Origin of the sequence: Alsobacter ponti (assembly GCF_024294805.1) — a bacterium.
In the GTDB taxonomy this organism is placed as follows: Bacteria; Pseudomonadota; Alphaproteobacteria; order Rhizobiales; family Beijerinckiaceae; genus Alsobacter; species Alsobacter ponti.
On the sequence record NZ_JANCLU010000016.1, the window covers coordinates 1 to 56,668 of the forward strand.

Sequence of the window (56,668 nt, forward strand, 5' to 3'; positions counted from 1 at the left end):
CCGGAACCCCGCAGCGACAGCGCAAAGGGCGGACGCCAGTCCGCCCGTCCCGTTCCCGGAACCCCGCAGCGACAGCGCAAAGGGCGGACGCCAGTCCGCCCGTCCCGTTCCCGGAACCCCGCAGCGACAGCGGAGGGGTGTCCGGGAGCCAGCGCATGGATGTTGCCGGGTAGCGGCGCTCCATAAGCCTTTTCCATCAGGACGCGCTGACGCGCGACATAGTGCGCCAGGCCCCGGATGCGGTTCCGCTGGCGCTGCACCGCTCCGGGGACGGGCGGGCCTGCGGCCCGACGCCTAAACGCCTCCCGCTGGCTCACCGCCCACCCCCGCGAGCCGCCCGGAGCCGCGCCCAAAAGGCTGGAAAAAACCCCGGCCCGACGCTTGCGCCCGCGCTGCCCCTGTGGCAGTGTCCGCGCCGCTTCGGACCCCCTCCCGGGTCCCCGCTTGCTGCCGTAGCTCAGTGGTAGAGCACTCCCTTGGTAAGGGAGAGGTCGAGAGTTCAATCCTCTCCGGCAGCACCAGCAAAAGCGCTGCGTCCCATTATTCGCCGGGCCGCCCACCGCCTCCGATCGCCCTCCTATCCGCTGTCGAACGTCACGCCCTCCGCAACAGCGCCTTGGCGGGCAATAGGGCGCCCCGGCCCGTTGCGGATGGTCACTGGCTTGGCCGAAATAGGGCCCCTGACACCATGGCGCGCGTGGTGCTTGCCAGCAGCGCCGCCTGCGCACCGAAGCCGATGGCCAGGCCGAAGGGGTGAGCGAGAGGAGCGGCACCACCGGTCCGGCCCGTAGCGAGGCGAGGTCGGCACCGTTCGCGCCCATCGCTCTGCCCGCGCGCCCCGCCCCGCCTCCTTCCACCAGAAAGAATAACGTTCTCCATAGCAAAAGAGTGCTTGCGATCTGTCGTGGAAGCGCCTTCAATCCGGGTTCGGCGCGAGGCGCGGGGGCGTGCTTCGCGCCGGCGGGGCGGCCGAACCGGGACAGGATGGTCCTGTCGACAACACGCAATCTTGGAGGACTTCGCCTTGCCTTTCACGAACCTCGCACGCCGGACGCCGAGCCGCCTTCGTCGGGCGCTTCCGGCCGGCCTCATGGCGGCCGCCGCCCTGCTTTCCGCCCCTTCGGCGCGGGCGCAGGACAAGGTGAACCTCGCGGTGGCGGCCATCAATCTGGCGCACGCCCCGGCCGCGCTCGCGGTGGCGGCTCCGGAGATTTTCGCGCGCCACGGCGTCGCGCTGAACGTCACCGACCTGCGGGGCGCGTCGCCCAATTGCATCGCCGCCCTGGTGTCCAAGGCGGCCGATCTCTGCCAGGTCGGAACGACCACCGGAACGGACGCGATCGCGGAAGGGGCCGACCTCGTCGCCGTCGCGGCGCTGGCGGGTCCGTTCGCTGAGATCATCCTGTCGTCCGCGGCGGCGGCCAAGCTGCCGGTCAAGGCGGATGCGCCGATCGCCGAGCGGATCAAGGCCCTGAAGGGCCTCAACCTTGTGAGCTCGGCCCCGGGCAGCGCGAACTACACGATGCTCGATTCGCTGATGGGGACGGTCGGGTCGTCGATTAAGGACATCCGGTTCCGCACCCTGCCGGAAGTGCCGGCCATGATCGAGGCCATCCGCCACGGGCAGATCGACGGCGCCTTCTGGGTCACCGGGTCGCTCGCGCCCAACCTCGTGGACGGAACCGGCGTGCGCTGGATCAGCCTGTCCCGCGGCGACGTCGAGACCTACCAGAACCTGCCCTTCGTGACCGTGTTCGCGCGGCGCGACTGGGCGGCCCAGAACGCCGACCTCGTGAAGCGCATCCACGCCGGATACGCCGACGCCATCGCCCGGTTGAAGAACGAGCCCGCCCAGTCATCCAAGCTCGTCAAGGACCGCTACTTCCCCGACCTGGACCAGGCCCTCTGGAACGACGGATACGAGGCCGGGAGGCGCGCCTTCCTTGACGGCGCGCGCGTCAGCCGCACGGCGTGGCAGGACTCTCTCGCCATGCAGGCGAAGAGCTCCCAGAAGGACTACAGCCGGGCGGCGTTCGACAAGGTCGTGCTGCCGGAGGCCCAGGCGAAGTAAGCCATCGCCGGACTTTTGGAGCCGGTGCGGCGTGTTGCCGCCGCACCGGCTCCGGACCTGTCGTCTCGCACGTTCAGGCGCTGAGCGGGGCGTCCCGCTCGATCAGGGCCATGTGGCGGTCCAGGAACACCGCGATGCGCGCGGCCGCGGCCGTGCGCGAGCGGATCCGCAACCGCTTCAGCGCTTCCGCCACGTGGCTCTTCACGGTGGCTTCCGAGATCCCGCACCGATGCGCGATCTGCTTGTTGAGCAGCCCGCAGGAAATGAGCCAGAGCACGCGGATCTGGGCTTCGGTGCAGGTCTGGAGCCTGGACGAGAAGTCATCCCAGTCCACCGGAGCGGGATGGTTTGTCACCTGGCGGGCGAGGGCGGCGAGGCAGGTCGACAGCGGCCAGCTCTCGGAGTCCGCGGATCCCGCCGGCGGCACCGGCATGCCGTGCCATTGTCTGGGGTCATGACGTGCGTTCATGTCGGGTTCCCGTCGGTTCGCATCGCCTCAGCGCACCAGGTCCATGAAGCGGTGCAGGCTGTCGATCTGCTCCTTCGCGGTCTTGCCCGCGAAGCGCACGTGGAGGTGTTCCGAGCCGAGGGCGTGGAGGGCCGCGATCTCGTCGTGGACCTGCGCGCGGCTCTTGCCGTCCGGATAGAGGCCGAGCTCCAGCGCGATCGTCGTCGGATCCCGGCCCGCCTCGACGGCGGCGGCGTTCACCTTGGCGATCGCTTCCTGCGCGGGAGCGTCGAGCGTCTCCGCGCCGTCGGGAATGCGGAACAGCGGGCACCATCCGTCGCCCTTGCGGCCGATGCGATTCAGCACCGCATCGACCGGCACCGGGGCCTCGGTGCGGCCGGCGCCGATCCAGATGGGGATGGGCTGCTGCACGGGGAGCGGGTTGACGTTCACCCAGTCGAGCTTGTGGAAGGCCCCCTCGAAGTGGACGACCTCCTGGGTCCAGAGCATGCGCAGCACGTCGAGCTGCTCCTCGAACCGCCGCGCGCGGGTCTTGAACTCCGTCTCGAGCGCCGCGAACTCGGTGCTGTTGTAGCCCAGGCCCACCCCCAGCAGCATGCGGCCGCCGGTCAGCACGTCGATCTGCGCCGCCTGCTTGGCGACGAGCGCCGTCTGGCGTTGCGGAAGCCCCAGCACGCCGGTCACGAGCTTGATGCGCGAGGTCTGCGGCGCGAGATACGCCATGGTCGTGAAGACCTCGTAGAACCGGCTCTTGTGGGTGTAGGGCGTGTACGGCATCTCGGGATGCTTCTCGACCATCACGCCCACGATGTGGTCCACGAACCGGACCTTGTCGTAGCCGAGCTCGTCCGCCCTCTTCACGAACGTGACCATGCCCTGGAAGTCGTCGAGATGCGTGAACTGGTTCACGTTCACGGCGTACTTCACGATCTCATGCGGCTTCATCGGTCTCTCCTGGGGGCGCTGGATGTCGTCAGAGTGTGAGTTCGCTCGCCGAGAGGCGGAGCAGGTCGAATGGCGTATCGAGATCGAAGCCGAGGCGCTCATCCGCCACCGTGCGGACGGCGAGGCGCCGGGCGCGCGCGATGGCGGCGTGGGCCGCGAAGCTCGCCTCGCCGAAGGAGAAGGCGAAGTCCGCGCGGGCGGCCCGCCCCAGGCCCAGCGCATTCGTGCCAGTGCGGGCGAGATCGGGCGCGAGCGCCACCTCGCTGTCCGACGCCACGAGCGCTTCGAGCGCGGCGGGAACGATGCGCGGCAGATCGATCGGCAGGACGATCAGGGGGCCCGCGCCCGCCAACTCGAAATTGGCCCGGGCGAGGGAGGGGTTGAGGCCCTGCCCGGGATCCTCGATGGCGAGGGCCCCGAGCGAGGAGGCGAGATCCAGCGCGACGCGATCCGGCGAGACGACGGCGACACGACCGCCGCGACCCGCAAAGGCCAGCGCGGCGGCGAGCGTCCGGCTGAGCAGCGTCTCGCACAGCCAGGCGCGCGCATCCGGCGTCAGCACGGGCGCCAGCCGCGACTTGCCCGCCGCGAAGCCCTTGCAGGGGATCAGGATGTCGATCACGGCGCGCCTCCAAGCCGTTCGGCGAAGGCCAGCGTCTCGCGCGCCAGGCGCTCGCGGTCCGAGTCGGTCTTCATCAGCGTGTCCGTCAGGAGCACCTTCATGCCGAGCGCCTCGATCGAAGCGGCCAAAGCTTCGTCCCGCGTGTCCACGACGAGGCCCCCGATCCACCCGGCGTAGTGGCGGGCGACGCCCAGCGCCGAGACGTCGAAGCCGAGGTCGCGCAGCATCGCCGCCGCCGGGCCCTTCACCGCCTGCCCGGCGATGATCGGCGACACGGCGACGATGGGCCGGCTCTTCGGGATCGCGGCGCGCAGCCCGGGGACGGAGAGAATGGGATCGACGCTGACGAAGGGGTTGGACGGGCAGACGATCACGGCGCTCAGGTCCGGATCGGCGAGGGCGGCGACGACCTCGTCGCTGGCGCGGGCGTTGTCGATTCCGGCGAAGCGAAACCCTTCCACCGTCACCGCGCAGCGAAGCCGCACGAAGTAGTCCTGGAAAGGCAGCTCACCGTCGGGCGTGCGCACCATGGTGGCGACGGCCTCGTCGCACATGGGCAGGATGCGCGAGGCGATACCGAGACGCGCGGCGAAGTCGCCCGTGATGGCGGTGAGTGTCTCGCCGGCCGCGAGGCGCTGCGTGCGCAGCACGTGCATGGCGAGGTCGCGGTCGCCGAGATTGAACCAGGTCGGCCCGCCGAGCCGCGAGACCTGCTCCATGAACGACCAGGTCTCGCCCTCGATGCCCCAGCCCTGGGCCCGGTTGGCGAGGCCGGACAGCGTGTAGACCACGGTGTCGATGTCGGGGCTGACATGCAGCCCCATGGGGCGGAAATCGTCTCCCGTGTTGACGACCACGGTCAGGTCCGCTCCCGCCAAGGCGAGCCCGTGCGCCAGCTTCGCGCCGCCGACACCGCCTGCGAGGGCCACGACCTTGCTCATCGGAAGAGATCCATGTTGCGGGGGCGGACGAGATCGGCGGCCCGGCCGTCCCGGCCCACCTCCGGGACGCCGCGGATGTGGATGACCGGGTGGCCCTCGCCGCCCTGGCCCATGAGCAGCGAGCCGGCGGCGGCGACCTCGTCGGCGAGGGCCAGTTCGCTGGTCATCAGCGTGCGGCCGTTGCGGTCCGGCCGGCCTCGCAAATCGAGGAGCGCCGGGAGGCCCGCGACGCCCACGGCGGTGCCGCACGTGCCGAGCCTCCAGGCGCGGCCGAAGCTGTCGTTGATGACGACCCCCATGCGCGCGCCCGTCAGGCGGTCGAGGTCGGCGCGCAGGCGCGCCGCGCTGGCGTCGGGATCGGCCGGCAGCAGCAGCACCGTCTCCTCTCCGTCGCCCTCGACATTGGACGCGTCGATGCCCGCATTGGCCATCACGTAGCCCCGCAGGTCCTCGACGATGATCACGTGGGGCCGGCAGCGGATCACCTCCCGGCTCTCGCGCAGGATGAGTTCGACGACGCGCGGATCCTTCAGCGCCGTGGCGGCAAGCTCGACGGCCCGCGGGGAGGGGACCACGTCCGCCAGCCGCACGGCGCGCCCTTCGGCCTTGGACACCACCTTCTGCGCCAGCACGACGACGTCTCTCGCACGGGGCTCAACGCCGGCGCGGCCCAGTCCCTCGTGCACGAGACGCGCGAGGTCGTCGCCCGCCTTCACGGTGGGGAAGTCCGGAAGCGCCGTAAGCTCCAGGCGGTGGGTCATGGCGATCAGCCGAGCCCCGTAATGCGGATGCCGGAGCCGGCCACCTTGTGGCGGCGGTTGATGGTGATCAGCACCGAGGTCAGCGCCTCGACCGCGGCCGAATTGGCGACCGGGCCGGCGTAGTACGCGGAGAGCCCGATGGCCTTGGCGAGGCCGATCACGGTTTCGGCGGCGGCGACGTCGTCGGCGCAGACCAGCACGTCGCAGTCGATGGAATGGCCGAGATCCTTCAGGTGATGCGCCGAGACGTTCTGGAAGGCGGCGACGACCTTGACCTCGTCGCCCAGCAGAAGCTGCAGTTGCGCCACCGCCGAGCCCCCCTCGGGGAGCTGCACGCGGCCAACCTTGGGCGGGACGAGCGGCACGGTGGCGTCGACCAGGATCTTGCCCCGCAGCTGGTCCTTCAGGTCCAGCGCGGTCGCCTGCTGGGCGGCGTAGGGGACGGTGAGGAGCACGATGGACGCCTCGGCGGCGGCCTCGTCGCTGCGTGCGCCGCGAACGGCGTCCGTGCCCAGCGCGGCGTTCAGCTCCGCCGCGGTCGCCTGCGCCTTCGCGGCGTCGCGCGATCCGATGACGACCGCGTGGCCCGCATGGGCGAGGCGGAAGGCGAGCCCGCTGCCTTCGGCGCCGGTGCCGCCGATGACGGCGATGGTGGGCTTGTCGCTCATTGTGGTCTCCGCGTCGAAATTTCGTTTCAGGCGACCGCCCGCCTGCGTGGCCCGCCGATTTCGCCGGTGACCAGCGGGGCGAGTTCGCGCGCGCCGTAGCTGCGGGCCGTCTGGCCCGCCGGCGGGACGCCATAGAGCGTGGTGCGCTGGCCGGGCAGGCGCCCGGCCGAGCGGATGAGCGCATCCATGGCCTCGGGCGGCAGTTCCTGCCCGTGCTCGGTGCCGGCGGCGCGCGAGATGCTCTCGTTCATGAGGGTGCCGCCGAGATCGTTCGCTCCGGCGCGCAGCACCGCGCGGACGCCGTCGCCGCCCAGCTTCACCCAGGACACCTGGATGTTGGCGATCAGGGGATGCAGGACGAGCCGCGCCACCGCGTGCATCAGCAGCGTCTCCTCGAAGGTCGGCCCCTTGCGCGCCCGTCCCTTGTGGTAGAGCGGCGCTTCCATGTGCACGAAGGGAAGCGGCACGAACTCGGTGAAGCCGCCCGTGCGCTCCTGCAGGTCGCGCAGCGCGAGCAGGTGGCGGGCCCAGTGCGCCGGCGTGTCGATATGGCCGAACATGATGGTCGCGGTCGAGCGCAGCCCGACCCGGTGCGCCGCCTCCATTACGGAGAGCCAGCCCGCCGTCGACAGCTTGTCCGGACACAGGATGGCGCGGGCGTCGTCGGAGAGGATCTCGGCGGCCGTGCCGGGCAGGGAGCCCAGGCCCGCGTCCCGCAGGCGGCCGAGATAGCTCTCGATGCCCAGGCCCAGCGTCTCGGCACCGTGCGTCACTTCCAGCGGCGAGAAGGCATGGACGTGCATGCCGGGCGCGCCGCGTTGGACCGCCCTGAGCAGTTCGAGATAGGTGTCGCCGGTATAGGACGGGTGGATGCCGCCCTGCATGCAGACCTCGGTGGCGCCACGGTCCCAGGCCTCGGCGGAGCGGCGCGTCACCTCCTCGATCGGAACATTGTAGGGCCGGCCCCGCAGCGTCTCGGCCGTCTTGCCCTTGGAGAAGGCGCAGAAGGTGCACCGCCAGCTGCACACGTTGGTGTAGTTGATGTTGCGGTTCACGACGTAGCGCACGTCCTCCCCGCTAACCCTCGCCCGCAGGGCGTCCGCGCTCTCGATGACGCGATCCGCGTCCGGTCCGCGGCAGGCGAACAGGGCCGCGACCTCGCTCTCGCCGAGCCGGTCGCCGGCCTCGGCGCGCGCCAGCAGGGCCTCGAGCGCGGGAACCTGGCGCCGCCCCTTTTCCGGGGCGCGGAATGGCGCGACGCCGGCGAGCCCGGGCGACCAGCGGTCGGCCCGCGCCCAGCCCGAGGCGTCGCTCTGGCGCAGCACGGCGGCATGCAGGCCGGGATCGATCCAGCGGTCCCGGTCGGCGACATGGCCGGGATAGACCGGCAGGCGGGCGACGAGGCTCTGACCGGCCGCCTCGGTGGCGGCGCGCAGCCATTCGATGGCCGGCCAGCGCGCCTCCGGATTGACGTGGTCGGGCGTGACGGGCGACACGCCGCCCCAGTCGTTGATCCCCGCGTCGAGAAGTTCGGGAAAGCGGTCGTAGCTCAGGTTCGGCGGAACCTGGATGGACATCGCCGCGCCGAGGATCAGCCGCGCCGCGGCCGCGGTCCACAGCAGCTCCTCGTGCGAGGCGCCTGGAACGTTGGCCATGCGCGTGCCCGGCTTGGGCTGGAAGTTCTGGACGATCACTTCCTGGATGTGGCCGTAGCGCACCTGGAGCGCGGCGATGACGAGCAGGGCCTCGATTCGGTCCGCTCGGCTCTCGCCGAGTCCGATGAGGAGCCCGGTCGTGAAGGGGATGGCGAGCTCTCCGGCGGTGGCGATGGTGTCGATGCGCGCCTGCGGCTGCTTGCCGATCGAGCCGTAGTGCGGACCGCCGCGCTCGATCAGGCGGGGAGAAGTTCCCTCCAGCATAAGGCCCTGGCTGACGCCCACGCGCCGCAGCATCGCAAGGTCGTCTCGCCCCATGACGCCGGCGTTGAGGTGCGGCAGCAGGCCCGTCTCGTCCAGGACGAGCCGCGCCATGCGCGCGAGATAGTCGAGGGTCGACGAAGCGCCGAGGTCGTCGAGCTCGCGCCGCACGGCGGGATAGCGCTGCTCCGGCAGTTCGCCCAGCGTGAACAGGGCTTCCGTGCAGCCCGCCTCCTGGCCGGCGCGCGCCACCGCGAGCACCTCGTCGGCGGTCATGAAGGCGCGTTCGCCGGGGCGCCGCGGGTGAGTGAAGGTGCAGTAGCCGCACACGTCGCGGCACAGTCGGGTGAGCGGGATGAACACCTTCGGCGAATACGACACGAGGCGGCCGTGAGCCGAGGCCTTGAGGCTGCGGGCCCGGTCCCCGAGTTCTCCCGGCGGCATGCCGTCCAGGCGCGCGAGCCAGGCGGTGACGGCGGCTTCGTCAGGCCAAAATGGGCCGGTTCGTTCCATTCTCGGCATCCTCCCGGCCACGCTGATTGCGTTCGCTTTTCAGGCTTGCGCGGACGAAGTTGTATGGACAACATACCACCAACGACGGCGTCGTCAACGCGGAGTGAGGGGTGCAACTCCGAATGGCGCGCTCCGGAACGCTGCCGATCCAGCCTGTTCGGGGCAGGTGAGGCAACGATTTCCGGGACTTGCGCCGAAAAATGAGAATGACGTTCTCCATGAAGAAAAATTGCTTGCCTGAGCGGATCGCGTCACCTAGGTTTGGCAATCGGCGGGCGCCGTCGGCGGCGAGCCTGGCCGGGGCGACCGGGCACTTGCGCGTTGATCAGGCGCGGGTCGCCGGCGCAAGATCGACAAAGCGTTGCCGGCGGCATAAGTCGACCGGCTTCATAGCAGGGTGAGGATTCGGCCCGATGCTCCTCGACATCAACGATGTGCACTTCGGCTACCAGAATGAGGTGGAGCTCCTGCAGGGGTTCAGCTTGCATGTCGAGCAGGGCGAGTTCGTGGCCCTCCTCGGTCCGTCGGGCTGCGGAAAGTCGACGTTGATGAATCTCGCGGCGGGCCTGCTGAACCCGCTGCGCGGCGGCGTCAACTTCGGCGGCCATCCCCTGCACGGCCTCAACCGGGACGTCGGCTACATGACGCAGGGCGACACCCTGCTGCCCTGGGCGACGGTGGCCAAGAACATCACCCTGCCGCTGGAACTGCGCGGCGTTCCGAAGGCCCAGCGCGAGGAGAAGCTCGACAAGGCGGTCCGCCTGGTCAACCTCGCCGAGCACCGCAACAAGTATCCGTCCGAACTGTCTGGCGGCATGAAGCGGCGCGCGCTGCTCGCCCGCAGCATCATCTACGACCCGCCCATGCTTCTCATGGACGAGCCGTTCGGAGCCCTCGACGCGCAGCTGCGCGAGGTCATGCACCAGGAATTGCTCAACACGGTCGCGCGAACGGGACAGAGCGTCCTGTTCATCACCCATGACATTTCGGAGGCGATCCTGCTCGCGGACCGAATCATCGTCCTGGGTGGACTGCCTCTCCGCGTTCTCGAGGAGACGGAAGTTCCCTTCGGCAAGGACCGGAAACTGAGCGAGGTCCGGACCACGAAGACCTATGCCGACATGGAGGTCCACCTGCGGGAACTCCTGCGCAAGGCCGACGCGCTCACCAAATCCAAGCAGCACTGAACGGGCCAGAGATGACCGACATGACCGCTCCCGTTCGTCCCGCAAGCCAGGCCCAACTCTCCGCGCGCCGTCGCCGCAAGGCTCCCGTGCGCATCAGTCCCGCCCGGCGCGCGGTGGAAAACCTCGTCATCCAGATCATCCTGATCGGCGCCTTCCTGGTGCTGTGGGAATACGCGTCGGACCGATGGGTGCCCAAGCTCATGGTTTCCAAGCCGAGCGACATCGGCGCCCAGATCTGGAAATGGACGCTCGACGGCACCTTCGTCAGGAACCTCTGGGTCACGGTGCAGGCCACCGCGCTAGGCTTCCTACTCGGCGCGGCGGCGGGCATGGTGCTCGGCTTCCTGACCGGCGCCTGGCGGCGGGTCGGCGAGATCCTGCAGCCGATCGTCACCGCCTTCTACACGCTGCCGCGCCTCGCGCTGGCTCCGCTGTTCCTGCTGTGGTTCGGGCTCGGCATGGAATTCCGGGTCATGTTCTCGGCGACGATCGTGTTCTTCCTCGTCTACTACAACACCTATTTCGGCGTCCGGGAGGTGAGCCAGGAGCTGATCGCCGCGGTGCGCATCATGGGCGCGAACCCGCTCCAGGTCGCGCTGCGCGTCATCGTGCCGTCCGCCCTCGTCTGGGTCGCCGCCGGCCTGAAGATATCGGTGCCCTACGCCCTGGTGGGCGTGGTGGTCGCGGAAATGCTGGCCTCCGACGAGGGCATGGGCTTCCTGCTGTCGCGCGGCGCCAGCCAGTTCTCGGCCGCGCAGACCTTCGCCGCGATCTTCGGCCTGCTGGTGGTCGCCCTCGTGGTCGACTGGCTGATCACGGCGCTGACCAATCGGGCGCTTCGCTGGAAGACGGCCGGGAGCATGCAGAACTGAGGCGGCGCGCCCCGCGCTCCGCGCCGCCGCCGCCTCGCGGTCAGCCCGCGGTCATCCCCGCGGGCGCGCTCCGGCGGTCGAGCGACAGGCGGACCTTGTAGCGGGACGCGGGAAAGTTCACGACGCCGATCTCGACGAGTTCGTCGTCGCCCGAGAAGAACTTGGTGCGCACCCGCAGCGCGGGCGATCCGATCGGCACGTTGAGCCGCGAGGCGATGTTGGCGTCCACCAGGATCGCCTCGATCTCCTGCTCGATCCGTCGAACGACGATGTGATACCGGCGCTCGATGGCGGCGAACAGCTCGCCCTCGTTCTCGAAATCGGCAATGGCGCCGGCATAGGCCGGGGCCACGTACACCTCCGAATAGCAGAGCGGCGCGGTCTGCCCTTCGCGGTTGCGCAGGAGCCCGATGCGCACCCACTCGCCGCCGGCCTCCACCTCGAGCATCCGCGAAAGCGCCGCGTCGACCCGGATGGTCTCGGTGGCGAGCAGCGTGAAGCGGGTGACCTTGGCGTAATCAAGGAGTTCGTGGGCCGAGTGGACCGCGTTCACGAAGGCGCTGTCGGGCGAGGCCGTGGCCAGCACCGACCGCGCGCCGCGGCGGCGTCGGATGTAGCCGAGATCCTGCAGTTCGCGCAGCGCCTCCCGGACGGTGTTGCGGCCGACGCCGAAACGCTCGACGAGCTCCATCTCCGTCGGGAACTGGTTCTGCGTCGTCCACTGACCGTTCTGGATCTCGCCGACGAGAATGCCGGCGATCTGTCGGTATCCGATCGTGTGGGGTTTTCGCGTCGCGCTCACGAGGCCGTCCATATCCGCCCAAGATGTCCTTGCTCCACGACGCAGCCCCGGCCTGTCAAGTCGGCCGAATCGGGGAGACGGACTGCGACGGGGGGCTCGCGCGGCTCAGTTCCGCGGGCGAGGCCGTTCAGCTTTGCAGGATCTTCGACACCTGCTCGGCGAAGGCCTGCAGGTCGCCCACGATGCCGTGGGCGCGCTCGGGACCGTATTGGCCGGCGAACATGTTGGCCGTCACGGCCATCGAGGCATGGCCGTCGCGGTCCAGGATCGGCACGGAGAGCAGCACGGTCCCGACGGCGAAGTTGCCTTCGTCCACGGCGTAGCCCCGCGCCTTGGCCTCGGCGCATTGCGCCATGAAGTCCTTGAACGTCAGCGGGTTGTTCCAGCGGATGGCGGAGAACTGGCGCTTGATCTCGTCCTTGCTCATGTCGCTGTAGGCGGCGAACAGGCGGCCGGTGGCGCCCAGCAAAAGGGGGAGCCGCTGGCCGACGGCCATCTGGATGCGCATGGCGTTGCGCGTATGCGCGGCCATGATCAGCACCTTGCGATCCTTGCCGACCGGCTGCCAGAGCGTGACGGTGACGCCGTGCTTCTGGGCGATCCGCTCCATCAGCGGGAAGACGGAGGAAATGTCGCCGCCCACCGCCGTGGCGGCGCGGGCGATCTCCATGATCCCGAGGCTGAGCTGGTAGGTCTTCGACAGCGGCTCGAACTGCACGAAGTCGTGCGCCATCAGGGTGCGCAGGATGTTGAAGGTCGTGGAGGTGTTGAGCTTGGTGTCCTTGGCGATGCGGGAGACGCCGACAGGCTCGCCGGCCGCGGCCAGATAGCGCAGGATCTTGATGGCGCCCACGACGGCGCCCACCACCTTTCCCGCGCCGCGGGCCTCGGCCTCCCCGTCGGGAGCCCGGTCGGCTTTCGCTACGCCGGTCTTCGGCGACTTGCGGCGAGGCTCGCCGTCCGCCGCGGGAGCCGTCTTTCGCGCCGCTGCCGCGTTTGCCTGTCTGGCCATCGAACTGATCCCGCCACCGTCGTCTCCGTCCGATACCGGATTCGTCACCCTTTTTCTATCGAGAAAACGGATCGCGGCGCCGGCGCCGTCAGCCCGTGCCGGCGAGATCGCGGCGCTCGATCGCGAACCCTTCGTAGCCGGCGGCCGCAACCGCCTGGCACTTCCTGCGATAGGCGTCGACGCCGCCGACATAGGCCAGGAGAACCCGCGGCTTTCCGGGAATGTTGGCGCCGACGTACCAGGAATCCGCCTTCTGCAAGAGCGTGGCGTCCGCCAGCGCGCGGCTGTGCTCGAGCCAGACGTGCTCGGCCGTTTCCGTCGGCTCGATCCGGACCACCCCGTTGCGCTCCATCCAGGCGATCAGGTCGGTGACCCAGTCCACGTGCTGTTCGATCGAGGTGACGACATTGCTCAGCACGGAGGGGCTGCCCGGGCCGGTGATCATCGCGAAGTTCGGGAACCCCGCGGTGGTCACGCCCAGGTAATTGGCCGGGCCCTCGGCCCACTTGTCCTTGAGGCTCACGCCACCCGCGCCCCGGATGTCGATGCGGGTCAGCGCTCCCGTGAGGGCATCGAAGCCGGTCGCGTAGACGATCATGTCCACGTCGACATGCTGGGCGGACGTCGTGACGCCGGTTTCCGTGATCGCCGTGATCGGCGTCGCCTTGGCGTCGACGAGCGTGACGTTCGGCCGGTTGAACGTCTCGTAGAAATCGGTGCCGATCGTGATGCGTTTGGCCCCGACGGGATAGCCCCGCGGGATCAGGATCTCCGCCGTCTTCGGGTCCTTCACGATCTCCCGGATCCTGGCCCGGATGAAGTCGGCCGCGGTGTCGTTGGCCTCCTGGTTCGTACCGATGTCCGAATAGGCGTAGAGGAACGACGGTCCGCCAGCACGCCACCGACGCCGGTATTCGGCTTCGCGTTCCTCGGGGGTGGCGGCGAGGGCCGACCCCTTCGGCGGATCGGGAATCCAGCCGGTCCGGCTCTGCTCGCGCGCGATGCGCCGAAGCTCGGGGAAATTCGCGTGCCAGTGGGCCCGCCGATCTTCGTCCGTCGGACCGTTGCGCGCGGGGATCGAGAAATGCGCGGTGCGCTGGAAGACGTAAAGGTGTTCCGCCGTCTTCGCGATCTCGGGGATGACCTGCACGCCCGACGACCCCGTGCCGATGACGGCCACGCGCTTGCCGGCGAAGCTCACCGGTTCCGTGGGCCACTGGCCGGTGTGGTAGCTCTCGCCCTTGAACGAATCGATGCCCGGAAAGCGCGGGCGGGTCGGGGCGGACAGCGGCCCCGTGGCCATGACGAGATGGCGGGAGCGGACCACCTCGCCCGTGTTCGTCGTCACCGTCCAGGTCTTGCTGTCCTCGTCCCAGCGCGCCGAGGTGACTTTTGTGTCGAACGTGATGCCGGAACGAAGGTCCAGCCGGTCCGCGACGTGGTTGAGGTAGGCGAGGATCTCGCCCTGGGAGGCGAAGCGCTCGCTCCAGCGCCACTCGGTCTCGAGCTCCGGAAGGAACGAATACGCGTATTCGAGGCTCTCGACGTCGCAGCGCGCGCCGGGGTAGCGATTCCAGTACCAGGTGCCGCCGACATCGGAGCCGGCCTCGAAGACACGCGTGGAGAGGCCCAGCCCGCGCATCCGGTGCAGCAGGTAGAGGCCCGAGAATCCTGCGCCGACAATCGTGACCGCGACATCGGTGGGCGCTTGCCCGTGTTCCACTGTCATGGCGTTCCCCGCTTGGCCATCGTCAGCCCGCGCGTCGCCCGCGGCAGGCATCCTCTTCGGGCCGCAGGCGGCGACCCGGACTGTGCGCGAAGGTTAGTCGGGGATCGGCGGTCCCGCAATCCAAATTTTCCATACCGAATGAATTTCGGAATGAAGAAAAACGGGTTGTGTCGGGACCGTGGTGTCAGGCCGGCTTCCGGTCCAGCGAGATGCGGACCTTGTACCGGCCCGCCGGAAAGTGGGCGAGCCCGATCTCGACGACCCGGCCGTCACTGCCGCGGAACGTCGTGCGGACGAGAAGGATCGGACTTCCGATCGGCACCTTGAGCCGCGAGGCGATGTTGGCGTCGGCCTCGGCGGCTTCGATGGTTTGCACCACCTGTTGCAGCACGATGTCGAACTCGCGTTCGAGCAGCGGAAAGATCCGGTTGTCGTTGTCCAGGACCTTCAGCACGTCCTGGTAGACGGGATCCACATAGATCTCGGAGAGGCAGAAGGGATCCCCGCCGGGCTCGCGGCTGCGCAGGATGCCGAGGCGGATCCACTCGCTGCCGGGCGGGCAGTCGAGGCGCTGGGCCAGTCTCTCGCCGACGCGGATGTGCTCGGCCCCGAGGTGTACGGAGTGGGCCGTCTCGGCGTAGTCCAGCAACTCGCTGACGGAACGGACGGAGTTGACGAAGCCGCCGTCCGGATCATGCGACGCGAGGACGGAGCGCGCGCCGCGACGGCGCCGGATGTAGCCCAGCGCCTGCAGTTCGCGCAGCGCCTCGCGCACCGTGTTGCGGCCGACCCCGAAGCGCTCCACCAGGTCCATCTCGCTGGGCAGGAGTTCGTTGAGGGCCCAGACGCCCTCCTTGATCTCGCGGATCAGCGTCGAGCTGATGTCCTTGTAGCCGACGGTTCGGACCTTGGACGCGTGTCTCGGCGGCATGAGGCGGATCTCCCTTGAGGCCTGCCATGGGCCCGCGCCCGCCATATCGGCAGGGACTCCGCCGCGTCAATGAGGGCCGGGCATTCCGGCGATCCTCATCACTTTGGATATCGGGTTGCCCAGGCACCCTTGTGCCACGGCAGGCTAGAATGTCCGGACATCGGGGTAACACGCGGAGTGGGGGATGCGGTTCGGACCAGCTTCTGGAACGTCGTCCCGCCCGTTCTGGCTGCTGGCGCTGATCATCGGATCCGGGACGCTGGGCATGCATGTCCTGGCGCCCGTGTTGCCGCTGATCGGGGCCGACTTCGAGGTGGACCCCGGCCGGGCCCAACTCGTCGTGAGCGCCTACATGTTCGCGCTCGCGGCGGGCCAGCTCGCGCACGGTCCGCTGTCGGACCGGTTCGGCCGGCGTCCCGTGCTGCTCGCCGGCCTCTCCGTCTACGTGGTGTCGGGCATGCTGTGCGTCCTCGCGCCGACGTTCGGAACCTTGCTCATGGCCCGCGTGCTCCAGGCCCTCGGCGGTTGCGCGGGCCTCGTGATCGGGCGCTCCATCGTCCAGGACACGTCGAAGGGCGGGGAGGCCGCCTCCCTGATCGGCGCGCTCAACGCGGTTCTGCTTGTCTCCCCGGCGGTCGCGCCGGTGCTCGGCCTGTGGCTGGGCGAAAGCCTGGGCTGGCGCTTCGTCCCCCTGATCCTGGTGGCGTTCGGAAGCATCGCCCTTCTCGGCGCGCTGTTCCTGATTTCCGAAACCGGGACTGCCAGGGCGGAGCCGGCGCGCGAGTCCATCGCCGCCTACTGGCGCTTGCTGAAGTCCGGACCCTTCATGGCCCGCGTCTTCGCCGGCAGTCTCACCACCACGACCATGTTCGGGATCCTCGCCTCCTCGCCCTTCATCGTCACCGGGACGTTGGGTCGTCCGCTGTCGGATGCGGGCGGCTTCTACGCCGTCCTCGTGGCGGGCATCCTTGCCGGCAGCCTCGCCGCGACGCGCCTCGCGAGGCGGATTCCAACAGATCGCCTGATCCTGCTGGCGGCTTCCACCGGCCTCGCGGGGAGCCTGCTTCTGGCCGCGAGCCATGCCTGGGGGCTGACGGCGACGCTCTTCGTGGCGTCGGGCTTCCTCTACACGTTCATGTCGGGCCTGATGGCCCCGCTGGCCCTCACCCGGACGGTGGCCATGGTCCCCGAGCGGCGCGGAGCGGCCACGGGCTTTTTCGGCTTCAGCCAGATCTTCGCCGGCGCCGTGGCGGTGACCTTGTCGGGGCTGGCCTCGGACGTCGTCGTGTCCACCGCAGCCGTGATGCTGGTCTGCTCCGGCGTCGGCCTCGCGACGCTGCTGGTCCTGAGGGTCAGGCCGTCGCCAGGGTGAAACGCGGCACGACGACGCCGTCGCTGCGGTCCTCGAACACCACCGTCACGGCAGCTCCGATGGCGATGGCGTCGATGGGCACGCCGACGATGGCGGTCGTGAGCCGCGCGCCTGGCGCATCGTCGAGGTCGACCAGGGCCGGCACGTAGGGGATGCAGTTTTCCATGGCCGGGATCACCGCCCGGGTCACGACGGTGTAGCTGAAGAGCGTGCCCCTTCCGCTCAGTGTGGGCCAGCGGAGCCTCTGCGAGCGGCAGTGCGGGCAGAAGGGAGTCGGAGGCATGCGGAACCGGCCGCAGTCCTCGCAGCACGGCGCGGTGAGCCGGTGCTCGCGCGCGGCGTCCCACCAGGGTTGCGTCCATGCGTCCGTGCAGAGCGTGAACAGGCTCTCCGCCGGGAATTGCGCGATCGCGGCCATCGTCAGTCACCCAGGACCAAAGCGCTCATCGGAATTGACGATGGGCCGCCGGTGACGAGCGCGAGCCTTGCTCCGCTCACCTGGTTGGCCGCATCGCCGCGGATCTGCGCCACGCCCTCCCGGATGTGGCTCATGCCCCAGATATAACCTCCCGACAGCTGCCCGCCGTCGGTATTGACGGGCAGGGAGCCGCCGTCGAAGCGGATGGCCCCGCTGGCGACGAACGGGCCGCCTTCCCCGGGCCCGCAGAACCCGAAGTCCTCGAGTTGAGCGATGACCATGGGCGTGAAGTGGTCGTAGATCTGGGCGACGTCGATGTCGGAGGGCTGCAACCCGGTCTGGCGCCACAGGTCGCGGGCGACGGAACGGTTGCCGGAGGTCAGGAACTGGTCTTCCGGCATGTTCATCCAGTAGAGGGAACGCCCCCAGCCGGCCTCTCCGCCCTGTGTGCAGCCCCTGACGACGACGGGCTTTCGCCGGAGGTCGCGCGCGCGCTCGATCGAGGTCACGATGACGGCGATCGCCCCGTCGGATTCGAGGCAGAAGTCGAAGAGGCACAACGGGTCCGAGAGCATCGGCGCGGCGAAGTAGTCCTCACGCGTCAGCGGCTTGCGGATGAGCGCGTCGGGATGGCTCATGGCATTGAGGCGCGTGGATATCGCGACCTCGGCGAAGTGCTCGCGGGTGGTCCCGTAGCGATGCATGTGCCGCCGGGCCAGGAGTGCGAACATGTGGCCCGGGCCCACCAGGCCGGCGGCCTCGTACCAGGCGTTTTCGGGCAGGCTTTCGTAGGACTGCGTGACGGAGCCGAAGCGCTGCAGGGCCTGCTGCACGCCGCCGATCACCACGACGACGTCGGCGAGGCCCGCGACGATTGCCGCCGAGGCGAGCCCCACCGCTCCCGCCGATCCGCCGCCGCTTCCGGTCAGCATCGAGGTGAAGCGCACTTCGGGGATGCCGAGGGTTTCCATCAGGTAGGGCGTGTCGAAGCCCCCCGAATAGGAGGCGAAGCCGTCGATGTCCGTCATCGAAAGTCCCGCGTCCTCGACGGCGGCGATGATGGCCTTGCAGACGAGCTCCGGCAGCGTTTGCGGCGCCGAGCGGCCACGCTTGTAATAGGGGGTGCTTCCGACCCCGACGATCGCGGTCCTGCCGGCGATGCTCACGATGTCACGCTCCGGCGATCAGGTTGCGGGCGATGACCAGTTTCTGGACTTCCGACGCGCCTTCGTAAAGGCGCGCCGGACGCACTTCGCGGTAGAGCTGTTCCACCACCGAGCCGCGCGTCACGCCCAGGCCTCCCCACAGCTGGACGGCGGCGTCGATGATCCTACCGGCCGCCTCCGTCCCCGCGAACTTGGCGATCGAGACCTCGCGCGAGCAGCGGCCGCCCGTGGTGTCCTTGACCCAGGCGGCGCGATAGACGGCGAGCGCCGCCAGGTCGAGATCGATGGACATGTCGGCGAGCTTGGTCTGCACGCCCGGGATCTCGGCCATCGTGGCGTTGAACAGGCGCCGTTCGCGCATGCGCGCCAGCGTCTCGTGCATGGCCCGCCGCGCCATGCCGACGCAGGCCGCCCCGACGGAGGTGCGGAAGATGTCGAACGTCGCCATGGCGATACCGAAGCCCTTGCCCGGCTCGCCGATGACGTTGGCGGCCGGCACCCGGCAGTTCTCGAAGGTGAGAGGGGCGAGCGGGTGCGGGGCCATCAGGTGGATCGGATCACCGGCCACCATGCCCGGCGTGCCCGCGTCGACGATGAAGGCGGTGAGGCCCCGCGCCCCCGGGGCTTCGCCGGTGCGGGCGACCACGATGTAGTGGTCGGCGAAGGGGGCGTTCGAAATGAACGTCTTGCCGCCGTCCAGCACGTAGTCGCCGCCATCCCGCCGGGCGGTCGTGGTGATGCTGGCGACATCCGAGCCGGCACCCGGCTCCGTGAGGGCGAACGCGGCGATCCGCTCGCCGCGCCGAACCGGGTCGAGATAGGCGTCCTTCTGCTCCGGGGTGCCGTGCAGCCAGAGCGCTCCCGTGCCGATCCCCTGCATCGCGATGACGTTGTCCGCCAGCACGGACGTGTAGGAGATCGCCTCCCGCGCCACGCAGACCGCGCGGACGTCCACCTTCTCGCCCTCGCGGGGCACCACGCAGTCGAGAAAGCCGCCGGCACCGAGGGAGCGCGCGATGGCGCGGCACGCTTCACCCAGTTCCGCCTCGTGCACCTCGCCGTCCACGGGACAGGACCAGGCGCCGACGCGCGCCGCGAGGTCGCGATGACGCTCCTCGAAGAAGGGCCACGGCCAGAGGGACCAGCTGCTCATTCCCGTTCTCTCATGCGGACCGTCCGCGGCCCATCGTCCCATGTCTACCACAGCCCGGCGCTATCTCAATAAAGAATGACATTCTGCATGAAGAAGAACGCTTGATGCCCCGGCGAATGGTTGGTACCAAAGTCCGGCGGCGATCTTCCGGGCGCCGCGACACGGGGACGCCGCCCCGCCGGGGCAGACGTTCCGTTCAATTTGCGCGCGAGGGCGTGCCGCGGGTTCGTCCGCCGGTCAGCCCTCGCGAGAAAGGCACTTTCCGTGAACGCCAACGCCAAAGTTTCCGTCGTCGGTGCCGGTCAGATGGGCCTGGGCATCGCTCATGCCTTCGCCGTCAGCGGCTTCCGCGTCTCTCTCGTCGACGTGAAGGCGGAGCAACTGCGCAAGGCCGAGGCCGCCATCCACGGCATCGTCGCGGAGGGGATTTCGCGGGGAAAGGTCGACGGGGCGATGGCCGACCTCGTCCGCTCCCGCCTCGAGACGACGACCGACCTGGACGGCAGCGTCGGCAGCGCCGATCTCGTCGTCGAGACGGCCACGGAAAACCTTCCCGTCAAGTTGCAGATCCTGGAGGCGGTCGACCGCGCCGTCTCGAAGGACGCCGTGATCGCCACCAACACGTCCGCGCTGAGCATCACGGAACTCGCAGCCGTGACGCAGGCCCCCGAGCGCGTGATCGGCATGCATTTCTTCAACCCCGTGCACAAGATGAAGCTCGTCGAGATCATCAAGGGCATCGCCACCTCGGCGAGCACGGTGGAGCAGGTCCAGGCCTGGAGCGCGGCGATCGGCAAGACGTCGATCATCGTCAACGAGTCGCCCGGGTTCACCACGAGCCGCATCTCGGCCCTTCTGGGCAACGAGGCGATGTGGATGCTGTCGGAGGGTGTGGCCACGGCGGAAGACATCGACACGTCGCTGCGGCTGGCGTTCAATCATCCCATGGGGCCGCTCGAACTCGGCGACCTGACGGGCTGGGACACGCGGCTTTCGGTGATCAAGTACCTGCACCAGACCTTCGGCGAGAAGTACCGGCCGTGCCCGCTGATCACCAAGATGGTCGCCGCCGGACGTTTCGGCCGAAAGGTCGGCCACGGGGTCTACAAGTACGAAAACGGCGTCAAGGTCCCGGGTTCGGGCCTCAAGCCGAGCTGATCGCGGCGGCTGGGGAGCGGCCCTCGCGTCCCGGCATGTCCGACAGGTGAGCTTCCGGACCGTTCCGGCCGGCCCGCGGCATGGCTCTCACGCCTCTGGAAAAGAACCGCATGCAGCCCTTCATCCCGTTTCCCGACTATTCCGGAGGGACGCCTCGCCCCGACGTTTCGGCGCTTCGCGCCGCCGTCCGCGCCTTCCTCGAGGACGAGCGCCGGGCGGGCACGATCGTGCCCGGCCTCCAGTCCTGGACCACCTTCGACCGCGGCTTCTCGGAGCGTGCGGCGCGCCGCGGCTTTCTTGCCCTGACCTGGCCCAGGAGGTTCGGCGGCCAGGAGCGGACTGCCTTCGAGCGCTACGTGGTCTGCGAGGAAATGCTGGCGGCCGGCGCGCCGCTCGGCTCGCACTGGATCGCGGAACGCCAGAGCGGACCGCAGATCATGAGGCACGGCACGGAGGAGCTGAAGGCGGCGCTCGTGCACAGGATCGCGGCCGGCCAGCTCACCTTCGGCATCGGCATGAGCGAACCGGATTCCGGATCCGATCTCTCGTCGGTCCGCACCAAGGCCGAGAAGGTCGACGGCGGCTGGCGCATGGAGGGGCGCAAGGTCTGGACGACCAACGCCCATCACGCCGATTACCTCATCGTCCTGTGCCGCACCGAGGCGCGGTCCGAGGACCGCTACGCCGGCCTGTCGCAACTGGTCGTGCCGCTCGATGACCCAAAAGTGACGGTGCGGCCGCTCGTCAGCCTCAATGGCGAGCACGAGCTCAACGAAGTGATCTTCGACGGCAATGTCGTCCCCGACACGCACCTGCTCGGCCAGGGCGGCGACGGCTGGAAGCTGGTCATCGAGGAGCTTGCTTTCGAGCGAAGCGCTCCGGATCGGTTCATGTCGACCTTCGGGCTGCTCAGGATCCTGACGGAAGCCGTCGGCGCCTCGGGAGACGACCGGGCCCATGCGGAGGTGGGGCGGCTCGTCGCCCGGCTCTCTGCCATCCGGGACCTCTCGCTGCTCATCGGCGAGCGCCTGGAGGCGGGACAGCCCGCGACTGGCATCGCCACGATCGCCAAGGACCTCGGCACGGGGCTCGAGCAGGAGATTCCCGAGGTGGCGCGCCGCGTGCTGTCGATGGTGCCGGTTCGGGGTCGCGCGGATGCCGCGGGCGCCCTGTCCTTCGCCATCCTCAACGCCCCCTGCTTCAGTCTGCGCGGCGGCACTCGCGAAATCCTCAAGGGCATCGTGGCACGGGAGCTTGGCCTGAGATGAGCGACACGGCTCGCATGCTCGACGACACCGCGGAGCGCCTGCTCGCGCGGCACTTCGCCGGAAACGTGCGCGGGACGCGGGAATCTGCCGCCGCCGTGCTGTCCGAATTCTTCGACAACGGTCTCGACCAGCTGCTCGTGCCCGAGGCAGCGGGGGGCATGGGCGGCGGCACGCTCGACGCGGCCGCGGTCGCCTATCGCTGGGGATACCACGCCGCCCCGGGCCCCATCGTCGAGATGCTGCTGCTCCCCGCGCTCGCGGCCGAGGCGGCGCTGGACCCCGACCGGACGACGCTCGCCCTGCTCGATGAAGCCTGCGTCCGGTCCGGAACCTGGCAGAAGCCGGCGAAGGCAACCTCGGTCGTGGCCCCGGTGATCGGGGAGGCGGCCGCGACCGTCCTCGTCTGCGCCGCGGACGAGCGTGGACGCCTGGCCCTGGCCCGCTTCGGCGGCGACGGAATGGAGCTGCGGAGTTCGCTCGCTGGCGAGGACGTGGCGCTGCTCGATCTTGCCGCCCTGCGACCCGAGTCGGTCCAGGCGACGGAAGCGTCCTTCGAGGCCTTTGCCGCCCGTGGCGCGCTGCTCACGGCTTGCGCCATCCTCGGTGCGGCCCAGCGCCAGATCGAGATCGCGATCGAGCACGCCAACACGCGCAAGCAGTTCGGCAAGCCCCTGGGCAAGTTCCAGGCGATCCAGCACCGCCTGGCCGAGGCCGCGTCCGAACAGGCGGTGGCGCAGGCCGCGGTCCGAAGCGCCATCGCGGCGCAGGACGCCGGGCGGCTGAAGCCGCTGCAGTGGCAGGCGGCCAAGGTCCAGACTGGCCGCGCGGCGACCACCGTGGTGGCGGCGGCGCACCAGATCCTCGGCGCCATCGCGTTCACCGAGGAACATGTGCTGCATCACTACAGCAAGCGGCTGTGGACATGGCGCGACGCCTGGGGCCGCGAAGCGGAGCTCGAGCGTCGGATTGGCGCTCAGGCTTGCGCGCAGGGCGCCGGCCTGTGGCCCTGGATGGTGGACTGAGCGGGTTCGGGAGGACACGATGGCTGAAGCATTGCTCGTCGAGCGCAGGGGGCCGATCGCCATCCTGACGATGAACCTGCCGGAGACGCGCAACGCGCTGTCGGACGCCCTGATTACGGCGTTGGTGCGCTATCTCGGGTCGGCCAATGCGGACGAAAGCCTGTCGTGCATCATCCTGACCGGGGCCGGGGACGGCTTCTGCTCGGGCGGCAACCTCAAGGAGATGCAGGACCGGACGCATCCCATGTATCGCGGCTCGCCCTACGAGATGGGCGAAGCCTACCGCACGAACATCCAGCAGATCCCGCTGGCCTTCGAGCGCCTCGACGTCCCGGTCATCGGGGCGATCAACGGGGCCGCCATCGGCGCTGGCTGCGACCTCGCCTGCATGTGCGACATCCGCGTCGCGTCGACGAAGGCGCGCTTCGCGGAGAGCTTCCTGCGCGTTGGTATCGTCTCGGGCGACGGCGGGGCGTGGCTCCTGCCGCGCGTCGTCGGGATGCCGCGGGCGATGGAGATGGCGCTGACCGGCCGCGTGATCGAACCGCAGCTTGCCGAGGCCTGGGGGCTGGCCACCCATGTCGTCCCGCCCGAGCACCTGATGGACAAGGCGATCGAGATCGCCGAGTCGATGCTCGCCTTCCCGCCGATCAGCATCCGCCTGAACAAGCGGCTGATGAAGCGCTCGGCCGAGATGTCGCTGCGCGACGCGCTCGACCTGGCGGCCTCCTACCAGGCGATCGCCCAGAACACGACCGACCAGCGCGAGGCGCTGGCGGCGCTGTTGGAAAAGCGCAAGCCCGACTACAAGGGCCGCTGAACCCGCCGGCGCCGCGGCGGCGGCGCCGTGGCCCGCGGCAGCCGGAAAGTCTCAGGCCTGAGACGCCGCCGTGCGGACGAATGTCGGGCGAGACTCCGTCTTCCGCCCCTCCACGATCGCGTCGCTGATCTTCTCGGCCACCATGAACACCGGGATGTTGGTGTTGGCGCTGGGCACCGACGGGAAGATCGACGCGTCGACGACGCGCAGCCCGGCCACGCCCCGCACCCGGCCTTGCGCATCCGTCACCGCCAGGGGGTCGCTGGCGGCGCCCATCCTGCAGGTGCAGGATGCATGGAAGATCCCCGACACGGCCTCGTGAATGAAGGCTCGCGCGGCCTCGTCGTCCCGCATCACGGCGTCGAAGTCGTGCGACGACATCACGAAGCGTTCCATCAGGACCTTGCGAAGGGCCGCCGGGCCGTCGAGCAGCCTGGCCATCAGCGAGGTGATGAGCTTGTTGCGCTTGCTGAACAGGCCGACCTGCTTGGCGCGGTCCGTGTAGCAGGCCGGGAAGGGATGTTCGGACACTTCGCTCAAAGCCTGCGTCAGCTGGAAGCGGCCGATCAGCCGCATGCCGTCCACCAGCCGTGTCATGTCGCGGTCGTCGGAGAGAAGGCGGAAGTTCACCGACGGCGTGTCCCGCCAATCCGCCGAGCGCAGCCGCACCTCGCCGTCCTTGGAGAACGTCTTGTTGATCCACACGACGAGCGCGCCGATCTGGCCGCCCACATCGTGCCAGGCGGTGCGGTCCATGCAGCCCACGAACATGTCTCCGGCCGGCGCGCCGGGCGCCCCGGAGCTGTAGCGCATCCCCATGAGGATATGCCGCCCCGTGTGGGGCAGCATGCGCGCTTCCGGCCGCAGGAAGGCGCCCAGGCCCACCTGCGGATGATCCATCAGGTTCTGGCCGACGCCGGGCAGGTCCAGGCGCACGTCGATGCCCTGCTCGATCAAGTGCGGGGCGGGGCCGATGCCGGCGCGCATGAGGATCGCGGGCGACTGAAGGGCCCCGGCCGAGACGATCACCTCGCTCGCCTGAAACCGCTGCTCGCCGGACGGTGTCTGGACGACGACTCCGGTGCAGCGCAGCCCGTCGAACGCGAGGCCGCTGACCTGGGCGTCGGTGAGGATGGTCAGGTTGGGCCGCCGGCGGGTCGCCTCGTCCAGATAGGTGGTCGCCGCGCCGGAGCGCTCCTCGTTCTCGTTGGAGTGGGCGAGCGCGAAATAGCCGTCGCCGAAATCGCCGTTCTGGTCGGGAAGATACCGGTAGCCGAAGCTCTCGAACGCCTTGGCCGCGGCCTTGGCGTGGACGGTCCAGCGTTCCGGCGGGATGCGGCGGATCGCGATCTTGCCGTCGTGCCCGTGGTTCTCGCCGGGGAAGTCGAGATCGCGTTCGAGCTTGCGGAAATAGGGCTCAACCCCGTCCCACGACCATCCCTCCGCGCCAAGCTCCTGCCACTCGTCGAAGTCGCTCGGCAGGCCCCAGTTGGCCATCTGGCCGTTGATGGACGAGCCTCCGCCGAGAATGCGCGCTTGCTGGTATCCGCGCTCGACGGCGCGCCCGCCGGAGCCCGTGTTGTGGCCGCCTCCGATGGTGCGAACGGTCATTCCAGGCCACAAATAGGCGGGGTTGATGTAGGCCACGCCCGGATAGCTCGCCCGGATGTCGTCGGGCACCTCGCCGGGCTTCAGGTCCCGTCCGGCCTCGCACAGGAGCACGCGGTGCGACGGATCGGCGGAAAGGCGGTGGGCCAGGACGGAGCCGGCCGTGCCGCCGCCGACGATGATCGTGTCGTAATGCATCGCTTCACCACTATCCGTGCAGCAGGGAGCCTGAACTCGGCGTCGCCATCGTGACGTGTGTTTCCGGAACATCGGAGGGGAGGCGCGCAAGCGCCTCGGCGGGACTCACTGGGCCGTGTAGCCCCCGTCCACCACGAGGGCCGAGCCGGTGGTGAAACCCGCTTCGTCCGAAGCGAGATACAGCACGGCCGCGGCGACCTCCTCGACGGTCCCGAGCCGCCCGACCGGGGTCTGGCCGGTGATGAGCGCCCGCCGCGCCGGATCGGCGCGCAGGCGGTCGCCCAGCATCGGCGTCTCGATGAAACCGGGGTGAACGGAGTTCACCCTGATCCTGCCGCCGGCGGCGGCCATCTCGAGAGCCGCCGCCTTCGTCAGGAGGGCGACGCCGCCCTTCGAGGCGCAGTAGGCCGACGCATTCACCGTCGCGACGTGACCCAGCATCGACGCGATGTTGACGATGGAGCCGCCTCCCGAGCGCTCCATCGCCGGCACGGCGTGCTTGATGCCCAGGAACACGCCGTCGAGATTCACCGCCATGACCTTGCGCCAGTCCGCCAGGCTCAGTTCGACGATGGGTCCTGGCGCGCCGATGCCGGCGTTGTTGACCAGGATATCGAGGCGCCCGAAGGCGTCGAGCGCCGCGGCGATGGCCGCGACCCATTGGTCTTCCTGCGCGACGTCGAGGCGAAAGGGGCGCAGCGACCCGGATGTCTCGAGGCCGTCGACGTTCAGGTCGGCGGCGATGACCCGGGCCCCCTCGGCGACGAAGCGTCGCGTCGTGGCGAGTCCGATGCCGGACGCCGCGCCGGTCACGAGCGCAACCTTGCCCTGCAGTCGCACCTCTTCCTCCCGTCTTGCTCGTCGATGTCCCGGCCGGGGCAGGGCGAGAAGAACCGGCGCGAGGGCGCCGGCTCTCCTGGTTCGCGCCCGCGCGCGCCCTTACTTCGCCTGCGCGGTCGGCAGGACGATCTTGTCCCACTGCGCGGCGGCGAAGTCCTTGCCCGGATTGTTCGCCTTCTGGAGGGCGACGAGATCGTTCCAGGCCTTCTCGGTCGTCTTGCCCGTCGACCACAGCGCGGCGACGCCGTGCTTGTAGGCGCCGTTCCACACCACGGGGTTCATGTCGGGGAAGTTCTTCTGCTTGATCGCGTCGCGATACTTGTCGGGGTTCGCCTTCAGCGCCGCGATCACGTCGACGAAGGCGGCGTGCAGCCGCTGCGCGCCCGTGGGGTTGGCGGCCAGCCACGCATCGGTCGCGAAGACCGTCACCGTCGGCACGGTCGACAGCTTGGGCACGTCGCCGGCCGGAACGCTGATCCAGCTCGAGATGGCGTTCGTCGCCTCGAGGTCGGCAAAAAGGCCGGAGCTCCACAGCACGCCCTCGAACGTCCCGTTCGCCAGGCCTTCGCGCATGGCCGTCTGATCCACGAGCGTGCGGTAGCGAACGTCCTTGATGGTCAGGCCGACGTCACGCAGCATGTCCTCGAGAATGTTGTAGTAGAGCGTGCCCGGCGCGGACGTCACCACGTCGAGGCCCTTGAGGCCCTTGAGCCTGGCTTCGACCTTGTCCTTCGGCGACACGCCGGACTTCTCGACGGCCTTCTTCGACAAATAGAGCTCGGCCACGGGCCCCTGCACGACGGCGACGGCCTTGAGGGGCGCCCCTTCCACCACGGCGAAGGTGCCGGAGGGCGCCGACACGGAACACATGTCGACATCCTTCGCGAGCATCGCCGCGATGCAGTTGGCCGCGTTCGCCTTCATGTCCTTGAGTTCGAGCTTGATATTGTGCTTGGCGTAGAGCTCGGGGGCGATTTCGCCCACGTAGAGATGCAGACCCGTGTTCAGGAGGGTCGAATATCCGATCCGGATCTTCGTCTCCTGGGCGGTGGCCGCGCCACCCCACACGAGCGGCGCCGCGACGGCGGCGGCGGCCAGCGCGACACGCGCTCCGGACAGCACAGTGATGGTCATTTCCGTCTCCCCCATTCGAGGCAGTCCCCTGCCTTCCTCATTGTTCGAGGCCGCCTCGCATGGCTGGCCGGCGCGACAAGACGCTAGCAGTTCGGCGAAGAAAGGCAATCAAACAATCTCTATGGAGAACGTCATTCTTAAGGTGGAACGACGCCCCTTCGTTCAGGAAGGTCGCGACGACCGGACCAGACCGGCCGCTCCCCGTTGCGCCAGCGTCACCTGCATGCCTCCGTCGACCACGAGATTCGTGCCGCTGACGAAGCCGGATTTCGGACCCACGAGATAGGCGATGGCCTCCGCGATGTCGTCGACCGTGCCGACCTTGCCGAGCGGATTGCGGGACCGGGCCAGGGCAAGGCCCTCGTCGGTCGCGTAGCGCTCCGGCGACATGCCGGTCGGCACCGATCCCGGCGAGACGCAGTTGCAGCGTATGCCGTCGGGGCCCCACTCCAGCGCCATCTGCCGCACCAGCATGATGAGCGCGGCCTTGCTGACGGAGTAGGCCGCGCACATCGGGGTCGGGTTCAGGCCCGCCACGGAGGCCGTCGCGACGATGGCGCCCTTGCTCTCGGAGAGGGCCGGACGGGCCGCGCGCCCCAGGAGCCAGGTCGCCCGCGTGTTGACCGCCTGAACCCAGTCGTACTGGTCGACGGCGCACTCCTGCAGCGACGCCTTCGGATTGACTCCGGCGTTGCTGACGAGGGCGTCGAGGCCTCCGAACGCCGCCACGGCCTGCGCCACGATTCGCGCCGGCGCGTCGGCATCCGCCAGATCGGCCTGGATGGCGAGGGCCTCCGCGCCTTTGGCGCGCACGGCGTCGGCGGCTTCGGCGAGCGGGCCGGGCGCGATGTCGACGAGCGCGATCCTCGCGGGACCCGTGCCCCACTCGCGCGCTGCTTCCGCCAGTCGCAGGGCGGCCGCAAGGCCGATCCCGCTGGCTGCACCGGTGACGATCGCGCGCATGGGGGCCTGCCTTTCAGTGGGCTTCGGAGGTGGCGAGCAGGCGGGCCAGGGCGTAGGCCTGCCGGGTGGCGAAGACGAGGCGGCGCGGCGCATAGGCGTCGCCGAGGATGTGGACGTCCTGCCGCTTGCTGGACAACGTGTCGAAAAGGCTGGTGTCGGACGAGCCGCCGCAAGCCAGGACGACGCTGTCGAATTCGTCGAGGCGTTCGGTGCGCTTCGAGTAGATGTTTCGCACATCGACGCCCTGGCGATGGACGGCGACGACCTGCTCCATGAGGCGGATCCGCACGCCGCGCGAGTCGAGCCTGGCGAGCGGGGCCCCGACGCTGTAGCGTCCCAGCAGGATCGCGGGGGCCTGGGTCGCGTAGATCAGCGTGACCTGATGGCCGCGCGACGACAAGAAGTCCGCCAGCGCCAGCGGCTGCATGTGGTCTTCCTCGGCCACGATCGCGACCCGCCGACCCGGAGCGGCGCGTCCGGCCAGAACGTCCCGGGCTTCCAGCGCGTCGGCGGCACCCGGAATGTCAGGCCGGTGGGGACGCGCGCCCGTCGCCAGCGCCACCACGTCGGGCGCGAGCTGCAGCACGTCGTCCACACTCGCCCGGCGATGGGTCTCGACGGCGACGCCGAGCCGATCAAGGCGCTGCTTTTGCCATGCGAGGTAGGAGGCCATGCGCTCGTACCCAGGAGCGTGGACGGCGTCGACCAGCTGGCCGCCCAGTTCCGCGCCCGCTTCCCACAGGCGCACGCGGTGCCCGCTTTCCGCCGCGAGCGCGGCGAGCTCCATGCCGGCGGGCCCTCCGCCCACCACCAGGAGGTCGCGCGCCGACGAGGCTTTCGGCCAGGGCCCGTCCACCTCTCGTGACGCATGCGGATTGACCGCGCAGCCGAACGGCAGGCCGTCGACATAGCGGCGGTTGATGCAATCGTTCGCGGCGATGCAGGGGCGGATCTCGTCGGTCCGGCCCTCTCGCGCCTTCTTGAGGAGCTGTCCATCGGCGACATGGGCCCGGGCGATGCCGACGACGTCGGCATGACCCGCCGCCAGGATGCGTTCCGCGGCAGCCGGCCCTTCAACGAGGCCGGCATAGACGACCGGGACGGAGACCGCGCGGCGGATGGCGCCGGCCATGTCGGCCCATTGGGCGCTGTCGAAATAGTGGGTCTGGATGTAGCTGGGCGATCCCCAGTTCGAGCCGGCGGCGATGCTGAGATAGTCGATGAGCCCGGTCGCGGCGAGATGGCGTGCGATTTCGATGCCCTCGGCGGCGTCGTAGCCGCCCGGCATTTCCTCGAACGCATTGAGGCGCACCCCGAGAACGCGGTCGGTTCCCAGTTCCTCGCGCGCCGCCGTCAGGATCTCCACGGCCAGCCGGAGCCGGTTCTCGCGCGATCCGCCGTAGCGGTCGGTCCGGGCATTGGTCAGCGGCGACATGAACCACTCGATGAGATCGTCGTGGTTAAAGTGCATCTCGACGCCGGCGAGCCCGGTGCCACGCACCTGCCGCGCCGAGTACCGGTACTCCTCGACCAGAGTCTCGATGTCCTTCACTGTCATGACATGAGGTCGGGCATTTCCGATCGGATGGCTGAGACGGTCGGACGGCGCGTGCGGATAGCCGCCGATCATCGTGATCTGAATGACGACCCTGGTGTCGTGCGCGCCCAGACGGGAGACCACCGTCTCCATGCGCCGCGAGAAATGGGGCAGCCGGAAATAGCCCAGCGTCTCGGCCGACATGCCGGACGGCTCGAAGCCCGCGATGAAATGATTGCCGAGCCTGCCGGTGATGGTGATCCAGGCCGCGCCGGCGCTGGCCCGCTCTTCCAGGTAGGCCAGGGCGCGCTCCGCGTCGGCGTCGCTGCCCCAGAGATTTCCGATGGCGGAGAAGTGGGGCGGGATCATCACGCGAGACCGGAGACGCATCGGGCCGATCCGGGTCGGCTCGAAGATGTGAGTAAAGGTCTCTCCGGCGCGCATGGTCTGTCCTCCAAATCAGCAAGGGTGCAAGTCGGCAAGGGTGGGGCGCGCCTCGCCGGGGTGCGAAGCGGCAAGGCGCCGCCTCGCACCGCGGCGGACATTGCCGTGGCGATCGGGGGATGGTTCGGGGCGATGCGACATCCGACGAGGGCGCGGGCGCATCGCCTTCAGGGGCTCAACCGGCCCGCGGGAGAACCGGTCTGGCCGGGTTCAGCCGGGCCGGATTACTTGGCCTGCGCGGCGGGGATCAGCACCTTCTCGAAGGTGGCGTCCTTGTAGTCCTTGCCCGTTCCGGCCTTCTGGAGCTCCAGGCCCTGCTGCCAGCTCTTCGCTGTCGTGGCGGCGCCGTCGAGATAGGCGGCGCGGACCTGGGCGTAGCCGTCGTCCCACAGCGCCTGGTCGAGATCCGGGAAGAACTTCTCCTTGAACAGCTTCGAGGATTTCTCGGGCTCGTTCTTCAGGCGGCGGATCGCCTCCGCGTAGCTTGCGTGGATGCGCTGGACCAGGTCGGGGTTCGCGTCGACCCACTCGGTCCTGGCATAGACGGTCACGTAGGGCAGCGTCTTGAACTCGTCGATGTCGCCGCGGGCCATGCTGATCCAGCGGACGCCCGACTTGTCCTTGAGAAGCGGACCGAGCGAGCCGATCGTCCACAGGGCCCCGTCGATCTGCCCGTTGCGGATCGACTCGATCATGGCCGGCACGTCGCCCAGCGTGCGGAAGCTGATGTCGCTCATCGAGAGCCCGACCTTCTGGAGGGTGCTCATCAAGGTGAGATAGTGGGCCGTTCCCGGCGCGGAGGTCACGAGGCGCATGCCCTTCAGCGCCTTGATCCTCTGTTCCACGGGTGCGTCCGGGCTGACGCCGGAGGCCGCGGCGGCCTTCGCCGAAATGAAGAGTTCGTTGATCGGGCCCGTCAGAACCGCCACGGCCTTGAGTTTGGCGCCTTCGGCGATGGCGTCGGTCCCCGTGGGCGTGCCGACCTGGCAAAGGTCGGCGCCCTTGGACAGCAGGGCGGCGATGCAGTTGGCGGAATTGCCTCGCAGGTCCGTCACCTCGATGGTGATGTCCTTCGCGCCGAAGATCGAGGGATCCGCTACGGCGAGCCCCAGGGGACCGTGTGCCAGCGATGTCGACGCCGTCGCGATCCTCAGCTTGTCAGCGGCGGCGCTCGGCCCAACCATGGCGGCGGTGCAAAGCGCGGCGATCACAAGCGCGCCGGCGCGGGCCGATCGCTGAAGCCAGTTCGAGCTTGAGAGCATCTCGTCCTCCCTCGTGTTGCGGCGCGCTTCGGGGCGGCCGGTTATGCTGCGTCGGCAGGATGCATCCCGGGCTTTCGCGCCCGTCCCGTCGTACGGCCATGTTTAGGCGCTGGCGCGTGTCAGGGCAAGTCCACCTTCTGGATAGAGAACAGCATTCTCAATTTCGTCGGGTTGCCGGAGCTCGGTCCCGTCCCGCCGACATCCGGGCTGGCGCGATGTCCGGTGGCCGACGTTTCCAGTAGACATTCTTCGGGCAGAATGACTATCTGTATCCAGAAAATCAAAACCGTCCCGGTCCCGTACCGCCCATGAGGATGCCCATGACGATTGCGGTCCAACCTTCTCGCGCCAGCCAGGCCTACCTCGACGGAAAGCCGAAGCGGCTCCTCATCGACAACGCCTGGGTGGAGGCCGCATCGGGCAAGACCTTCACCAGCTACGATCCCGGTACGGGCAAGCCCATCGCCGAGATCGCCGAGGGCGACGCCCACGACGTCGATCGGGCGGTCGCGTCCGCTCGCAAGGCCTTCGAGGGGCCGTGGCGTAAGGTCAAGCCCTACGAGCGCCAGGAGCTTCTCCTGAAGCTCGCCGACCTGGTGGACCGCCATTGGGAGCAGCTGGCCGAGCTGGACTGCATGGAAATGGGCGCGCCCATCGCCTTCGTGCGGCCACGCCGGCGTCGCGCCCTCGGTCTGCTGCGCTACTACGCGGGCGCGACCACGATGATCCATGGAAAGACCACCGACAATTCGATGCCCGGCGGCGAGTACGTGTCCTACACCTTGAAGGAGCCGCTTGGCGTCGCCGGGCTGATCATTCCGTGGAACGCGCCCGTCACGTCGGCGATCTGGAAGATCGCGACGGCGATCGCGGCCGGCTGCACGGCGGTGCTGAAGCCCTGGGAGGAGGCTTCGCTGACGTCCCTGCGCCTTGGCGAGCTGATCGTCGAGGCCGGCTTTCCGCCCGGCGTGGTGAACGTCGTCACGGGCTACGGCCACACCGCGGGCGCCGCGCTCGCCGAACATCCCGACGTCAACAAGATCTCGTTCACCGGCTCCACGACAACCGGTCAGAAGATCGTCCGCTCCTCCGCCGGTAACCTGAAACGGCTGACGATGGAGCTCGGCGGGAAGTCTCCCGACATCGTCTTCGCCGACGCCGACCTCGACGCAGCCGTTCCGGGCGCCGGCATGGGGGTCTTCGGCAATTCCGGCCAGGTCTGCATGGCCGGCACCCGCCTCTTCGTGGAATCGAAAATCTACGACGAGTTCGTGGCGAGGGTCGCCGAATACGGCCGCGGCTTGCGCCTGGGCTACGGTCTCGACCCGCAGACGCAGCTGGGCCCGCTGGTCTCGCAGGGCCAGCTGCAGCGTGTGACCGGCTATCTCGAGAGCGGCGTGGCCGAAGGCGCGACGCCGATCTCCGGCGGCGGGCGGTTGACCGACGGCGCCTACGCGGACGGCTACTACATGCCGCCGACCGTGTTCACCAATGTCCGCGAGACGATGCGCATCGCGCGCGAGGAGATCTTCGGCCCCGTCGTCGTCGCGATCCCGTTCGACGACATGGACGACCTCGTGCGCCGGGCCAACGACACGATCTTCGGCCTCGGCAGCGGCGTGTGGACGCGCGATGTCGGAAAGGCGCACCGCCTCGCGCGGGCGATCCAGGCCGGAACCGTCTGGGTCAACTGCTACGGCCCGACGGATCCCGACGTGCCGTTCGGAGGCTACAAGATGAGCGGATTCGGCCGCGAGTCGGGCCTGGAATCGCTCGACCACTACCTCAACACCAAGGCGGTCTGGATCAAGACGGACTGAGAGGGTTGCGATGAACTTCGATCCGGATGCCGAGGCCGTCTTCAAGGCGCTCCGCGAAGCCGGGCTGCCGCGCTTCGAGACCCTGACGCCCGTTGAAGCGCGTGAGCTGTTGCGCGCCATCCGGGCCCGCAACACGACGCCGCCGCAGCCCGTCGCCGAGGTGACAGACCTCTCGTTCGACGGGCCGGGCGGACCCGTGGCGCTGCGCCACTACCGGCCATCGGCGGAGCCCGGGCCGCGGCCGGCGCTGCTCTACTGCCACGGGGGCGGCTTCGTCATCGGATCGCTCGACAGTCATGACGGGCTCTGCCGCGCGCTGGCGACGGCGTCCGGGATCGACATCGTATCCGTCGACTACAGGCTCGCTCCGGAACACCCTTTCCCGGCGGGGCTCGACGACGTTCGAGCGGCGCTGCAATTCGTCGTGCGCGAGGCCGCCGCCCTCGGTCTCGATCCCGGGCGAATGGGGATCGGTGGCGACAGCGCAGGCGCCAATCTGGCGGCAGTCGTCGCGCTCGAGGCCCGCGATGGGGGCCTGCCCCCCGTGCGGATCCAGGTCCTCGCCTGCCCGGTTCTCGACCTCACGCTCTCGCAGCCTTCGCAGGCGCTCGATGTGGAAGGCCTGGCCGTCAACGGGCCGACGATGCGTTGGTTCAGGCGACACTATCTCGGCGACCATGGAGACGGCGGCGATTGGCGCCAGTCGCCGCTCGCCGTGCCGAGCCTCGCAGGCGCGCCGAGCTGCCACCTCGTCACGGCGGGCATCGATCCCCTCTGCGACGAGGGCCTCTGCTACGCGGCACGCCTCGCCAAAGAGGGCGTGCGTCTCGTGCACGAACATTATCCGGGGCAGATGCATGGCTTCGTCTCGGCCGGCGTGGCGCAACCCACGAGCCGGCGCGCGATCGCCTCCATGGCTGCGACGATGCGGGCGGAACTGGCGTGAAGGGGTGAGGGGCATGGGACGCTTGAACGGCAAGGTGGCGCTCATCAGCGGCGCGGCGCGGGGGCAGGGTGCGCATGAGGCGCGCCTCTTCGTGGCGGAAGGAGCCAGCGTCGTCATCGGCGACGTGCTCGCGGACGAGGGGCGCGCCCTGGCGGACGAACTCGGCGCATCCGCGCTCTTCGTCGAACTCGACGTCACCTCCGAAGCGTCGTGGACGAACGCTGTCCGCGCGGCGGAGAGCCGCTTCGGACGCCTCGACATCCTCGTCAACAATGCCGGCATCCTGCGCCGGGCCACGATCGAGGAGAGCTCGGTCGAGGAGTTCGACCGCGTCATCGCCGTCAATCAGCGCGGCGTGTTCCTCGGCATGAAGGCCGCAGTCAGACTGATGAAGCGGACCGGCGGCTCGATCGTCAACATCTCCTCCACCGCGGGAATGAAGGCGGCGGCCGGTCACGTCGCCTATGTCGGCAGCAAGTTCGCCGTGCGCGGCATGACCAAGGTGGCCGCAATCGAGTTCGCCAAATACGGCATCCGCGTGAATTCCGTGCACCCCGGGCTTATCGGAACGGACATGATCCGCGACCGGTTCGACGATGCGGGCATGGCGGCCTTTACGGCCAACCAGCTGGTCAACCGCCCGGGCACGGTCGAGGATGTCGCAAACCTGGTGCTGTTCCTCGCCTCGGACGACAGCGCCTTCTCGACCGGCGCCGAGTTCATGTGCGACGGCGGCTACACGGTGGGAACACGGTAGAGGATTCCGGGCCTCCTCATCCTGTCGAAAGGATGCGGAGGCCTGGCGCGAGCCGATGAATGGGCCGGAGCCTGCGGCGAGGGGCGCGCGGCGCTATCCCTTGGCTTGATGCTCGGGCGCGACCCAGTTGCGCGACCCCGCCACCAGGCTCGGGTCCAGAACGTCGCTGATCGAGCGGATTTCCTCGGCCGTCAGATGGACGTCGACGCTGCCGACGTTCTCCTCGAGATACTTGATCCGCTTCGTGCCGGGGATCGGCGCGATATCGTCGCCCTGGCCGAACAGCCAGGCCAGCGCGATCTGGCCGAGCGTCGCCTTGTGAGCGGCCGCGACGGCGCGGACGCGGTCCAGGAGTTGCAGGTTCCTGTCGAGGTTGCCGTCCTGGAAATGGCCGGCGTTCACGCGCAGGTCGCTGCTGTCCAGCTTGTCGCGCGACGTGATGGCGCCGGTGAGAAAACCGCGGCCCAGCGGGCTGTAGGGCACGAAGGCGATGTCGAGCCGGCGGCAGGCGGGCAGGATCTCCCGCTCGACGTCGCGCACGAACAGAGAGTACTCCGACTGCAGCGCGGCGATGGGATGAACCTTCGCCGCCCGCTCCAGAATGTCGACCGACACTTCCGACAGCCCGATCCCGCGAATCTTGCCGGCTTTGACCATCTCCGCCATCGCCCCGACGGAGTCTTCGATCGGCGTCTTCGGATCGAGCCGATGGATGTAGTAGAGGTCGATATAGTCCGTTCCGAGCCGCTGCAGGGAGGCTTCGAGGCACCTGCGCATGTAGGCGGGCGAGTTGTCGTAGTCCCTGTCGTAGAGGCTGCCCGACGGCCCGTTCGGATCACGCACGACACCGAACTTGCTCGCGATGACGAGCTTGTCGCGCCGGCTCTTCGCCAGCCCGCCGACCAGGCGCTCGTTATGGCCGCGGCCGTACATGTCCGAGGTGTCGAAGAGCGTGATGCCGAGCTCGAGCGCACGCTCCAGCGTCTTGCGGGATTCCGCGTCGTCCTGCGGGCCATAGAACTCGGACATGCCCATGCAGCCGAGGCCCAACGCACCGCACGTCACGCCGGACGCGCCCAGACGAACCTGCCTCATGTCTCACTCCCTGCCGTCATGGCCGGCGTCACGCGATGCGTTCGATGATGGTGGCGGTCCCGAGCCCGCCGGCGCAGCACATGCTCTGCAGGCCGAACCGCGCGTCGCGCCGTTCGAGCTCGTGCAACAGCGTGGTCATCAGGCGCGCGCCGCTGGCCCCCAGGGGATGCCCGAGCGCGATGGCTCCGCCGTTCACGTTGAGCTTGTCCATCGTCCCCCCGAACTCCTTCAGCCACATCAGGGGCACCGGCGCGAAGGCCTCGTTGACCTCCACGATGTCGATGTCGGAGAGCGACAGGCCCGCGCGCGCCAGCGCCCGCCTTGATGCCTCGAGAGGGCCGGTGAGCATCAGCGTCGGATCCGACCCAACGGTGGTCATCGCCCTGATCCGGGCGCGGGGCTTCAGGCCGAGGTCTCGCGCCTTCTCCTCCGACATCAGCAGGAGCGCCGCCGCGCCGTCCGAGATCTGCGAGGCGTTGCCCGCCGTGACCTTGCCGTCGGCCCGGAAGCTGGTCTTGAGGGTCGCGAGCTTCTCGCGCGAGGTGTCGCGGCGGATCGTCTCGTCACGAGCCAGGACGCCTCCGGGCGTCTCGGCCCCGCGCTCTTCGTGCGCCGCGGTGTTCACCGGCACGATCTCGCGGTCGAAGAAGCCGGCGTCGGCGGCCGCGGCGGCGCGCCGGTGGCTCTCGATGGCGTAATCGTCGAGGTCGGCGCGCGAGAAGCCCCAGCGGTCGGCGATGCGCTCGGCCGACTCGCCTTGCGACGTCATCTCGAAACGATCGAGCACGTGGAAGCCGAACGGCAGTCCATGGATGTCGCGGTTGCTGCCCATCGGCACCCGGCTCATGTTCTCCGCGCCGCCCGCCATGACGATGTCGGCCGCTCCCGCCGCGATCTGGCCGGCCGCCATGTGGATGGCGACCTCGGCCGAGCCGCATTTGCGGTCGACGGTCAGTCCCGGAACGGTTTCGGGCCAGCCGGCCGACAGCGCCGCGGTGCGGGCGATGTTGGCGCTCTGCTCGCCAACCTGCGTGACGCAGCCGAAGATCACGTCGTCGATGCTGGCGGCGGCAAGTCCATTGCGGCTCCGCAGCGCTTCGAGCACGACCGCGCCGAGGTGATCGGCCCTGACCTTGCTGAGAGAACCGCGAAATCGTCCGATCGGGGTCCTCGCCGCGTCGACGATCACTGCCTGGGGCATGCATTGTCCTTTCGGGTTCGGTTCCGGTCGTTCTTGCCGGTCCCGACAAGCCGGCCTGTCATTCGCCGGTGAACTGGGGTGGCCTCTTTTCCTTGAACGCCCGCGCGGCCTCCGCTTTGTCCGCGGTCGACGCGAGCAGGGCGAAGAGGCTTCGCTCCAGCGCGAGGCCCGCCTGCAGGCCGATCTCGGTCGAGGCCGTGGCGGCCTCCTTGACGAAACGGGTGGCCGTGGGGGCGCGCGCGGCGATGCGTTCCGCCAGCGCGATCGCCTCGTCCAGCAAGTTGGCGCGGTCCGCCGTGACGCGGGTCACGAGGCCGATTCGGTAGGCCTCGGCCGTGTCGATCCGGTCGCCCGTGAGCAGCAGGTCGAGGGCCCGCCCGAGGCCGACCAGCCTCGGCAAGCGCTGGGTGCCGCCGGCCCCCGGGATCAGTCCCAGCCCGGTTTCGGGCAGGCCGAACTGGGCGTCGGGGGACGCCATGCGAATGTCGCAGGCGAGCGCGATCTCCAGTCCCCCGCCCAGGCAGAACCCGTGCACCGCGGCGATGATCGGCTTGGAAATCTTGTCGAAGGCGTCGATCCAGGCGTCCTTCGAGACCCGCCGGCGCGTGGCGACCGCCGTCTCCACCGCGCGCTTTTCGGAGATGTCGGCCCCGACGCAGAAGCCGCGGGCTTCGCCGCCATGCAGGACGATGACGCAAATGGCCGGATCGTCCTCCAGCGCCCGCAGGCTCTCCGGCAGCAGGCGTCGGACCTCGTCGTCGATCGCGTTGATGCGATCGGGCCTGTTCAGGGTGACGATGCCGACCGCGCCGCGCCGCTCGAGCGTGACGGCGGGGGGGAGCGGGGCGCCGAGATTGGCCGCTGGTGTGTGCGCCATGGTCATGCCCGCCGCGCCGCTTTTATCTCGCTCTGGAGCCGGACGCCATGGGCCTGCCGGTCCCAGGTGTTCGCCGTCACGCCGCGGGCGCGCAGCTCCTTCTTCTTGACCTTCTCGGAGGGCGTCTGCGGCAGCGCGTCCATGACCTCGAGGTAGCGCGGCACCATGTGCGCGCCCATGCGCTCGTCGCAGAAGGCGATGAGCGCGGGGAAGTCGATGGTCTGGCCCTGCTTCAGAACGATGCAGGCCATGACCTCGTTCTCCCCGCCCGCTTCGTCGGCGTCGACGCCGATGACGGCACATTCGGCGACACTGGGGAACTGGCGCACCACCGACTCGACCTCGAAGGAGGAGATGTTCTCGCCCCGGCGCCGCAGGGCGTCCTTCACGCGGTCCACGAAGTAGTACCAGCCGGTCTCGTCGCGCCGCATGGCGTCGCCGGTGTGGAACCAGAGGTTCTTCCAGGCCTCCACCGTCTTCTCGGGCATGCCGAGATAGCCCACGGTGATGATGCCGGGGACCTTCGGACGGATCATGAGTTCGCCCACCTGGCCTTCCGGCACGGGCTCGTCCGTATCGGGATCCGCGAGCTTCACCTCGAACCACTGGTCCATCAGGACGCCCGACGCGCCCGGGGGCCTGTAGACGCCCCGCGGTGTCTGGAAGATGTTGGAGATCTCCGTCTGCCCGAACCCGTCGACGAACTCGATGGGCCCGAAGCGTTTGGTGAACTTGCCGGCGAGGTCGACGGAGAGCGGCGCCGCGTAGATCGTGCGCAGCCGATGCTTGCGGTCGTACTCGGACGGAGGCGACGCGAGAATGAACGCCATGGTCGCGCCGAGCAGGTTGGCCACGGTCGCCCCGCTGCGCGCGGCTCGCCCGAAATAGTCGGACGCGCTGAACTTCTTGTACAGGACGCAATGAGCTCCGACGAGAAGGCAGGGATAGATCGTCAGGAACTGCGCGTTGCCATGGAAGAACGGAAAGCCGGTCATGTAGACGTCGTCTTCCGTCAGCCCCGTCATCTGCACATCCTCTTCGGCGAAGAAGTAGAAGTGCGAGTGGGTCATGAGCACGCCCTTGGACATGCCCGTCGTCCCCGACGTGTAGAGGACGGCCGCGATGTCCTCGGGCGTCACGACGACGCCCGGGTTCGCGTCGTTCGCGGTGCGCAACTCCTCCACGCGGCGCATGGCGACGCGGGACAGCCCCTGCGGCCTGGCGCAGTCGGGCGCGCCGAGGATGAAGCACTGTTCGAGCGCGGGAACGTCCGCCTCGACCTCGGCGACGCGCGCCACGAGGTCCGGCGTGGTGATCATCGTCCGGGCTTCGCTGAGCTTCAGCTGGTGGGCGAGGAAGGCGCCCTTCTGGATCTCGCCGACCGGAACCTCGACAGCCCCGATCTTGGTGAGGGCGTACCAGAGCAACACGAATTCGAGGCTGTTCGGCAGGTACAGGACGACCTTGTCGCCCTTCTTCACGCCTGCGGCGGCCAGGCCGTGGGCGTAGCGGTTCACCTCCGCGTTCAACTCGGCATAGCTGAGCGGCGTGCCTTCGTCTGTCCAGGACAAGGCCGGACGGTCCGGGCGCACGCGCGCCTGGTGCTCGAGAATGCGGGGCAGGACCCATTCGTCGCGCGGAAAATGCGGTTCGAAGTGCGGATACGTGACGATCATCCTGTCCTCCCGGCAAGGTCTCCGCACCCTGCTCGCCTGCTGCATGCCGTCCGCGTCCGCCTTGCGCCCTCAGGGCGTTGCGGACCGGGCTCCGGCCGTGGTCCGATCCTCCGGCAGCGGAGGATTTGGACCCCATCGACTAGCTACCAAGAACGGCCCGGTCGGGCAAGAACAATTCCCCATACAGAATGACATTCACCATGGAGACAGACAGGGCTGATGAAAAAGGCCCGGACGGAGCCGGGCCTGACTGATCTCGATCGGTGGACGCAGGGCGCTTCAGGCCGGCGCCCCCGCCCGATCCCACAAGGCCAGGAAATCCTTCGCCGTCTCGACATGCGCGATGTCGATGTGCTCGCCCTTGTAGAGGATGGCCCCTTCGCCCTTCTTCTCGGCCTCGGCAAAGGCGGCGATCATCCCGCGGTAGAAGGCGAGCTGCTCTGGTGAAGGGGAATAGACCTCGTTGATGACCGGGACATTCGACGGGTGCAGGACGATCTCGCCTGCAAATCCCAGCTGCTTGTTGAACAGGGCCTGCTTGCGCAAGCCCTCGAGGTCGTGGACCTCCTGCCACATGCCGCCGATCGGGAAGCGCTTGCCGGCAGCCTTGCAGGCGATTACGGCCTGCGAGCGGTGATAAAGCGTCTCGAGCCCTTCGGGCGTCCAGGTGAAGCCGAGGTTGCGTTCCAGGTCGGCGCCCCGCGCCGACACGGCGCAGATCGTCTCGACGCGTGGATTGGACGCGATCTCGAACACGAACTGCGCCGCCCGCGCGGTCTCGATCGGCGGGATCAGGGTGCAGGCGCCGTGGCGCATCCCCTTGCGGTGCTCGACCTCGGCGATCATCCGCGACAGGGCTTCGATGTCCTGCGGGTCTTCCGCCTTGGCCACGATGATCCCCGCGAGCGCAGGCTGGACCACCGCGAGCACGTCGTCGAAGTCGTAGGCGAAGCGACCCTTGTTGGTCCTCACGAAGATGCGCGAGCCACAGTCCTTGAGGTTCGCGACGGCGGCGGCCACGATGCCGCGCGCCTGCTCCTTGAGGTGGTGTGGCACGCTGTCCTCGAGGTCGAGAACCACGACGTCCGAGCCGAAGGTCGGGATCTTCTCGATCCATTTCTCCTTGTGCCCGGGCACGTACATCATCGTGCGGATGGGTCGCATGGTCGTCCCTTTCCCTCAGCGCGTCGAGGCGCTCAATAAGACCGCGGCAGGCCGAGCATCTTCTCGGCGATGTAGGCGAGCACGAAGTTCTGCGCGAGCGGGGCGATCTTCCAGACCCGCGTCTCGCGGAAGTAGCGCTCGACGTGATACTCCTTGGCGTAGCCGTAGCCGCCATGGGTCTGGACGGCGCGGTCACACGCCTCGAAAGCCGCTTCGCTGGCGAGATATTTGGCGATGTTCGCCTCGTCGCCGCAGGGCTTGTCGTTGTCGTAGAGCCAGGCCGCCTTCATGGCGACGAGCTGCGCGGCCTCGAGCTTGGCCACGGAGTCGGCGATCGGGAACTGCACGCCCTGGTTCTGGCCGATCGGCCGGCCGAACATGACGCGTTCCTTCGCGTACGCGACGGCGCGCTCGATGGCGCGGCGTCCCGCGCCGATGGCCTCGAGCGCCACGACGATACGCTCGGCGTTCAGGCCGTCGAGCAAATACTGGAAGCCCTTGCCTTCCTCGCCGACGCGATCCGACACCGGAACGCGGAGATTGTCGTAGAAGACCTCGCACGACTTGACCGCCTCGCGCGCCATCTTCGGGATCGGGCGGATGCTGACGTGCTTGGGATCGAGGTCGGCGAGGAACAGCGTCATGCCGTCCGTCTTCTTCTTGCACTCCGACAGCGGCGTCGTGCGGGCGAGGAGAAGGCACTTCGACGACTCGAGGGCCTTCGAGGTCCAGACCTTCTTCCCGTTGATGACGTAGTGGTCGCCGTCCCGCACGGCCGTGGTCTTGATGCGGGTCGTATCGGTTCCGGCGTCCGGCTCGGTGACGCCGAAGCAGACATGCAGGTCGCCCTTCACCAGCGGAGGCAGGTACTTCCGCTTCATCTCCTCGCTGCCGAACTTCACGACGGGGGTCATGCCGAACACTGAGATGTGGACGGCCGTCACGCCGGCGTGGCAGGCGCCGCTGGCCGCCACACGCTGCAGCACCAGCGCCGCCTCGGTGAAGGGCAGGCCGGCCCCGCCATATTCCTCGGGGATCGCCATGCCCAGATAGCCGTTGCGGGCGAAGGCATTGTAGAATTCCCATGGGAATTCCTGCTTCACGTCCTTCTCGGCCCAGTATTCGTCGGGGAAGTCTTTCATCATCGCGTCGACAGCTTCGAGGATCTGCCTGCGCTCGTCGGATTCCGAGAAGTCCATTGTCGTGATCGTCCTGTCTGGAGGATGGCCAAGCGGGTCGGGAGCCGTTCGGCTCGCCATGCCCTCAGGTGATGGCCCTCAGGTGATGGCGTGCGCCTTCTTCAGATGCAGGCTCACCTGCTTGGCGCGGACCACGACCTCGTTTCGCTGGTTGTATCCGACATGTTCGAAGGTCACGATTCCTGCGTTGGGGTACTTGGCGCTCTCGCGCATCGAGACGATGTGGGTCTCGGACCTGATCGTGTCGCCGATCCGCACGGGGGTGGGGAAGCGGATTTCCTCGTAGCCGAGATTGCCCAGCGTCGTCCCCAGCGTGAGCGGCATCACCGCCTGCGCGTTGACGAAGGCGAGCGTCCACAGGCTCGAGACGATGCGCGTGCCATGCATCGTCTTCTTGGCGAACTCGTCGTCGATGTGGAGCGGCTGCGGATTGTGCGACAGGGTGACGTACAGGAGGTTGTCGACGTCCGTCGCCGTGCGGGTCACGGGGTGTTTGTAGACCTGGCCGACTTCCAGATCCTCGTAATAGCGCGTCATCTCGTGTGCCCTCCCTCGTTGACTCTCGTTCAACATGTCCAGACAACTATTCCGCTCGAATTCATGCCTGTCAAGCGACTCGGCTCATTTATGGCTTGCCAGAGCGCTCGATCACCACTTATCTGGTGCGAACAGGCACCAAGTTTTGAAATCGACGAGAGAGTTGTCTGGTCTGGAAATGCGCGCCGCCGTCGCGTGTTGCGCCGACAACGGTGGGGAGGAGACGGGCGATGGCTGAACGACGTTACCGGGCGGACATGGAGGCGATCGGCAAGCTGTTCACGGCGAAGGCCGTGGCCATCGTCGGGGCGACGCCGGACCTCACCAAGCTCGGCAGCTCGGCCATCGTGGCCATGCACAATCTCGGCTACACCGGCGAGATCTACGCGGTGAACCCGCGCTACACGGAGATCATGGGGCATCCCTGCGTCCCCACCATCGCCGACCTGCCGGACACCGTCGAGGCGGCCATGCTCAACATTCCCGCGGAGGCGGCGATCGTCGCCGCCGAGGAGTGCGGCAAGAAGGGCATCCGCTCGATCGTCATGGTGCCCCAGGGGTTCGGCGAGGCCGGCGAGGCCGGCAAGCTCCTCGACAGGAAGGTCGCGGCGCTGGCCGAGCAGTACGGGCTCGCGATCGTGGGGCCCAACACGAACGGACTGGCCAATCCGCGCAGCGGCCTCGCGATGGCCATCGCGCCGATCTACCAGTTCCCGAAGAGCGTCCGTCCTGGCTCGGTGAGCGTCGTGTCGCAGAGCGGGGGCATGGTCTCGACCCTGCTGCGCAAGATGGCGCCGCGCGGGATCGGAATCTCGAAGACCGTGACGTGCGGCAACGAGCTCCTGCTGACCGTGGCCGACTACCTGTCCTTCATGGCCGAGGATCCCGAGACCAAGGTCATCGTGATCTTCCTCGAGACGATCCGGAATGCGCAGGCGCTCCGGGAGGCGCTCGCCAAATGCCGCGCCGCGGGCAAGCCGGTCGTGGCCATCAAGGTCGGCAAGTCGGAGAGCGGCCAGAAGGCGGCCTTCACGCACACCGGCGCCATCGCCGGGTCCTATCGCAACACCGTGGCCTTCCTTGAGCGGGAGGGCGTGATCGTCGCCGAGGACATCGAGACGCTGGCCGCGCTCGCCGACCTCCTGGAACGCTACGAGTGGCCGCTGAAGTTCCCGCTCAAGCCGTGCGTCATCTCAATCTCGGGCGGGTTCGCGGCGATGGCGGCCGACGAGATGGCGGTCTTCGGTCTCGACCTGCCGGACCCGTCGCCGGAAGCGGCCGCGAAGCTCGCCGCCCTCCCGAACCAGAGCCACCCGGTCAATCCCTACGATATCGCGGCGCGAAACGCCGTGATCCCCGACGCCATCGACATCTTCCATGGCGATGGGTTCAACGTGATCGTGTTCGGGCTCGTCCTGCTGAAGGAAGACATCCGCAAGCCCGTCCAGCAGCTGATGATCGACGCGAGGAGACGCGGCGTCGATCACCTGATCCTGCATTCGCCGGCGATCCCCGCCGAGGAATACGAGCAGTTCTTCGAGAACGGAATTTCCGTCTACGACGACACAAGGCCGCTCTGGGCCGCGCTGGCGAAGCTGCGCGCCTATCACGGTCCGTCTTGCGAGCCGGCCGAGCCGGGCAGTGTCGCTGCGGTCGCCCTTCCCGCCGGCAGCGGTCTCCTCAACGAGGCGGACAGCAAGGCTGTCATCGGCCAGGTTGGTTTTCCGGTTCCCAGGTCCGTTGTCGTGCGCGACGAGGCGGGACTGTCCGGGCTGGGCGCATTGGCGCGGCCACTCGCGATGAAGGGGCTGTCGGACACGATCGCCCACAAGACGGAGCATGGGCTGGTGGCGCTGAACCTGCGCACCGACGACGAGATCGCCGCGGCCTATGGCCGGATCCGCGCGGCGTTGGCCAAGGCCGACGCAGGCGCGAGCGACGTGCTTGTCGAGGAGATGGCGCCCGGCGGTCTCGAGGCCATCATCGGCGTGACCCGCGACCCTGTCGTCGGCCCGGTCGTGGTGGTGGGGGCGGGCGGCATCCTCGTCGAACTGCTTGACGACGCCGTCGTGATCAAGCCGCCCTTCACGGCCGCCGAACTCGAGTCGGCCATCGCCGGCACGAAGCTCGGAAAGCTCTTGTCGGGCTATCGCGGCCGGGCCTGCGATGGCGCCGCGCTGATCGCCGCGGCCGTGCGCATCGGTGACCTGGCCGTCGCCGAGCCGCGGATCGAGTCCCTCGACATCAACCCCGTGTTCGTCCTGGAGAAGGGTCTCGTCGCTGTCGACGCCAAGCTGACCCTCTCGGACTGAGCCATGGACGCGCCCGTCCCCAAGGCCCGCGCGGGAGCCCCCGGCTATCGGCAGATCGCCGAGGCCCTCGTGCGCGAAATCGCGGGGGGGCGATGGATCGTCGGCGAATGCCTGCCGTCCGAGATGACACTGGTCGAGCGCTTCGGCGTCGGGCGAAACACGGTGCGCGAAGCGCTTCGCGAACTCGCCGGTCGAGGGTATATCGAGCGGCGGCGGGGCGCACGGTCTGTCTTGCGCAGTGCGACTCCGGAGGACGGCTTCGTCAATTCCGTGCGCTCGGTCGAGCAACTGATCGACTACGCCACCTTCGGGCACGCCACCCTTCTCACGAGTGAGACCGTTCGGCTCGATGCGGCGCTGGCGCAGCGGCTGGACAACACGCCAGGAACCGAGTGGGTCCGCGTGGGGATCCTGCGCAGGCGGGAGGAAGGCGAGGACCCCTTCTGCTATTCCGAAATCTATCTGGATCCGCGCTACCAGGATATCGTGCCCCTGATCGGTGAGGAGACGCGGCTATTCCCGCTGATCGAGGAGCACCACGGCGTGGTCTTGCGGCGGGTGCTGCAGGACACGGAAGCCGCGGCGGCCGACGCCAATATCGCCTCGCGGCTCAACATTCCCGCCGGCACGCCGATCCTGCTGGTCAGGACAAGGTTTTACTCGGGCGACGGCGCGCTCGTGGAGACCGGCCTGTCCCACTTCCCCTGCGGACGCTACCGCGTCCGGATCGCGCTGGAGAGGCCCGCGTGAGCCGGCGGCGCCGCACCGACCAACCCGCGACCGGCTCCGCCCACCCACTCCGCTCACCCACCCCTCCCCCCACCTACCCCCTCCGCCCGCCAGGCCGCCGCGGCGAAGGTGGTGAAGTGGAGGAGGGCGAGGGCGGCGAGGGCGGCGAGGGGGAGGCCGTAGCCGCCGAGGGCGTCGGCGAGGGCGGCGGTGAGGATCGGGCCGGCGAACATGCCGAGGCCGGCGCAGAAGCGCATCATGCCGAACACCAGGCCGAAATCGGGCCCGGACACCATGGCGCGCGTGGCGCTCGCCAGCAGCACGGCCTGCGCGCCGAAGCCGATGGCGAGGCCGAAGGGGTAGAGCGACAGAAGCGGCCCCGCCGGTCCGGCCCACAGCGAGGCGAGGCCGGCGACGGCGGCGGCCGCGCCCAGCAGGCAGGCGAGCACGAGCGGCAGCAGGCCCACCCGGTCGGCCAGCAGGCCGGAGGAGAGCCGCCACGCGAAGGTGGCGAGGCCAGCCGTCGAGGCGATCCACACGGCGACGTCGACCGGGACGCTGCGCTCCTCCATCAGGGCGATTTGCTGCGACAGGAAGCCGTGATAGGCGAGGCTGCCGAGCCCGTAGGCGAGCGCCAGCAGCAGCACGGGCCGCGCCAGCCCCTTTGCCGGCCAGAAGCGCCGTCCGTCCGCCCCGGCCTTGCCCCGGCGCAGCGGACGCAGGGCCAGCAGGTTCAGCCCGCCGCACACGACAAGCATCAGCCCGGCGAGCAGCGCGAAGGCCATCCGCGTGCCGCCCCGGTCGATCACCCACTGCAGGAGGGGCAGGCCGAGGAACACGGCGAGCCCCGCGCCGGAGTCGACGACGGCCATCGCGGAGGCCAGCCGCCGGCGGATATGGCAGGCGAGCACGGAGAAGATCGCGTAGGAGCTGCAGGCGTGCAGCGTGAAGCCGAGCACCAGTCCGTAGAGCAGGACGAAGGCCGGCAGCGACTCGACGAAGGCCACCGCCAGCAGCGCCGCCGCCGCCGCGACGGAGAGGCCGCCCAGCAGGAGGCGGCTGTCGACGCGCAGCATCAGCCAGCCGATGGCGGGCGCGGAGACCGCGTTGGTCAGGGCCAGCGTGCTGAAGCCGGCGGAGAGGCCGGTGCGGGACCAGCCGTGCTCCGCCGACAGCGCCACGAGGAACACGGAGAACGAGTTCCAGACGAGGCCGGAGACGGCCATCAGCGCGAAGCCTGCCGCCAGCATCAGGCGGCCGTGCCATCTCACCCGGGCGCGGCGGGCCTGCGTGTGGCTCGGGAGGGCCGCGTCCGCCATGGCGCCGGCGTCAGCGGATGCGGTAGCGCTCCACCATGTCCCAGTCGAGCTGCAGGCCGAAGCCGGGGTCCTGCAGCACCTTGATCATGCCGCGCTCGGGCCTGGGGCGGTTGACGACCATCTTGTCCCACAGCGGGTCGCGCACGGGGTCGAAGCACTCCACGCAGACGCCGTGCGGGATGGCCGACAGCATCTGCATGGCGATCTGCGGCTCCTCGTGATGCGCCATGCGCACGCCCATCAGCGCGCACAGGCCGGCGGCGCGCCGCCACTCGGTGATGCCGCCGCTCTCCGAGGCGTCGAAATTGACCACGTCCACCGCGCCGGCGGAGATCAGGCGGCGCACGCCGGCGGCGGTCACCTCGCTCTGGCCGGCGTTGATCGGGATCGACGTGGCGCGGCGGACATCGGCCATCATGCGCGCGTCGTCGTACCAGTGACACGGCTCCTCGAACCAGGCGATGTCGTACTGCTCGATCATCCGGGCGAAGCGGACGGCCTCGGCGACCGACCAGCCGCGATTGGCGTCGACGGCGATCATGAACTCCGGCCCGCCGCCCTCGCGCGCGGCCTTGACGCGCTCCGCGTCCTCCTCCGGCGTGAGGCCGCCCACCTTGACCTTGCAGCCGGCGAGCCCGCGCTCGCGCAGGCCCTCCATCTCGCGCGAGAGGTCGGCCAGCGTCTTGTCCTTCTCGTAGTAGCCGCCGATGACGATGATCGGGATCTCGTTGCGGTAGCCGCCGAGCAGGCGGCCGACATTGACGCCCGTGGCCTTGCCCATCAGGTCCCACATGGCCGTGTCGACGCAGGCGATGGCCTCCATCACCAGCTTGCGGTCGCGGTTCCATTCCGCCGCCTTGAACATGCGCTGCCAGCACAGCTCGACGGCGAACACGTCCTCGCCGATGACGAGCGGCGCGAGCTCCTTCTCGACGATCTCGGCGATCTCGCGCGAATGGTCGCGGTTGTCGCCGTTGTAGACCTCGCTGACGAGGCCGGTGTCGGTCTCCATCCGCGTGATCACCGTGCAGCGCGTTGCCACGCGGTAGCGGCTGCCGCCGAACACCTTGGTCAGGGGGATTTCGACCGCGATGGTCGATACGCTGCGGATCTTCATGTCTGCCTCTCTCGGCGCGTGATCATTCGCCCTTGGAGGCGCCTTCGGTCATGCCGACGACGAGCCTCTTCTGGACGGCGAGGTAGAAGACGAGGACGGGCAGCGTGACGAGCACGGCGGACGCCAGCAGCATGCCCCAGGAATAGATGTTGTCCTGCCCGATCCACGTGGCGAGGCCGAGCGGCAGGACCTTGTTGCGCTCGGACGAGGTGAACACCAGCGCGAACAGGAACTCGTTCCAGGCGTGGTTGAAGCTGAACACGCTGACGGAGACGAGGCCCGGCACGGCGAGCGGCACGGTGACCTTCCACATCGCCTGCAGCCGCGTGCAGCCGTCGATCATGGCGCTCTCCTCGAGCGTCACGGGGATGGCGTTGAAGTAGGAGCGCATGAACCACAGCGCGAGCGGCAGGGTGAAGGCGGTGTTCGCCACGATGAGCGAGAACAGCGTGTCGGCGAGGCCGAACTGCACGACGTAGATGTAGAGCGGGATGACGATCAGCACCTCGGGCAGCATGTAGCAGAACAGCGTGACCGTGGAGAAACCGGAGATGCCGAAGAAGCGGAACCGGCTGAGGCTGTAGGCGCCCAGCCCGCCGACCAGCAGCGACAGCAGCGTCGCGCCGAAGGCGACGATGAGGCTGTTGAGGAAGTAGGTCGGGAAACGCGTCTGCAGGAACAGGTCGCGGTAGTTCTGCAGCGTCCATTGCTGCGGCAGGAAGGTGGGCGGCGACATGTAGAGCTCGGTCGCCGGCTTGAACGAGCAGATCACCATCCAGAACAGCGGGAACCCGACGACGGTGCAGGCCGTCAGGGCGAGCAGGTAGGTCATCGCGCGGGAGGCGATGAAGTGGATGTCGGCCGCCTCGTAGTTGCGCCGTGGCGGCGCGCGGTCGATCACGGTGGCGGCGGTGTCGTAGCTGGTCACTGCCGGGCCTCCGCGCGCTTCATGAAGCCGAAATACACGGCGAGCAGGACGACGAGGATGAAGAAGGTGATCAGCGCGATCGCCGCGGCGCGGCCGAGCTCGAAATCGGCGAAGCCCTTGATGTAGACGAGGATCGGCAGCGTCGTGGTGGAGTCGAGCGGCCCGCCCCCGGTCAGCAGGTAGATGATCTCGAACTTGTGGAACGTCCAGATCGTGCGCAGCAGCGCGGTCAGCAGGAACACCGGCAGGATGTGCGGCAGGGTGATGCGCCAGAACTGCTGGAAGGCGCTCGCGCCGTCGATCTCGGCCGCCTCGTACTGCTCCTGCGGAATGGACTGCAGGATGCCGAGCAGGGCGATCACCACGAAGGGGAAGAACTTCCACACGCCCACGATGATGACGGACAGCATCGCCGTGCTGGTGCTGGCGAGCCAGACCATCGGCTTGCTGATGAGCCCGACCGACATCAGCATGTAGTTCAGGATGCCGACGATGTCGTGGAACATGTAGCGCCAGACGAGCACGGCGACCACGGTCGGGATGAGGTAGGGCGCGAGGATGATGGCGCGCGCCACGCCGCGCAGCGCGAAGGTTCGGTTGAGCAGAAGCGCCAGCCCGAGCCCGAGCATCATTTCGAGCGACACGCTGCCGAACACCCAGACGAAGGTGTTCTTCAGCGCCGTCCAGAAGGTGCGGCTCGTCAGCGCCCAGGCGAAGTTCTCCAGCCCGATCCACGGGCCGCTCATCTCGCCGAAGCCGACATCCTGCAGGCTGATGCCGATCACGGTGATGGTGGGCACGGCCACGAGCAGCAGAAGCACCGCCGCGCTCGGGGTGAGGGTCAGGTAGGCGATTGCGCGGTCGCCGGGCTGGACGGTATGGGTCTCAGCCATGGCTGGCGACGCTCGCGCGCTGGGGGATCGGGGCGGGTCGCGCCAGGCCCGTCTGGGGGTCGAAGCTCCGCAATTCGTGCTCGCGCACCGCGAAGTGGGCGCGCTCGCCCTCGCGGATGTCGGCCGGCACGCTGCTGGGCAGCCGGGCGATCACCTTGGCCTGCCCGAACGGGTCGTCGAGCGCGCCGTAGATCAGCTTGTCGCTGCCGAGGAACTCGATGCGCGAGACGAGCATGGTCATGCGCCGCAGCCCGGACTCCTGGCCGAAGAAGCTCACTGGCATCAGGTTCTCGGGCCGAACGCCGAGCACCTCGCCCGGCATGTCGATCAGGTTCATCGGCGGCGTGCCGATGAAGGTCGCGACGAAGGTGTCGGCGGGATAGAGGTAGATCTCCTCCGGCGTGCCGACCTGGCGTACGCGCCCGCCCTGCATGACGACGACGCGGTCGCCGAGCCCCATGGCCTCGACCTGGTCGTGCGTCACGTAGAGGGCGGTCATGCCCACGCGCTCCTGGAAGGTGCGCAGTTCGTCGCGGGCGGAATGGCGGAGCTTCGCGTCGAGGTTCGACAGCGGTTCGTCGAGCAGGAACAGCGCCGGGTCGCGCACCAGCGAGCGGGCCAGCGCGGTGCGCTGGCGCTCGCCGCCGGAGGTCTGGCGGGGCTTGCGGGCGAGCAGGTGCTCGATGCCGACGAGCCCGGCCGCCCAGCGCACCTTCTTGTCGACCTCGTCCCCGCGCCGGCCGGCGACGCGCAGCGGGAAGGCGATGTTCTCGTACAGCGTCAAATGCGGGTAGAGCGCGTAGTTCTGGAACACCATCGCGATGTTCCGGTCCTTCGGGCGCAGCCGCGTGGCGACCGTCTCGCCGATGACGATGTCGCCGAAGGTCGGCAGCTCCAGGCCGGCGACCATGCGCAGCAGCGTGCTCTTGCCGCAGCCCGAGGGGCCGAGCAGGACGACGAACTCCCCATCCTCGATGGTGAGGCTCACGTCGTCGACCGCCTTGTAGTTCCCGAAGATCTTGCCGACGTTGCGGATTTCGACGCGCGCCATGTCAGCCGCCCTTCGAGGAGGCGCGCGCCGCGCGCGCCTCGGCGAGCAGGGCGGCGTCGGCCGCGGCGATATGCGCGCGGACGGACGCGACGTCGCCCTCGTCGGCCGCAAGCGCCTCGCGCCGGCGCGCCAGCATGTCCGCCACCGTGTCGGGCGCGGGACCGCCCGTCACCGTGCGCAGCTTCAGGTTCTCGGCCGGGTCCAGCGCCTGGCGGACGATTTGCGGGTCGATGCCGAGGGTGCGGCCGAACAGGGCGTTCGCGGCGGCGTCGAGATCCTGCGACGTGATGTCGAGCGCCGTCTTGCCGGCCTCGATCGTCTCGCGCACCACCCGCCCGACGATGTTGTGCGCCATCCGGAACGACAGGCCCGTTTCGCGCACCACCACGTCGGCGAGCTCCGTGGCCGTGCCGAAGCCGATCGCGGCCGCGTGCAGCATCGTGTCGCGGCGAACGGACATCGTGTCCAGCGCCCCCTTGGCCACCGCGAGCGCGGCCGCGCTGCGGTCGAGCGCTTCCAGCGCCGGCACGTTGATGCTGGACACCCCGTCGTTGACGTCGCTGAAATGCGTGTTCTTGCTGCAGGCGAGAACCGTCGCCAGCGCTCCCGTGACGTGGCCGGCCGCCGCCTTCAGGAACTCCATCGCCTGCGGGTTCTTCTTCTGCGGCATGATGCTGGAGACGCTGGAGAACGAGTCGTCCATTTCGATGAAGCCGTACTCCATCGTGTTCCAGGCCTGCAGGTCGGTGGCCAGCCGCGACAGGCCGGTCATCATCACGGCGTTGGCCGCCGCGGCCTCGTGGACGTCGTCGCGGCAGGAGACGCCGTCATAGGCGACTTCCAGCAGGCCCGCGAAGCCGAGCCGGTCGGCGACCGCCTGGCGGTCGATGGGGAACCCTGTCGTGGTGAGCGCGCCCGAGCCGAGCGGCGAGCGGTCGCAGCGCTCCAGCGCGCCGCGCAGCCGCTTGAAATCGCGCGCCAGCAGATCGCCGTAGGCGAGCAGGTAGTAGCCGAGCGAAATCGGCTGGGCGTGCTGGGTGTGCGTGTAGCCCGGCATCACCGTTTCGCGGTGGTCGTCGGCGAGGCGCAGCACCGTGGCGCGCAAGGCGAGCAACGCGTCGAGCACCTTGAGAAGCCGCCCGCGCAGGGCGAGGCGCCAGGAGGTGACGTGCAGGTCGTTGCGGCTGCGCGCCGTGTGCAGCCGTCCGCCCGTGTCGGGACCGAGCGCCTGCACAATGTGGCGTTCGACGTACGAGTAGAGGTCTTCCTGCTTGTAGTCGATGGCGAGCGTGGCGGGGCCGGCCTCCAGCAGCGCGAGCAGCACGTCGAGAATGCGGGCGATCTGCTGCCGGTCGACGATGCCGCGATCCGCGAGCATCAGCGCATGCGCCAGATGGATGCGCATCTCCGGCTCGAACTGGAACCTGATGCCGTTGGCGACGGCTGGGGCGTAATACGCGTCGACCAGCGCCTGCGCCGGCGGCGATTTCACGCGCTCGCGGAGCGAGACAGTTTCGGACATGACCGTTCCTTGGTCTGGGGGCGCGGCCCGCTCTCGGGCCGCGCCTTCGCGGGGGACGGGGTGCTCAGTTCTTCTTCAGCTCGTCGACGACGCGCTTCATCTGGTCATGGCCCCAGGCGGCGGCCTTGGCCGGGTCCTCTCCCTCGAGCACGACGCGCTGCACCACGGCGGCGGGAATGCCGCGCGCGACGATCGAGCCGATATAGGGGTTGATCACGCCGGACTTGACGACCTTGCCGTCCTTGACGACGGCCCCGGCCTCGGAGTCGAAGTCCAGGCTGTTGGAGGTGTCGAAGGCCAGCCGCGCCAGCTCCTGGCGTCCGCCAAGCTCCTTGGCGCCGGCCTCGACCACCTTGTCCTGCACGCTCTTCAGCGGCGGGACGAGATGCGGATAGGCGGTCATGGAGAAGTCGCGCAGCCTGTCGCCGGTGATGAGGTACTGCAGGAACTTCTTGGCGCCCTCGATGTTCTTCGCTCCCACGGCGGCGCTGGCCACGGCGAAGCTGTTGGAGTTGACGAACTTGACGCCCACGCCCGAGGGCCCGGCCGGAACCGGCGCGCCGTTGGTCTTCGCGAACACGTCGGGCGCGTTGGAGAAGGCGTTCGCGGCCAGCCGCGGGGCATAGATGTCGAGGCCGATCTTGCCCGTCAGGTAGGAGTTGATCATCTCCGAATAGGAGTAGGAGGAGATGCCGGGCGGCGAGAACTTCGCCATGTCCTTGAGGAACTGGAGCGCCTTCACCGTGCCGGGATTGTTGAAGGTGACGTTCAGGTCCTTGTCGAAATAGGTGCCGCCCGCGGCCCAGATCATCTGCGAGAGGTAGACGCTCGTCATGCGGTTCTTGCCGGCCGGGAAGACGAAGCCGAACTGGTCGCCGGCGGTCAGCGCGGCCGCGGCGCTCTTCAGCTCGTCCCAGTTCTTCGGCGTTTCCAGCCCCTTCGCCTTGAGCAGGTCGGCGCGGTTCCAGAACACGCTGAAATTGCCGAGCGTGTAGGGGAGGTCGTAGGTCTTGCCCGACACCTTCACCAGCGCGCCGGGCACGTAGTCCTGCTCGCCGATGGACTTCAGGACGTCGTCGAGTTCGACGAGGTAGCCCTTGCGGGCGAACTCGAACCGCTCCTCCGGCAGGAGCTTGAACAGGTCGGGCATCGTCTTGGTGGTGATGGAGCTCATCACCTTCTGGAGGCGGCCGTCCGTGCTGATGGCCTCCATCTCGATCTTCACGCCGGGATTCTCGGCCTCGAACGCCTTGATGGCGTTGTTGAAGAACGCGATGCTCGGCGGGTCCGTCTCGTTGTGCAGAAAGCGCACGACCTGCTGGGCGGACGCCGTGCCGGACATCAGGCCGGCGAGCAGGGCGCCGGCTGCAATCGAACGGATACGCATGCCAATCCGCATGGGGGTTTCCTCCTCGTAAAAGTCATGACGATGCGCGCCGCTGCGTTTTCGCGTGTCGGCGCGGGACTTTCGGGAGGTGAGAGTAAGCCTTGAGTTTGCAATGCGTCCAATACATGCGATCAATATCGGATATTCGCCTTGCGAATGGTGGGCCGATGCTGGATCTGCAACCTCTGAGAGTCTTCCTGCGCGTCTCGGAATTGAAGAGTTTTTCCAAGGCGGCGGTGGCCATGGGGCTGACCCAGCCCTCCATCAGCCGCATCGTCAAGGAGCTCGAGAGGACCTGGGACGGCGAGCTCTTCCACCGCACGGGGCGCGGCGTCGACCTCACCGAGTTCGGCCAGATCGCGTTCGCCCGCACGCGGCTTCTTCTGTCGGAAGCCGATCGCTTCAGCACCGAGCTGCGCTCGCACAGCCGCAAGCCGTCGGGCGTGGTTTCGCTCGGGCTGCCGGCCTCCCTCGTCGGGGACGTCGTCCCCGACCTCGTCAACGGGCTGCGCCGCGACCTGCCCGACGTGCGCCTGCGCATCTATGAAGGCTTCAGCGACCAGATCGAGCGCTGGCTGTCGGAAGGCGACATCGAGGTCGGCATCTACAGCAAGTACAGGGAGGCCGACGGCGACACGCAGGGCCTGCTGGTGGCGTCCCATCTCGTCCTCGCCGGGCCCAGCGACGGCCCGCCGCTACCCCGCGAAACGCCGGTCGCCGAACTCGGGCGGTATCCGCTGATCCTGCCGGCCTTGCCGAACGGGCTGCGCATGGCCGTCGAGAGCGCGGCCCGCAGCCGGCGCGTGTCGCTCAACGTGGTCGTGGACGCCGATTCCATCGTCGCCCAGAAGCAGGTCGCCGAGCGCTGCGGCTGCTACATGATCAAGGCCCCGCACACCATCGTCGAGGACGCGGCCAGCAACCGCTTCACCAGCAGCGCGATCGTGGAGCCCCGCATCCTGCGCCACGCCGTCCTGGTGACCACGCAGCAGCGCCCGCTGAGCCGCGCCGGGCGGGAGGTCGCCGCCCGCGCCACCGCCATCCTGCGCGCGATCCCGTCCCGCATTGCGAGTTGAGCGGGGGAGCGGCGTCGCTCCCCGCCTCCGTCACGACCGCCGGGCGGCGTCGCCGGCCGCCTGCATGAGGGCGGCGAAGCTCACGTCCTTGTCGACCCGGTGGTCGGGGGGCATGCCCAGCACGCGTTCGGCGAGGATGTTGCGCTGGATTTCGTCTGTGCCGCCTTCCACCCGCATGCCCGGCGAGCGCAGCAGCATCAGCTGGAACTTGCCCTCCTCCTCGGCGAACTCCGGCGAGGCGACCATGCCGGCCGCGCCCTGCAGGTCGAGCGCGAACTTGGCGATCTCCTGCATGGTCATGCCGGCGACGAGCTTGAGGATCGAGTTCTCGGGCCCGGGCACCTCGCCCCGCGCCGCCGAGGAGATCGTGCGCATCGCCGTGAAGCGCAGTCCGGACGTCCGGGCCGCCCACGTCGCCAGCTTCGACCTGACGACGGGATCGTCGATCGCCTTGCCGCCGCGCCAGTCGAAGCGCAGGCAGAAATCGAAGATGTCGTCGAAGCCGGTGGTCATCGAGGACGACACCGCCTGGCGTTCGTTCATCAAAGTCGTGAGCGCGATGGACCAGCCGTCCCCCGACGCGCCGAGCATGTCCTCGTCGGGGATGAACACGTCGGTGAAGAACACCTGGTTGAACCCCGACTGGCCGCTCATCTGGCGGATAGGGCGAATTTCGACGCCCGGGCTCCGCATGTTCACGATGAACATGGACAAGCCCCGGTGCTTCGGCACGGAGGGGTCGGTGCGCGCCAGCATCAGGCCCCAGTCCGAGTAGTGCGCGCCGCTCGTCCAGACCTTCTGGCCGTTGACGCGCCAGCCCCCCGCCGTGCGCTCGCATCGCGTGCGGATGCCGGCAAGATCGGATCCCGCCGCCGGCTCCGAGAAGAGCTGGCACCAGATTTCCTCGCCCGACGCCATCGGCACGAGGTGGCGGCGCTTGTGCGCCGGCGAGCCGTGCGCCATCAGCGTCGGGCCGATCATGCCCTGGCCGATCACGAAGCGCTCGCCGAGCTTGCCGTAGACGCCTTCCTCCTGCTCCCAGATCAGGCGCTCGACCGGGCCGGCATCGCGCCCGCCATACTCCGACGGCCAGTGCAGGCAAGCCCAGCCGCCCTCGAACTTGCGCCGCTGCCAGTCCCTGCAGATGGCCAGCTTCTCCGCCTCGTCGCCGCCGACGCGCAGAACGCCGAAGCTCGACCGCTCGAGCGCGACGCGGTGCTGCGACGGCGCGTTCGCCGCGATCCACCGCCGCGCCTCGGC

General features: G+C 68.8%; 49 protein-coding genes and 1 tRNA gene (1 of these 50 cut by a window edge). 15 read left to right on the forward strand and 35 right to left on the reverse strand.

The window, feature by feature from the left end:
- Positions 1-446: 446 nt before the first annotated feature.
- Positions 447-521 (forward strand) — tRNA-Thr (locus NK718_RS15515).
- Positions 522-1,090: 569 nt separating this feature from the next.
- A complete protein-coding gene (locus NK718_RS15520) occupies positions 1,091-2,071 on the forward strand; it encodes an ABC transporter substrate-binding protein (protein WP_254744105.1) in 981 nt (326 codons plus the stop codon).
- 73 nt (positions 2,072-2,144) lie between these two features.
- On the opposite strand, the gene NK718_RS15525 is transcribed toward NK718_RS15520, so the two are convergent.
- Genes NK718_RS15525 through cofH form a run of 7 tightly spaced genes read right to left on the reverse strand, consistent with a single transcriptional unit; the run spans position 2,145 to position 8,906 of the window.
- A complete protein-coding gene (locus NK718_RS15525) occupies positions 2,145-2,540 on the reverse strand; it encodes a helix-turn-helix domain-containing protein (RefSeq protein WP_254744107.1) in 396 nt (131 codons plus the stop codon).
- Positions 2,541-2,567: 27 nt separating this feature from the next.
- Positions 2,568-3,485 (reverse strand): LLM class F420-dependent oxidoreductase, encoded by a 918-nt coding sequence (locus NK718_RS15530; protein ID WP_254744109.1) that lies wholly within the window; start codon positions 3,483-3,485, stop codon positions 2,568-2,570.
- A 28-nt stretch (positions 3,486-3,513) separates the two neighbouring features.
- The gene (gene cofC / locus NK718_RS15535; protein WP_254744111.1) at positions 3,514-4,107 is read right to left on the reverse strand and encodes a 2-phospho-L-lactate guanylyltransferase; all 594 of its coding nucleotides are present in this window, start codon (positions 4,105-4,107) and stop codon (positions 3,514-3,516) included.
- Positions 4,104-5,048: a 2-phospho-L-lactate transferase gene (gene cofD / locus NK718_RS15540; RefSeq protein WP_254744113.1), complete on the reverse strand. Its 945-nt coding sequence runs from the start codon at positions 5,046-5,048 to the stop codon at positions 4,104-4,106. Before cofD ends, cofC begins: the two co-directional genes overlap by 4 nt.
- Positions 5,045-5,809, reverse strand: coding sequence for a coenzyme F420-0:L-glutamate ligase (gene cofE, locus NK718_RS15545; protein WP_254744115.1), 765 nt, complete (start codon positions 5,807-5,809; stop codon positions 5,045-5,047). Before cofE ends, cofD begins: the two co-directional genes overlap by 4 nt.
- A 5-nt stretch (positions 5,810-5,814) precedes the next feature.
- Positions 5,815-6,477, reverse strand: a complete 663-nt coding sequence (gene npdG, locus NK718_RS15550) for an NADPH-dependent F420 reductase (RefSeq protein WP_254744117.1) — start codon at positions 6,475-6,477, stop codon at positions 5,815-5,817.
- A 26-nt stretch (positions 6,478-6,503) separates the two neighbouring features.
- The gene (gene cofH, locus NK718_RS15555; protein WP_254744119.1) at positions 6,504-8,906 is read right to left on the reverse strand and encodes a 5-amino-6-(D-ribitylamino)uracil--L-tyrosine 4-hydroxyphenyl transferase CofH; all 2,403 of its coding nucleotides are present in this window, start codon (positions 8,904-8,906) and stop codon (positions 6,504-6,506) included.
- A 413-nt stretch (positions 8,907-9,319) separates the two neighbouring features.
- Here cofH and NK718_RS15560 point away from each other — a divergent pair, with 413 nt between their 5' ends.
- Together NK718_RS15560 and NK718_RS15565 are read left to right on the forward strand one after the other, a co-directional pair.
- Entirely contained in the window at positions 9,320-10,093 is a 774-nt protein-coding gene (locus tag NK718_RS15560) for an ABC transporter ATP-binding protein (RefSeq protein ID WP_254744121.1), read from the forward strand.
- Positions 10,094-10,113: 20 nt separating this feature from the next.
- Positions 10,114-10,965 carry an ABC transporter permease gene (locus tag NK718_RS15565; protein WP_254744123.1) on the forward strand — a complete coding sequence of 284 codons (852 nt, stop codon included), beginning with the start codon at positions 10,114-10,116 and terminating at the stop codon, positions 10,963-10,965.
- Between the two features lie 40 nt (positions 10,966-11,005).
- On the opposite strand, the gene NK718_RS15570 is transcribed toward NK718_RS15565, so the two are convergent.
- From NK718_RS15570 to NK718_RS15585, 4 genes are all read right to left on the reverse strand, one after another.
- Positions 11,006-11,767 carry a GntR family transcriptional regulator gene (locus NK718_RS15570; RefSeq protein WP_254744125.1) on the reverse strand — a complete coding sequence of 254 codons (762 nt, stop codon included), beginning with the start codon at positions 11,765-11,767 and terminating at the stop codon, positions 11,006-11,008.
- A 127-nt stretch (positions 11,768-11,894) separates the two neighbouring features.
- The gene (locus NK718_RS15575) at positions 11,895-12,779 is read right to left on the reverse strand and encodes an IclR family transcriptional regulator (protein WP_254744127.1); all 885 of its coding nucleotides are present in this window, start codon (positions 12,777-12,779) and stop codon (positions 11,895-11,897) included.
- An 88-nt stretch (positions 12,780-12,867) separates the two neighbouring features.
- Positions 12,868-14,508 carry a flavin-containing monooxygenase gene (locus NK718_RS15580; protein WP_254744129.1) on the reverse strand — a complete coding sequence of 547 codons (1,641 nt, stop codon included), beginning with the start codon at positions 14,506-14,508 and terminating at the stop codon, positions 12,868-12,870.
- Positions 14,509-14,692: 184 nt separating this feature from the next.
- A complete protein-coding gene (locus tag NK718_RS15585) occupies positions 14,693-15,439 on the reverse strand; it encodes a GntR family transcriptional regulator (RefSeq protein ID WP_254744131.1) in 747 nt (248 codons plus the stop codon).
- A 184-nt stretch (positions 15,440-15,623) separates the two neighbouring features.
- Between NK718_RS15585 and NK718_RS15590 the strand changes: the two genes are divergently transcribed.
- A complete protein-coding gene (locus NK718_RS15590; RefSeq protein WP_254744133.1) occupies positions 15,624-16,811 on the forward strand; it encodes a multidrug effflux MFS transporter in 1,188 nt (395 codons plus the stop codon).
- Here the strand turns inward: NK718_RS15590 and NK718_RS15595 are convergent.
- The 3 genes from NK718_RS15595 to NK718_RS15605 are packed head-to-tail and all read right to left on the reverse strand — an operon-like array spanning position 16,792 to position 19,548.
- Positions 16,792-17,229, reverse strand: coding sequence for a Zn-ribbon domain-containing OB-fold protein (locus tag NK718_RS15595; protein WP_254744135.1), 438 nt, complete (start codon positions 17,227-17,229; stop codon positions 16,792-16,794). The two genes, NK718_RS15590 and NK718_RS15595, sit on opposite strands and share 20 nt — an antisense overlap.
- A gap of 2 nt (positions 17,230-17,231) precedes the next feature.
- On the reverse strand, positions 17,232-18,395 hold the full coding sequence (locus NK718_RS15600) for a thiolase C-terminal domain-containing protein (RefSeq protein WP_254744137.1): 1,164 nt from the start codon (positions 18,393-18,395) through the stop codon (positions 17,232-17,234).
- Between the two features lie 4 nt (positions 18,396-18,399).
- Complete coding sequence (locus tag NK718_RS15605) at positions 18,400-19,548, reverse strand: acyl-CoA dehydrogenase family protein (RefSeq protein WP_254744139.1); 1,149 nt, start codon at positions 19,546-19,548, stop codon at positions 18,400-18,402.
- Positions 19,549-19,812: 264 nt separating this feature from the next.
- On the opposite strand from NK718_RS15605, the gene NK718_RS15610 reads away from it, so the two are divergent.
- The 4 genes from NK718_RS15610 to NK718_RS15625 all read left to right on the forward strand — a co-directional run bounded on the left by NK718_RS15610 (position 19,813) and on the right by NK718_RS15625 (position 23,816).
- The gene (locus NK718_RS15610) at positions 19,813-20,706 is read left to right on the forward strand and encodes a 3-hydroxyacyl-CoA dehydrogenase (RefSeq protein ID WP_371877305.1); all 894 of its coding nucleotides are present in this window, start codon (positions 19,813-19,815) and stop codon (positions 20,704-20,706) included.
- Between the two features lie 110 nt (positions 20,707-20,816).
- Entirely contained in the window at positions 20,817-21,974 is a 1,158-nt protein-coding gene (locus NK718_RS15615) for an acyl-CoA dehydrogenase family protein (RefSeq protein ID WP_254744143.1), read from the forward strand.
- A gap of 14 nt (positions 21,975-21,988) precedes the next feature.
- A complete protein-coding gene (locus tag NK718_RS15620) occupies positions 21,989-22,996 on the forward strand; it encodes an acyl-CoA dehydrogenase family protein (RefSeq protein ID WP_254744145.1) in 1,008 nt (335 codons plus the stop codon).
- Between the two features lie 19 nt (positions 22,997-23,015).
- The gene (locus tag NK718_RS15625) at positions 23,016-23,816 is read left to right on the forward strand and encodes an enoyl-CoA hydratase-related protein (protein WP_254744147.1); all 801 of its coding nucleotides are present in this window, start codon (positions 23,016-23,018) and stop codon (positions 23,814-23,816) included.
- A 51-nt stretch (positions 23,817-23,867) separates the two neighbouring features.
- Here the strand turns inward: NK718_RS15625 and NK718_RS15630 are convergent, their stop codons facing one another.
- The 6 genes from NK718_RS15630 to NK718_RS15655 form a co-directional block, all read right to left on the reverse strand.
- On the reverse strand, positions 23,868-25,622 hold the full coding sequence (locus NK718_RS15630; RefSeq protein ID WP_254744149.1) for a GMC family oxidoreductase: 1,755 nt from the start codon (positions 25,620-25,622) through the stop codon (positions 23,868-23,870).
- Between the two features lie 105 nt (positions 25,623-25,727).
- On the reverse strand, positions 25,728-26,462 hold the full coding sequence (locus tag NK718_RS15635; protein WP_254744151.1) for an SDR family NAD(P)-dependent oxidoreductase: 735 nt from the start codon (positions 26,460-26,462) through the stop codon (positions 25,728-25,730).
- Between the two features lie 99 nt (positions 26,463-26,561).
- Entirely contained in the window at positions 26,562-27,596 is a 1,035-nt protein-coding gene (locus NK718_RS15640; protein WP_254744153.1) for an ABC transporter substrate-binding protein, read from the reverse strand.
- A gap of 162 nt (positions 27,597-27,758) precedes the next feature.
- On the reverse strand, positions 27,759-28,559 hold the full coding sequence (locus tag NK718_RS15645; protein ID WP_254744155.1) for an SDR family NAD(P)-dependent oxidoreductase: 801 nt from the start codon (positions 28,557-28,559) through the stop codon (positions 27,759-27,761).
- Between the two features lie 13 nt (positions 28,560-28,572).
- Positions 28,573-30,540: an oxidoreductase gene (locus tag NK718_RS15650; protein ID WP_256515654.1), complete on the reverse strand. Its 1,968-nt coding sequence runs from the start codon at positions 30,538-30,540 to the stop codon at positions 28,573-28,575.
- A gap of 224 nt (positions 30,541-30,764) precedes the next feature.
- Entirely contained in the window at positions 30,765-31,802 is a 1,038-nt protein-coding gene (locus NK718_RS15655) for an ABC transporter substrate-binding protein (protein ID WP_254744159.1), read from the reverse strand.
- Positions 31,803-32,116: 314 nt separating this feature from the next.
- Between NK718_RS15655 and NK718_RS15660 the strand changes: the two genes are divergently transcribed.
- From NK718_RS15660 to NK718_RS15670, 3 genes are read left to right on the forward strand one after another with little or no spacing between them, the layout of a single operon-like run.
- The gene (locus NK718_RS15660; RefSeq protein ID WP_254744310.1) at positions 32,117-33,622 is read left to right on the forward strand and encodes an aldehyde dehydrogenase family protein; all 1,506 of its coding nucleotides are present in this window, start codon (positions 32,117-32,119) and stop codon (positions 33,620-33,622) included.
- A gap of 10 nt (positions 33,623-33,632) precedes the next feature.
- Entirely contained in the window at positions 33,633-34,568 is a 936-nt protein-coding gene (locus NK718_RS15665; RefSeq protein ID WP_254744161.1) for an alpha/beta hydrolase, read from the forward strand.
- A gap of 13 nt (positions 34,569-34,581) precedes the next feature.
- Positions 34,582-35,325, forward strand: a complete 744-nt coding sequence (locus NK718_RS15670; protein ID WP_254744163.1) for a glucose 1-dehydrogenase — start codon at positions 34,582-34,584, stop codon at positions 35,323-35,325.
- 93 nt (positions 35,326-35,418) lie between these two features.
- On the opposite strand, the gene NK718_RS15675 is transcribed toward NK718_RS15670, so the two are convergent.
- From NK718_RS15675 to NK718_RS15705, 7 genes are all read right to left on the reverse strand, one after another.
- Positions 35,419-36,420, reverse strand: a complete 1,002-nt coding sequence (locus tag NK718_RS15675) for an aldo/keto reductase (RefSeq protein WP_254744165.1) — start codon at positions 36,418-36,420, stop codon at positions 35,419-35,421.
- Between the two features lie 28 nt (positions 36,421-36,448).
- Positions 36,449-37,621 carry a thiolase family protein gene (locus NK718_RS15680; RefSeq protein ID WP_254744167.1) on the reverse strand — a complete coding sequence of 391 codons (1,173 nt, stop codon included), beginning with the start codon at positions 37,619-37,621 and terminating at the stop codon, positions 36,449-36,451.
- 58 nt (positions 37,622-37,679) lie between these two features.
- Positions 37,680-38,498 (reverse strand): enoyl-CoA hydratase/isomerase family protein, encoded by an 819-nt coding sequence (locus NK718_RS15685; RefSeq protein WP_254744169.1) that lies wholly within the window; start codon positions 38,496-38,498, stop codon positions 37,680-37,682.
- A 2-nt stretch (positions 38,499-38,500) separates the two neighbouring features.
- A complete protein-coding gene (locus NK718_RS15690; RefSeq protein ID WP_254744171.1) occupies positions 38,501-40,174 on the reverse strand; it encodes an AMP-binding protein in 1,674 nt (557 codons plus the stop codon).
- 279 nt (positions 40,175-40,453) lie between these two features.
- Positions 40,454-41,338: an HpcH/HpaI aldolase/citrate lyase family protein gene (locus tag NK718_RS15695; RefSeq protein ID WP_254744173.1), complete on the reverse strand. Its 885-nt coding sequence runs from the start codon at positions 41,336-41,338 to the stop codon at positions 40,454-40,456.
- Positions 41,339-41,370: 32 nt separating this feature from the next.
- Positions 41,371-42,537 carry an acyl-CoA dehydrogenase family protein gene (locus NK718_RS15700; protein WP_254744175.1) on the reverse strand — a complete coding sequence of 389 codons (1,167 nt, stop codon included), beginning with the start codon at positions 42,535-42,537 and terminating at the stop codon, positions 41,371-41,373.
- A 78-nt stretch (positions 42,538-42,615) separates the two neighbouring features.
- Positions 42,616-43,110, reverse strand: coding sequence for a MaoC family dehydratase (locus NK718_RS15705; protein ID WP_371877306.1), 495 nt, complete (start codon positions 43,108-43,110; stop codon positions 42,616-42,618).
- Positions 43,111-43,304: 194 nt separating this feature from the next.
- Between NK718_RS15705 and NK718_RS15710 the strand changes: the two genes are divergently transcribed.
- Both NK718_RS15710 and NK718_RS15715 read left to right on the forward strand, forming a co-directional pair.
- Complete coding sequence (locus NK718_RS15710; protein WP_254744179.1) at positions 43,305-45,386, forward strand: acetate--CoA ligase family protein; 2,082 nt, start codon at positions 43,305-43,307, stop codon at positions 45,384-45,386.
- 3 nt (positions 45,387-45,389) lie between these two features.
- The gene (locus NK718_RS15715; protein WP_254744181.1) at positions 45,390-46,136 is read left to right on the forward strand and encodes a GntR family transcriptional regulator; all 747 of its coding nucleotides are present in this window, start codon (positions 45,390-45,392) and stop codon (positions 46,134-46,136) included.
- A gap of 53 nt (positions 46,137-46,189) precedes the next feature.
- Here NK718_RS15715 and NK718_RS15720 read toward each other — a convergent pair whose 3' ends face one another.
- The 7 genes from NK718_RS15720 to NK718_RS15750 all read right to left on the reverse strand — a co-directional run bounded on the left by NK718_RS15720 (position 46,190) and on the right by NK718_RS15750 (position 54,344).
- Positions 46,190-47,434, reverse strand: a complete 1,245-nt coding sequence (locus NK718_RS15720; RefSeq protein ID WP_254744183.1) for an MFS transporter — start codon at positions 47,432-47,434, stop codon at positions 46,190-46,192.
- Between the two features lie 10 nt (positions 47,435-47,444).
- Positions 47,445-48,551, reverse strand: a complete 1,107-nt coding sequence (locus NK718_RS15725) for a mandelate racemase/muconate lactonizing enzyme family protein (protein ID WP_254744185.1) — start codon at positions 48,549-48,551, stop codon at positions 47,445-47,447.
- A 22-nt stretch (positions 48,552-48,573) separates the two neighbouring features.
- The gene (locus NK718_RS15730) at positions 48,574-49,479 is read right to left on the reverse strand and encodes a carbohydrate ABC transporter permease (RefSeq protein WP_254744187.1); all 906 of its coding nucleotides are present in this window, start codon (positions 49,477-49,479) and stop codon (positions 48,574-48,576) included.
- Positions 49,476-50,372 (reverse strand): carbohydrate ABC transporter permease, encoded by an 897-nt coding sequence (locus NK718_RS15735; protein ID WP_254744189.1) that lies wholly within the window; start codon positions 50,370-50,372, stop codon positions 49,476-49,478. Before NK718_RS15735 ends, NK718_RS15730 begins: the two co-directional genes overlap by 4 nt.
- Complete coding sequence (locus NK718_RS15740) at positions 50,365-51,423, reverse strand: ABC transporter ATP-binding protein (RefSeq protein ID WP_254744191.1); 1,059 nt, start codon at positions 51,421-51,423, stop codon at positions 50,365-50,367. Before NK718_RS15740 ends, NK718_RS15735 begins: the two co-directional genes overlap by 8 nt.
- 1 nt (position 51,424) lies before the next feature.
- Positions 51,425-52,945, reverse strand: coding sequence for an argininosuccinate lyase (argH, locus tag NK718_RS15745; RefSeq protein ID WP_254744193.1), 1,521 nt, complete (start codon positions 52,943-52,945; stop codon positions 51,425-51,427).
- Between the two features lie 64 nt (positions 52,946-53,009).
- Positions 53,010-54,344, reverse strand: coding sequence for an ABC transporter substrate-binding protein (locus NK718_RS15750; protein WP_254744195.1), 1,335 nt, complete (start codon positions 54,342-54,344; stop codon positions 53,010-53,012).
- A 155-nt stretch (positions 54,345-54,499) separates the two neighbouring features.
- On the opposite strand from NK718_RS15750, the gene NK718_RS15755 reads away from it, so the two are divergent.
- Positions 54,500-55,408, forward strand: coding sequence for a LysR family transcriptional regulator (locus NK718_RS15755; protein WP_254744197.1), 909 nt, complete (start codon positions 54,500-54,502; stop codon positions 55,406-55,408).
- A gap of 30 nt (positions 55,409-55,438) precedes the next feature.
- On the opposite strand, the gene NK718_RS15760 is transcribed toward NK718_RS15755, so the two are convergent.
- Positions 55,439-56,668: the 3' portion of an acyl-CoA dehydrogenase family protein gene (locus NK718_RS15760; protein ID WP_254744199.1), read on the reverse strand. Its footprint extends 39 nt past the window's final position; only the last 1,230 of its 1,269 coding nucleotides appear in the window; the start codon falls outside the window, past its right edge; the stop codon is at positions 55,439-55,441.

What these genes read in the sequence shown, in the direction of transcription:
- NK718_RS15750 (WP_254744195.1), bottom strand. Translation starts at nt 54,344, where the DNA reads ATGCGGATTGGCATGCGTATCCGTTCGATTGCAGCCGGCGCCCTGCTC.
- NK718_RS15585 (WP_254744131.1), bottom strand. Translation starts at nt 15,439, where the DNA reads ATGCCGCCGAGACACGCGTCCAAGGTCCGAACCGTCGGCTACAAGGAC.
- NK718_RS15670 (WP_254744163.1), top strand. Translation starts at nt 34,582, where the DNA reads ATGGGACGCTTGAACGGCAAGGTGGCGCTCATCAGCGGCGCGGCGCGG.
- NK718_RS15705 (WP_371877306.1), bottom strand. Translation starts at nt 43,110, where the DNA reads ATGTTGAACGAGAGTCAACGAGGGAGGGCACACGAGATGACGCGCTAT.
- NK718_RS15735 (WP_254744189.1), bottom strand. Translation starts at nt 50,372, where the DNA reads ATGGCTGAGACCCATACCGTCCAGCCCGGCGACCGCGCAATCGCCTAC.
- NK718_RS15620 (WP_254744145.1), top strand. Translation starts at nt 21,989, where the DNA reads ATGCTCGACGACACCGCGGAGCGCCTGCTCGCGCGGCACTTCGCCGGA.
- argH (WP_254744193.1), bottom strand. Translation starts at nt 52,945, where the DNA reads ATGTCCGAAACTGTCTCGCTCCGCGAGCGCGTGAAATCGCCGCCGGCG.
- NK718_RS15740 (WP_254744191.1), bottom strand. Translation starts at nt 51,423, where the DNA reads ATGGCGCGCGTCGAAATCCGCAACGTCGGCAAGATCTTCGGGAACTAC.
- NK718_RS15625 (WP_254744147.1), top strand. Translation starts at nt 23,016, where the DNA reads ATGGCTGAAGCATTGCTCGTCGAGCGCAGGGGGCCGATCGCCATCCTG.
- NK718_RS15605 (WP_254744139.1), bottom strand. Translation starts at nt 19,548, where the DNA reads ATGAGCAGCTGGTCCCTCTGGCCGTGGCCCTTCTTCGAGGAGCGTCAT.
- NK718_RS15665 (WP_254744161.1), top strand. Translation starts at nt 33,633, where the DNA reads ATGAACTTCGATCCGGATGCCGAGGCCGTCTTCAAGGCGCTCCGCGAA.
- NK718_RS15520 (WP_254744105.1), top strand. Translation starts at nt 1,091, where the DNA reads ATGGCGGCCGCCGCCCTGCTTTCCGCCCCTTCGGCGCGGGCGCAGGAC.
- NK718_RS15595 (WP_254744135.1), bottom strand. Translation starts at nt 17,229, where the DNA reads ATGGCCGCGATCGCGCAATTCCCGGCGGAGAGCCTGTTCACGCTCTGC.
- NK718_RS15700 (WP_254744175.1), bottom strand. Translation starts at nt 42,537, where the DNA reads ATGGACTTCTCGGAATCCGACGAGCGCAGGCAGATCCTCGAAGCTGTC.
- cofE (WP_254744115.1), bottom strand. Translation starts at nt 5,809, where the DNA reads ATGACCCACCGCCTGGAGCTTACGGCGCTTCCGGACTTCCCCACCGTG.
- NK718_RS15525 (WP_254744107.1), bottom strand. Translation starts at nt 2,540, where the DNA reads ATGAACGCACGTCATGACCCCAGACAATGGCACGGCATGCCGGTGCCG.
- NK718_RS15675 (WP_254744165.1), bottom strand. Translation starts at nt 36,420, where the DNA reads ATGAGGCAGGTTCGTCTGGGCGCGTCCGGCGTGACGTGCGGTGCGTTG.
- NK718_RS15630 (WP_254744149.1), bottom strand. Translation starts at nt 25,622, where the DNA reads ATGCATTACGACACGATCATCGTCGGCGGCGGCACGGCCGGCTCCGTC.
- NK718_RS15530 (WP_254744109.1), bottom strand. Translation starts at nt 3,485, where the DNA reads ATGAAGCCGCATGAGATCGTGAAGTACGCCGTGAACGTGAACCAGTTC.
- NK718_RS15645 (WP_254744155.1), bottom strand. Translation starts at nt 28,559, where the DNA reads ATGCGCGCGATCGTCACCGGTGCAGCCAGCGGGATCGGCCTTGCGGCC.
- NK718_RS15755 (WP_254744197.1), top strand. Translation starts at nt 54,500, where the DNA reads ATGCTGGATCTGCAACCTCTGAGAGTCTTCCTGCGCGTCTCGGAATTG.
- NK718_RS15660 (WP_254744310.1), top strand. Translation starts at nt 32,117, where the DNA reads ATGCCCATGACGATTGCGGTCCAACCTTCTCGCGCCAGCCAGGCCTAC.
- NK718_RS15715 (WP_254744181.1), top strand. Translation starts at nt 45,390, where the DNA reads ATGGACGCGCCCGTCCCCAAGGCCCGCGCGGGAGCCCCCGGCTATCGG.
- NK718_RS15565 (WP_254744123.1), top strand. Translation starts at nt 10,114, where the DNA reads ATGACCGCTCCCGTTCGTCCCGCAAGCCAGGCCCAACTCTCCGCGCGC.
- cofD (WP_254744113.1), bottom strand. Translation starts at nt 5,048, where the DNA reads ATGAGCAAGGTCGTGGCCCTCGCAGGCGGTGTCGGCGGCGCGAAGCTG.
- cofH (WP_254744119.1), bottom strand. Translation starts at nt 8,906, where the DNA reads ATGGAACGAACCGGCCCATTTTGGCCTGACGAAGCCGCCGTCACCGCC.
- NK718_RS15655 (WP_254744159.1), bottom strand. Translation starts at nt 31,802, where the DNA reads ATGCTCTCAAGCTCGAACTGGCTTCAGCGATCGGCCCGCGCCGGCGCG.
- NK718_RS15560 (WP_254744121.1), top strand. Translation starts at nt 9,320, where the DNA reads ATGCTCCTCGACATCAACGATGTGCACTTCGGCTACCAGAATGAGGTG.
- NK718_RS15725 (WP_254744185.1), bottom strand. Translation starts at nt 48,551, where the DNA reads ATGAAGATCCGCAGCGTATCGACCATCGCGGTCGAAATCCCCCTGACC.
- NK718_RS15690 (WP_254744171.1), bottom strand. Translation starts at nt 40,174, where the DNA reads ATGATCGTCACGTATCCGCACTTCGAACCGCATTTTCCGCGCGACGAA.
- NK718_RS15720 (WP_254744183.1), bottom strand. Translation starts at nt 47,434, where the DNA reads ATGGCGGACGCGGCCCTCCCGAGCCACACGCAGGCCCGCCGCGCCCGG.
- NK718_RS15590 (WP_254744133.1), top strand. Translation starts at nt 15,624, where the DNA reads ATGCGGTTCGGACCAGCTTCTGGAACGTCGTCCCGCCCGTTCTGGCTG.
- NK718_RS15580 (WP_254744129.1), bottom strand. Translation starts at nt 14,508, where the DNA reads ATGACAGTGGAACACGGGCAAGCGCCCACCGATGTCGCGGTCACGATT.
- NK718_RS15615 (WP_254744143.1), top strand. Translation starts at nt 20,817, where the DNA reads ATGCAGCCCTTCATCCCGTTTCCCGACTATTCCGGAGGGACGCCTCGC.
- npdG (WP_254744117.1), bottom strand. Translation starts at nt 6,477, where the DNA reads ATGAGCGACAAGCCCACCATCGCCGTCATCGGCGGCACCGGCGCCGAA.
- NK718_RS15650 (WP_256515654.1), bottom strand. Translation starts at nt 30,540, where the DNA reads ATGCGCGCCGGAGAGACCTTTACTCACATCTTCGAGCCGACCCGGATC.
- NK718_RS15710 (WP_254744179.1), top strand. Translation starts at nt 43,305, where the DNA reads ATGGCTGAACGACGTTACCGGGCGGACATGGAGGCGATCGGCAAGCTG.
- NK718_RS15695 (WP_254744173.1), bottom strand. Translation starts at nt 41,338, where the DNA reads ATGCGACCCATCCGCACGATGATGTACGTGCCCGGGCACAAGGAGAAA.
- NK718_RS15640 (WP_254744153.1), bottom strand. Translation starts at nt 27,596, where the DNA reads ATGACCATCACTGTGCTGTCCGGAGCGCGTGTCGCGCTGGCCGCCGCC.
- NK718_RS15575 (WP_254744127.1), bottom strand. Translation starts at nt 12,779, where the DNA reads ATGGCCAGACAGGCAAACGCGGCAGCGGCGCGAAAGACGGCTCCCGCG.
- NK718_RS15685 (WP_254744169.1), bottom strand. Translation starts at nt 38,498, where the DNA reads ATGGCGCACACACCAGCGGCCAATCTCGGCGCCCCGCTCCCCCCCGCC.
- NK718_RS15680 (WP_254744167.1), bottom strand. Translation starts at nt 37,621, where the DNA reads ATGCCCCAGGCAGTGATCGTCGACGCGGCGAGGACCCCGATCGGACGA.